Here is a 57671-nt window from a genome sequence, read left to right as displayed (position 1 = left end):
CCTCAAAGGGTTGCTGTGCGACTCACTCTTCGGTCGCGTGTTTCTCTTGCATAGTTGCCTATTTCTTGGCAATGTGTGAGCCCATGAAACCTATGCGCCACCACATGTCCAAAATCCTGAAGTTCACCCAGTTCTCGCTCCGGGATCTGTTTGTCGCCGCTGCGCCGACGGTGTTGTTGATCGTCGGCGTCTGCCTGCTGGCGTACTGGCTGGTGGACCCGGCGCCGCCGCGCTCGGTGCGGCTCGGCACCGGCCAGGAGAACTCGGCTTACGAGGAATTCGGCAAGAAGTATGCCGCCGCGCTGGCCAAGCATGGCGTGAAGGTGACCATGGTGCCGTCCGCCGGTTCCAGCGAGAACCTGCGCAACCTGCGCGACGGCAAGGTGGATATCGCCTTCGTGCAAAGCGGTTCGACCAACGAGGAAGCCGCCGAGCGCGAGGGCCTGTCCTCGCTGGGCAGCCTGTTTGTTGAGCCGCTGTGGTTGTTCATTCGCGAGGACAAGAGCAAGCCGCCGATCACCAAGCTGACTGATTTGCGTGGCAAGAAGATCAATTACGGTCCCAAGGGCGCCGGTTCGCCACGGCTGTTCCGCCAGATCCTGGAGCTGAATGGCGTCGAGAAGGACGAAGTAGAGCGCTTTTCGCTGGCGAATACGCCGGCCACGGTGGAGTTGCTGGAAGGCCGCATCGACGGCCTGGTGTTCACCTCGGCGCCGGAAGCGCCGCTGATCCAGATGCTGCTACAAACGCCGGGTATCAAGCTGTTCGACTTCAACCAGGCCGAGGCCTACGCGCGCAAGATGCCGTTCCTGACGCATGTGATGCTGCCACAGGGCATTGTCGATCTGGGGCGCAATATTCCGTCCGAAGACTACAACCTGATCGCGCCGACCGCCACGCTGGTGGCGCGGGAGGATCTGCATTCGGCGCTGGTGGATTTGTTCGTGCAGGCGGCATCGACCATTCATAGCGGCGCGGGCTGGTTCCAGCAGCAGGGGCAATTCCCGTCGGCCAAGTACACCGAGATTCCGGTCGATGCCGAAGCGGCCAAGTTCTACAAGAGCGGGCCGCCATTCCTGCAGCGCTACATGACCTTCTGGCTGGCCAACTTCTTCGACCGCATGTGGGTGCTGGTGGTGGCGCTGGGTGCGCTGATCCTGCCGCTGTCGAAGGTGATTCCGCCGCTGTACGTGTGGCGCATCCGTTCGCGCGTGTACAAATGGTACGGCCAGTTGCGGGCGGTGGAACAGCGTGTCGAGGAAGCGCCGCAGGCGACGCGCATGCAGGTGTATGAGGAGCAGCTCAAGCGTCTCGACGAGATCGAGGAGCTGGTCAACCAGGTATCGATACCGCTGTCGTTTGCCGACGGCTTGTACGGCTTGCGCAGCCACATCCAGTTCGTGCGCAAGCGCATCCTGTTCCTGATGGGCGAGGCCAGCCCCGCCGCACCGGAAGCCGTGCCCGTCTAAATCAGGCGCCGATCCAGGGCAGGCCGGCCTTGCACCAGCCGCTGACATTCTTGCGGTGGCCCAGCTCGTCCTTGTCGCCTTCGAAGCCTTCCAGGATGTCGTAGCAGTGCTGGTAGCCGTGCTCGGTCGCCAGCTTGGCTGCACCACGCGAGCGCACGCCCGATCGGCACAAGAACAAAATGACCTGATCCTTGCGCGCCACCGAATTTAATTGCTCGATGAATTCATGGTTGGCGTTGCCGCCTGGATAAGTCGCCCATTGCACCGCACCATGTTGGGCTTCCGGAATGGCCACGCGGCCCACCCAGTCGCGCTCGGCGTTGGTGCGCACATCGACCAGCTTGACCGCGTTTTCCGCACTCAGCAATTCAAACGCTTCCTGCGGCGTGACCGCGCCGGCATAGGGCCAGTCCTTGCTCCGGCTGCGCGCCAAAGCCAGAATCTCATCTATTTTGCTCATAAGGTTTTCCGGTAATAAGTTTAAGTTTATTATAGGCGTCCGTGCGCGGCCCGCGATTGCGATGCACCAAAACCATGCGCTTTTCAGAAAAAATCCTAAAATGCACTTACAAGGTGCAAAATACTGGAAACGCACTAAAGAAGTGCGAGACTGATCTGCTGACAATTTGGGCAATTGGACACGCTCGTGAATTTTAGATTCATTTTGCACCCAAGTTCAAAGACGCTACCAACATATCGATATGAGTTTCGGGCTGGCACAGATACTGCTTACTTACGCCTCACGAGTTCCACACATTCCCTTTAGGAGATACGCATGGCAATGACAGCCGCAGAAGTTCTGAAAATGGTCCAGGAAAACGAAGTCAAATTCGTTGATTTCCGTTTCGCTGATACCCGTGGTAAAGAACAGCACGTCACCGTGCCTGTGTCGGCTTTCGACATCGACAAGTTCGAATCGGGTCACGCGTTTGACGGTTCCTCGATCGCCGGCTGGAAGGGTATTGAAGCATCCGACATGATTCTGATGCCTGATCCAAACACCGCGAACATCGACCCGTTCATGGAAGAGACCACGCTGTTCATGCAATGCGACGTGATCGAGCCAGCCGACGGCAAGGGCTACGACCGTGATCCACGCTCCATCGCCAAGCGCGCGGAAGCCTACCTGAAATCGTCGGGCATCGGCGATACCGCCTACTTCGGCCCGGAACCAGAATTCTTCATCTTCGACAGCGTGCGCTGGAAGATCGACATGTCCGGCTGCTTCGTCAAAGTGGATTCCGACGAAGCGTCGTGGTCGACCGACAAGGAAATCGAAGGCGGCAACAGCGGCCACCGTCCAACCGTCAAGGGCGGCTACTTCCCAGTGCCACCAGTGGACAGCTTCCAGGACATGCGTTCGGAAATGTGCCTGATCCTGGAATCGCTGGGCATCCCGGTTGAAGTGCACCACCACGAAGTGGCCGGCGCTGGCCAGAACGAAATCGGCACCAAGTTCTCGACCCTGGTCGAGCGCGCCGACTGGACCCAGAACCTGAAATACGTGGTCTGGAACGTGGCCCACAGCTACGGCAAAACCGCGACCTTCATGCCGAAACCTATCGTTGGCGACAACGGTTCGGGCATGCACGTGCACCAGTCGATCTGGAAAGGCGGCGTCAACCTGTTCGCAGGCGACGGCTATGCCGGCCTGTCGGAAACCGCGCTGTACTACATCGGCGGCATCATCAAGCACGCCAAGGCACTGAACGCGATCACCAACCCAGGCACCAACTCGTACAAGCGTCTGGTGCCAGGCTTCGAAGCGCCAGTGAAACTGGCTTACTCGGCGAAAAACCGTTCGGCGTCGATCCGTATTCCACACGTGGCCAATCCAAAAGGCCGTCGTATCGAAACCCGCTTCCCTGATCCACTGGCCAACGTCTACCTGTGCTTCTCGGCGCTGCTGATGGCCGGTCTGGACGGTATCCAGAACAAGATCCACCCAGGCGAAGCAGCATCGAAAGATCTGTACCACCTGCCGCCGGAAGAAGACGCACTGATCCCAACCGTGTGCGCTTCGCTGGAAGAAGCCCTGGACAACCTGAACAAAGACCGCGAGTTCCTGACCCGTGGCGGCGTGTTCAGCGATTCCATGATCGATGCCTACATCGAGCTGAAAATGCAAGACGTACAACGTATGCGCATGACCACTCACCCTGCTGAGTTCGACATGTACTACTCGCTGTAATCACTGGCGTCAGCCGGTCATACAGAACGCGGGGCGAGCAGAGCTTTCCCCGCGTTTTTATTTGGATGCTGTATATTCGGAGGGACAGGTTCCACCCACGGATTTACGAATGACAACGAGTTTGAAACTGAGTGCGCTGCTGGCGCTGTTGGCTTCCGCCGCCGCACATGGACAGATCTACAAATGCCAACCGCCCGGTGGCAGTGTCGAGTTCACCGACATCAACCGCGGCAGCTACTGCAAGCTGATGGACCTGCCCGGCATGACGGTGCCGGCGCCCACGCGGCGCGCGGCGCCAGCGGCACGGAACGCCGCGCCGGTGACCACGCCGGGCGAGTTCCCGCGCGTCGACAACGCCGAGCAGCGCGCGCGCGACGCCGACCGCCGCGGCATTCTGGAAGACGAGCTCAAGACCGAACAGCAAAAGCTGACGGACATGCGCCGCGAATTCAACAACGGCGAGCCGGAACGGCGCGGCGACGAACGCAACTATGCGAAGTACCAGGAACGGGTGGCCACGCTGCGTGACAGCATCAGCCGCTCGGAAAAGAATGTCGATGCCTTGAAACGTGAGATTGCGAATATCCGATGAGCCTAGTAAGTAATATTGCGGCCCGCGCGGCCGCCGCCATCAACCGGCCTCCGGCGCTGGCCGGCCTGGAGCTGCTGGCTTCGGCCGTGGTCATGCTGGACGCCGGCGGCCACATCGCCTACGCCAACGCCGCCGCCGAGAACCTGCTGGAGAACTCGCTGAAGGCGCTGTCGCGCCAGAAGCTCGGCGCGCAGTTCGTCAATCCAGACGAGCTGGACAATATTGTCGCACAGGCGCGCGAACACAAATTTTCCGACCTGCGCCAGGACCTGACGCTGGAACGCGCCGGCCGCGAGCCGCTGCATGTGCACAGCATCGTCTCGGTGCTGGACGAGCCGGCCGGCCACGTGCTGATCGAACTGCGGGAAAACCAGCAGCACCTGAAGCTGGACCGCGAGGAGCGCATCCTCGACCAGAGCCAGGTCAACAAGGAGCTGATCCGCAACCTGGCGCACGAGATCAAGAATCCGCTGGGCGGCATCCGTGGCGCCGCGCAGCTGCTGGAGATGGAACTGCCGGCGCTGCACGCGGTGCAGCTGCGCGAATACACCCAGGTCATCATCAAGGAGGCCGACCGCCTGCAGACCCTGGTCGACCGCCTGCTGGCGCCGCACCGCCGGCCGCACATCGTCGGCGACGTCAACATCCACGAAGTGCTGGAGCGCGTGCGCAGCCTGATGCTGGCCGAGTTCCCGTCCGGCCTGACCATCCTGCGCGACTATGACGCCTCGATTCCCGAGTTCCGGGGCGACAAGGAGCAGCTGATCCAGACCGTGCTCAACATCGCGCACAACGCCGCCCAGGCGCTGGCGGCGCAGATCGAGGCGGGCGATGCGCAGATCGTTTTCAAGACGCGGGTGGCGCGCCAGGTCACGCTGGCCAAGGTCCGTTACGGGCTGGCATTAGACTTGCATATCATTGACAATGGACCGGGTATCGCACCCCAGATCCGCGACCGCATCTTCTACCCATTGGTGTCAGGCAGGGAGGGCGGCAGCGGCCTGGGGCTGACCTTGGCACAGACCTTCGTGCAACAGCACATGGGCGTGATCGAGTGCGAGAGCCGGCCTGGATTTACGGATTTCCGTATTTTGCTGCCGTTGCCATAAGCCGCGGCGGGCAATGCGGACCGTGTCCCTTGATTGACGATCCATCGCGGAATACACACAACACATGAAGCCAATCTGGATAGTAGACGACGACGAATCGATCCGCTGGGTACTGGAAAAAGCATTAGCCAGGGAAAACCTGGCCACCAAGAGTTTTGCCAATGCACGCGACGCCATCGCCGCGCTGGAATATGAAACGCCGCAGGTGCTGGTGTCCGACATCCGCATGCCGGGCGACTCAGGGCTGGACTTGCTGCAACTGGTGAAGTCACGCCTGCCGGGCCTGCCGGTCATCATCATCACCGCTTTCTCCGACCTCGATTCCGCCGTGGCGGCCTTCCAGGGCGGCGCCTTCGAATACCTGGCCAAGCCGTTCGATATCGACAAGGCCGTCGAGCTGATCCGGCGCGCGCTGGATGAAAGCCTGCGCGAGACCAGCGTGGAATCGGGACCGACGGAAACGCCGGAAATCCTCGGCCAGGCGCCAGCCATGCAGGAAGTGTTTCGCGCCATCGGCCGCCTGTCGCAGTCGAATGTGACGGTGCTGATCACCGGCGAATCCGGTTCCGGCAAGGAGCTGGTGGCGCGTGCGCTGCACAAGCACAGCCCGCGTGCGGCGCAGCCTTTCATCGCGCTGAATACGGCGGCGATTCCCAAGGATTTGCTGGAGTCCGAACTGTTCGGCCACGAGCGCGGCGCCTTCACCGGCGCGCAGACCACGCGCCGCGGCCGCTTTGAGCAGGCCGAGAACGGCACGCTGTTCCTCGATGAAATCGGCGACATGCCGTTCGATTTGCAGACGCGCCTGTTGCGCGTGCTGTCGGACGGTCACTTCTATCGCGTCGGCGGCCATCAGCCGCTGAAGGCCAACGTGCGCGTGATCACGGCAACGCACCAGAATCTGGAGCAGCGTGTGCGCGAAGGCTTGTTCCGCGAAGACTTGTATCACCGCCTGAACGTGATCCGCTTGCGTCTGCCCAGTTTGAGGGAGCGTCGCGAGGACATCCCTATTTTGGTGCGTCACTTCCTGGTGCAGAGCGCGAAACAGCTGGGCGTTGAAGCCAAGCGCATGAGCGACGCGGCCTTGCAGTTCCTGGCCAGCCTGGAGTTGCCGGGCAATGTGCGCCAGCTGGAAAATCTGTGCAACTGGATCACCGTGATGGCGCCGGGGCAGACGGTGGAGATCAAGGATCTGCCGCTGGAGCTGTCGCAGGAGCAAAGCGGTGCGTCGTCGGCGGCGCCGCTGTCGGCTGGCGCGGCCACCGGCGACAGCTACAGCGCGCCGCAGCACCACGGTACGGTGACGGCGGTGGCGACGGATGCCTCCGCCAGCGCGGCCGGTTCGCCGGATGCGTGGCTGGGACTGCTGGAAATGCAGGCTGCCAGCATGCTCAGTGGCGGTCAGCAGGAAGTGATGGCGGTGCTGGGACGGCAGTTCGAGTCGGCGCTGATCAAGACTGCGCTCAAGCATACGCATGGCCGCAAGAACGATGCGGCGGTGCGGCTGGGGATAGGCCGCAATACCATCACCCGCAAGATTGCCGAACTCGGCATCGACGGCGCGAAGGACGACTAAACCGCTTCGCGCGTGAACGAAACGGCGCCTTGCTGCACAAGGCGCCGTTTTTTTACATCAGCGCCACTGCATCGGCGCCGGCGGCGATGCGCATGGGCGCGGCTGGATCGGTGGCGGCCTGCCACACCGCCTGCGCCACATCGACCGCCTGCGTCACTTCCTCCGTCGACTGCTGCCAGCCCGCAAACACATGCTGCGCCATGGCCGCATAAGCTTCCGGAATCGCTCCCTGCATGCGCGGCTGCGCGTTGGCGCCAAAGCTGGTGGTCGGCGCGCGGCCCGGCAGCACCAGGTTGACGCGCACGTTGAACTGCGCCAGTTCCAGCGCCAGCGATTCGGTGAAGGCATTCACCGCCGCCTTGCTGGCCGTGTACACCGACAACAGCGGCAAGGATTTCAAGGTCACGCTCGACGTCACGTTGATGACCACGCCCGCCTTGCGCTCGCGCATCTGCGGCAGCACCGCCTGCGTCATGGCCATGACGCCAAAGGTATTGGTCTCGAACACCTCGCGCACCTTGTCCAGACTGGTGCCTTCCAGCGCACCCAGCATGCCGATGCCGGCGTTGTTGACCAATACGTCGACCGGGCCGGCCGCTTCGATCACGTTGCGGATGCTGGCGGCGTCGGCCACATCCAGCGGCAGCACGCGCAGGTTTGCCGAGGGCGGCAGCAGGTCCGTGCGCGGCGTGCGCATGGTGGCGATCACGCGCCAGTCGCGTTCAAGAAAATAGCGGGCGGTTTCCAGGCCGAAGCCGGACGAGCAGCCGGTGATGAGGATGGTTTTCATGGGAACTCCTGTGGAATGGTGTGACGACACTGTAGTCGTCCACTGGTGGACTTGCTACAATTGTTCGTCCACATTCCATTCGCAAGCGTCCAGACATGATCGATCCCCTCGCCGAAGTGGTGACCCTGCTGCAGCCACGCATCCGGTTCTCGAAAGTCGTCAGCAGCGCCGGTCCGTGGCGCGTGCGGCGCTCGCATGAAGGGCAGCCCTTTTACTGCGTGGTGCTGGAAGGCGCCAGCCTGCTGACCACCGAAGGCCGGGAGCCGCTGTCGCTGCGGCAGGGCGATTTCGTGCTGATACCGGAGTCGCATGCATTCTCGATGAGCAGCCTGAAGCCGCCGCCGGCCGCCGCGCTCGATGCCGCGCCGCAGGCGCTGCCGAACGGCGAATTCCGCTTCGGCCCGCCGGACAGTCCAACCGAGGCCGTGCTGCTGATCGGCCATTGCGCCTTCGATTCGCCGGATGCGGCGCTGCTGGTCTCGCTGTTGCCGCGCCTGATCCACGTGCGCGGCGAACAGCGGCTGTCGACGCTGGTGCAACTGGTGGGCGAGGAATCGCGCGCACGGCGTCCGGGACGCGAGGTGGTGCTGGCGCATTTGCTGGAAGTGCTGCTGATCGAAGCCTTGCGTTCCAGCGCCGTCACTGCCGCGACGCCGGGCCTGCTGCGCGGGCTGGCCGATGAGCGCCTGGCGCTGGCGCTGCGGCGCATGCACGAGCAGATGACCGCGCCGTGGACGGTGGCACAGTTGGCCAAGGAGGCAGCGCTGTCGCGCTCGGCATTCTTCGAGCGCTTCAGCCGCGCGGTGGGCGTGGCGCCGATGGAGTATCTGCTGCGCTGGCGCATGGCCAAGGCCAAGAACCTGCTGCGCCGGCGGGAGGGCAACGTGGCCGCCGTGGCCGAGCGCGTCGGCTATGGTTCGGCCAGCGCCTTCAGCGTGGCGTTCACACGGCACGTGGGCATGTCGCCGACCCGCTACGCGCTTACGCCGCCGCCCGCGCCGCCCGCTTGACCGCCTGCGGCGGCACACCGTAGGCGCGCAGGAAGGCGCGGCGCATGCGCTCGGGATCGTCGAAGCCGACTTCGCGCGCGACCACGTCGATGGCGTGATTGCCTTCCTCGATCATGTTGCGCGCCGCCTCCACGCGCAGTGTTTCCACCGCCTTGGCCGGCGACTGGCCGGTCTCCAGCCGGAACGCGCGGCTGAACTGGCGCCGGCTCAGGCTGGCCGCGTCGGCCAGCTCGTCGACCGACAGCGCCTTGCGCAGATTGCGCTTGGCGTAGGTGAGGGCGGTCTGGATGCGGTCCGATTTCGGCTCCAGTTCCAGCAGCGCGGAAAACTGCGACTGGCCGCCGGTGCGGCGGTGATACACCACCATCTTGCGCGCCACCTCGCGCGCCAGCTCGACGCCGTAATCGGCTTCCACCAATGCCAGCGACAGGTCGATGCAGGCCGTCATGCCGGCCGAACTCCACACGTGGTCGTGCTCGATGAAGATGCGGTCTTCCTCCACCCGGGTTTTCGGATAGCGGCGTTGCAGCTCGCGCGCCAGCGCCCAGTGCGTCGTCACGCGCCGGCCTTCCAGCAGGCCCGCTTCCGCCAGCAGAAAGGCGCCGGTGCAGATGCTGGCGGTGCGGCGCGAGGCGCGGCTGGCGTCGCGCAAAAAGTCCACGAACGGGGCCGACGCCTGGATCAGCTCCATGCTGCCGGCCACCATGATGGTGTCGAAGCCCGGCGCGCTGAACGGCTGCGTCATGACCGCCACGCCGGATGAGCTGGCCACCGGCCCGCCGTGCTCGGACAGCATGTGCATCTCGTAATACGGTCCGCCCGGCATGGCGTTGGCGACCTCGAACACGGTCACCGCCGCCAGGTCGACAATCTGGAAGCCGGGAAACAGCAGCAAGCCGATGGTTTTTTTCATGATGGCCTAAAAAGAGGTATCTATGTCACACGGGCCTTAGTCTGCGCCCCTACACTGAGCCTGTCAACTTAACCAACAGGAGCACACATCATGACAACCGCACTCATTACCGGCGCATCCTCGGGCATCGGCGCAGTCTACGCAGAACGTCTGGCCCGCCGTGGCTATGATCTGGTCCTGGTGGCGCGCGACGCCGCCAAGCTGACCGCGCTGGCGTCCCGCCTGCAAGCCGCCACCGGCCGCCAGGTCGACACCATCGCCGCCGACCTGGGCGTGACCGCCGAGCTGCGCCGCGTCGAGCAGCGCCTGAGCAGCGACAGCAGCATCGGCATGCTGGTGAATAACGCCGGCCTCGGCGCCGTCAAGTCGCTGGTCGATTCGACGCCGGAAGAACTCGATACGCTGATCAACGTGAACATCACCGCGCTGACCCGCCTGACCCGCGCCGCCGCGCCGGGCATGGTGGCACGCGGCCAGGGCGCCATCATCAACATTTCGTCGATCGCCGCGCTCAAGCCCGAGCTGCTGAACGGCACCTACGGCGGCAGCAAGGCCTTCGTGCTGGCGTTGAGCCAGTCGCTGCATCACGAGCTGGGCGGCAAGGGCGTGCAGGTGCAGGCGGTGTTGCCGGGGGCGATCGCCACGCCGTTCTGGGACCGCGCCGGCCACGCCGTCGAGAACCTGCCGCAGGAATGGGTGATGACGCCGGAAGACCTGGTGGACGCGGCGCTGTCCGGCTTCGACCAGCGCGAACTGGTGACCGTGCCGTCGCTGCCGGACCTGGGCGACTTCACCCGCATGGAAGAGGCGCGCAACGCGCTGGCCGGCAACCTGTCGCGCAACAAGCCGGGCGTGCGCTATTTAACCGCTGCGTAATCTGGCGCAACATCAGTTTGAGGTAAGCTCTTGGCTGACGAAGCCAAGGGCTTTTCTTTTTTATGGAATGCGTATGCTGATTAATTGTGTGGCCTATCAGGATGGTAAAAAACTGGCCGACATTCCGGTGGAAGACATCAGCGATTATGTCGAGAAACCGGAGACCTTTGTCTGGGTGGCGCTGCGCGACGCCCAGCCCGACGAGCTGGCGGTGATGCAGCACGAGTTCGGCCTGCACGAGCTGGCCGTCGAGGACGCCAGCCGCGGACACCAGCGGCCGAAGATCGAGGAATACGGCGATTCGCTGTTCGTGGTGGTGAAGACCATCGAGTGCCACGAGCACGAGGTGACGGTGGGCGAAGTCGACATCTTCGTCGGCCAGAACTATGTGCTGTCCTCGCGCGACGGCGACAGCCAGCAGGGCTTCCAGAACGTGCGCGCGCGCGCCGAGAAGGAGCCGCACATGCTGCGCCTGGGGCCGGCCTTCGTGCTGTACGCGCTGATGGACACGGTGGTGGACCGCTACTTCCCGGTGCTCGACATGCTGGAAACCGAGCTGGAAAAAATCGAGGAGATGATCTTCACCCAGGGCCGCCAGCGCGACAACATCCAGCGCCTGTACCAGCTGAAGAGCAAGGTCACCGTGGTGCGCCACGTGGTGGTGCCGCTGATGGAGGCGGTGGGGCGGCTGCACGGCGGCCGCGTGCCGGCGATGTGCCAGGACACCCAGGAATACTTCCGCGACGTGCACGATCACCTGCACCGCATCAGCGCCTCGCTGGACGGCATCCGCGACACCATCGCCACCGCGATCCAGGTCAACCTGTCGATGACGGCCATCGAGGAAAGCGAAGTAAACAAGCGGCTGGCGGCGTGGGCGGCGATCTTTGCCATCGTCACCGCGTTTGCCGGGCTGTGGGGCATGAACTTCAAGTTCATGCCGGAGCTGGAGTGGAAGTTCGGTTATCCGATGGCGATCGCCATCATGGTCGGCGTGTGCCTGTACCTGCACCGGCGCTTCAAGAAGGCCGGCTGGCTGTAGGCAAAAAAAAATCCCCCGGCCGCGCTGACGCCGCCGGGGGATGTTCAGGTCAACTTCGGATTAGAAGTCGTAGGTGGCGCGCACGTACAGGGTGCGGCCGGTTGGGTCGGCATAACGCGGGTCATAGCCAGCCTGGAAGTGACCAGTCTGGTACGACAGCGGTGGATCGCGGTCGAAGATGTTGCGCACGCCGGCGGTCAGGGTCAGGCCCTTCATTGCCGTCCACGAGCCGTAGCCGTCGAAGGTGGTGTACGACGCGACGTTGTGGTTTGGATCATTCGAGTTGTCCTGATCCTGGTAGCCCGACTTGTAGTGCGCGGCAACGCCGGCGCCGAACTTGCCCTGGTTCCAGTTCACGTTGACGGTGTTCTGCCAGCGGAAGATCGGACCGTCACCCGAGAAGACGCCAACTTTGTTGTGCATCTCGTCGCCGGCAAAGTTCTGGTACTCATACTTGTGTACCCAGGTGCCGTTGTAGGCCATGGTGAAGCTGCCGTAGTCGGCGGTACGCAGACGGTAGCTGGCCGACAGGTCGACACCGTTGGTGTTCATGTCGCCCAGATTCTGGGTACGCAGGTCCAGGTAGCCGCAGGTGATCGGGTTAGGACATTGCGAACCGTCCACTGCCAGGTCGCCGGAGGCGTTGCGGATGATGTGCGACGAGAACAGGGTTGGATTGTCCAGCACGTCGTAGTCCGCCAGGCTGCCGATTTGCTGGGTCAGGCGGATCGACCACCAGTCCGCGCTCAGCGACAGGTTGTTGATCGGTTCCCACACGACACCGATGGTGCCGTTTTTCGAACGCTCTGGGCTCAGACCTTTCTGACCACCGTTCAGCACCTGGAACTGCTGATCGCAGTTGTCGGACGCTGGCTTGCCAGGCTGGGCAACGCCGCCTGGGCAGTTCTTCGGATCGTTCAGGGTGTCGGCCGCATTGGTGTAGGCGTTGCCGGCATTGATGTCATACAGCGACGGTGCGCGGAAGCCTTTCGAGAACGAACCGCGGAACAGCACTTCCTTGGTCGGCTGGAAACGGAAGCCGAACTTCGGATTGAAGGTGTGGCCGAAGTCGCTGTACTTGTCGTAGCGGAAGGCCGCGGTCAGGTCCAGGGATTTCAGCACAGGAACGTTCAGTTCGCCGAAGAAGGCCGACACGTTACGCGAACCTTCGTTCAGGGTGTTCGGATCGATACCGGTCGAGGCGATCACTTTTGCCGCAAACTCGGTATTGGCCGCGCTGATGAAGTCCTGGTGCTCATACTGCGCGCCCAGGGCCAGGCCTGCCTGGTGGCCGGTCTGGAACCAGTCGCCTACTTCGCGGCTGATTTTCAGGTCGGCGCCCTTGCTGGTGCCCTTGGCGTTCTGGATGTTGCCGTTCAGGGCGGCGCTGTTCAGCAGCGCGGTGCCGGCGGCGCTCTGGTCGCCGAACGGGTTGATCACACCGTTCAGCACGCCAGCGGTGATGATGCCGCCGTCGCTGTAGCCGTACAGGTTTTCCTTGACCTTGTTTTCATTGTAGGTCACGGCGCCGTTGTAGTCCCAGCCGGCGATCGTGCCGTTCATCGAGACCACCAGACGCTGCTGCTTGTTGATGTTTTCATCCGCCCGCGCGCCATTCGGCAGATCGCGCCAGCGCGCGGTGACGAAGCCCGGCATCACGCCAGGGGTGGCGTTGCCGCCTGCCGAGGTGAAGTTCGGGTCCAGGCCGGCAGCGGTTGGGTAGTACGGGTTAGGCGTGCCGTCCGGGCGCAGGCGGTTGATGTACAGGCCGCCGTATGGCACCGGTGCGATCGCGCTCTGGACCTTGCTCTCGGTCGACAGCAGCTCGATGCCCAGCTCGTGGTTTTCGTTGATCTTGAACGTGCCCTTGATCATGCCGGTGGTGCGCTCGCTCTTCGGAATGTAGTCGACGAAGGACGAGGTGGTCATCTGGCACTGGCCGTTCGAGCCCGCGATCAGGTGGCTGCCGGTGGTGCAGTCAGGACCGGCCGGGTTGCCGGCCAGGTTGCCCTGCGCCCAGTTGGCCGGGAAGGTCGACGACGACAGGCCGCCAGCGTAGCGGGTGTTGAAGTCGCGCTGGGTGCCGCCGATGCGGTGCTGTTCCTGGTGGTCCACCATCGCGAAGATGTTGAAGCCGTTCTTGTCCAGGTCGCCCCAGCCGTAGCCGACGTTGAAGTTGTTGGCGAAGCCACCGTCATGCTGTGGATTGTCCGCGCCCAGGGTGATGGTGCCGCCCTGGTAGTCTTTTTTGGTGATGAAGTTGATCACGCCGCCGACCGCGTCGGAGCCGTACAGTGCCGACGCGCCGTCGCGCAGCACTTCCACGCGTTCCAGTGCCGCGAACGGGATCATGTTCAGGTCGGGCGCCGAGCTGTCGTAGGCATTGTTGGCCAGGCGACGGCCGTTCAGCAGCACCAGCGTCTTGTTGGCGCCGATGCCGCGCAGGTCGGCGAACGAGGCGCCGCCGGTGCCCGAGCCGACCACCTGGCTGGTGCCTTGCGAGGCTTGCGACACGCTCAGATTGGCCATCACTTGCTCGATGGTGGTGATGCCTTCCTTCTTCAGGTCGGCCATCTTCACGATCGTCACCGGCACGGCGGTCTCAGCGTCGATGCGCTTGATGGCCGAACCGGTAATTTCAACGCGCTGGATCGGCGCGGTATCTTGGGCGAATGCCGGTTGTGCCAGCATCAGGGCGGCGCTGCTGGCGAACATCACGCGCAGCGAACGCGACAAAACGGTTTCCATCATCATTGATCAAACTCCTTGGGTGTTTCACGAGGTCTAGTTATTCAAAGCTACCTGGCAAAAAATCTGAAAGCGATTCTTTAGCGGCGTTATCAGACCATTTGCACCATATTGGGTCAATTGGCAATCTGTAACAACTTTGAAATAAACAACACTTTGTGCGGTATTTATCGGAAACCCGCCGTTTTTTTACACAAAAATACAAATTTTTGGCCGCATTAATGCGGCCATGTGCTAGGGAGAGGGGAGGTGTTCAACCAGGTTCATACTGTGTTGCCATCGACAGCGCCAGCGCTTCGGCCACCTTGATGCCGTCGACGCCGGCCGACAGGATGCCGCCGGCGTAACCGGCGCCTTCACCGGCCGGGAACAGGCCGCGCGTGTTCAGGCTTTGCAGCGTGTCGTCGCGGCGCTTGATGCGGATCGGCGACGAGGTGCGCGTCTCCAGGCCGGTCAGCACGGCGTCGTGCTTGAAATAGCCTTTGAGCTGCTTGTCGAACGCCGGGAAGGCTTCGCGCAGCGCCGTCACGGCGAATTCCGGCAGGATCTGCGCCAGGTCGGTCAGCGTGATGCCGGGCTTGTACGACGGCACCACCGCGCCGAAGTCGGTCGAGGCGCGGCCGGCGACGAAATCGCCCATCAGCTGGCCCGGCGCGTTGTAGGTGCCGCCGCCGAGGTGGAAGGCTTTTTCTTCGAGGTCGCGCTGGAAGGCGACGCCGGCCAGCGGGTGGCCCGGATAGTCGACTTCCGGCGAAATGCTGACCACGATGGCGCTGTTGGCGTTGCGTTCGTTGCGCGAGTACTGGCTCATGCCGTTGGTGACCACGCGGCCCGGCTCCGACGCCGCCGCCACCACCGTGCCGCCCGGGCACATGCAGAAGCTGTAGACGGCGCGGCCGTTCGACGCGTGGTGCACCAGCTTGTAGTCGGCGGCGCCGAGGATCGGGTTGCCGGCGTTGGGGCCGAAGCGGCAGGTGTCGATCAGCGATTGCGGGTGCTCGACGCGGAAGCCGATCGAGAACGGTTTCGCTTCGATGTAGACGCCGCGCTGGTACAGCATCTCGAAGGTGTCGCGCGCGCTGTGGCCGATGGCCAGCACCACGTGGCTGGTGACGATCTTCTCGCCGCTCTCGAGCGTCAGGCCGCGCACCTGGCGGCCGTCGGCGGTGTCCTCGATGTCGATGTCGGTGACCTTGCTCTCGAAGCGGTATTCGCCGCCCAGCGCCTCGATGTTCTCGCGCATCGACTCGACCATCTTGACCAGGCGGAAGGTGCCGATGTGCGGCTTGCTGACGTAGATGATCTCTTCCGGCGCGCCAGCCTTGACGAACTCGTTGAGCACCTTGCGGCCGTAGTGTTTCGGGTCCTTGATCTGGCTGTACAGCTTGCCGTCGGAGAAGGTGCCGGCGCCGCCTTCGCCGAACTGCACGTTGGACTCGGGATTGAGCTTGCGCTGGCGCCAGAAGCCGAAGGTGTCGACGGTGCGCTCGCGCACGATCTTGCCGCGCTCCAGGATGATCGGGCGCAGGCCCATCTGCGCCAGGATCAGCGCCGCCAGCAGCCCGCACGGGCCGATGCCGATCACCACCGGACGCTGGAAGTCCGGATGGGCGGCCAGCGCGGCGCCATCGGCGACGAACTTATAAGAGGTGTCCGGCGACGGCATCAGGTGCACGTCGTGCTGCAGGCGCTTCAGTACCGCCGCTTCGTTGGCGATGTCCACATCCAGCGAATAGATCAGGACGATGGCGCTTTTCTTGCGCGCGTCGTAGCTGCGCTTGTAGATGGTGAAGCCGCGCAGGTCGGCGGCCGGGATGCCCAGGCGCGCCAGGATGGCGGCCGGCAGTTGCTCCGCGCTATGGTCGAGCGGGAGTTTGACTTCGTTTAAACGCAGCATGATGAGGGTTCCAAAAATTGCGGGCTCCGTAGCTAGCGGAGAGTGGTGCGGCCGCCCCATCGGAAGCGGCCGCAGGCGCTATTTTACCTCGGCCGCGATCTTATGCGAAGCCGCCCCAGGCCGCGCTCAGCGCCGAGACCGCCGCCAGCGCCGCTGTTTCTGTGCGCAGAATGCGCGGTCCCATGGACAGCGGCAGGGCGCCGTGGCGCAGCGCCAGGTCTTCCTCCTGCTCGCTGAGGCCGCCTTCGGGACCGACCACCAGCGTCACCGCCTGCGGCGCCTGGTGGCGCGCCCAGTCGGCCAGCGAATGCTCGGCGCGCGGCGTCAGGATGATGCGGCGGTGCAGATCCTGCTGGGTGATCCATTGCTTGTAGTCCTGCGGCGGCGCCAGCTGCGCCAGGCGGTTGCGGCCGCTCTGCTCGGAGGCCGAGACGATGATGCCGCGCCAGTGCTCCAGCTTTTTCTCGGCCCGTTCGGCCGACAGCTTGACCACGCAGCGCTGCGCCGCCAGCGGCTGGAAGCCCGACACGCCCAGTTCGATGGCCTTCTCGATGATCCAGTCCATTTTGCTGCCCTCGGGCAGGGCTTGCGCCAGCGTGACGGCGAATGGCAGTTCGGCCTCGCGCGCGGCGTGGGCCTTGATTTCGACGGTGACGCTGCGGCGGCCAAGCTCGACCACGGCGGCGGCGTACTCGCCGCCATCGCCGTTGAAGACGGTGATCAGCGCGCCCGGCGCGAGACGCAGCACGTGGATGTGGTGGGCCACGCTGTCAGGCAGTGCGAGCTGCTGCCCGATGGTCAAGGATTGTGGACAAAAAAAGCGCGGCATGGATGTCGGGAAATTGCGGAATTGGGCCAATTTTAATACAGCTTGTTGTTTTTTTGCCAGATTTTTAGCTGCTGATGCAGGCAATTTGACGTATTTTCGGCTCATCAGGGCCCATCATGGCAATGACTATTTGCACAATGTTTTTTTACACACTAGTATGGATTGTATAAAACCTAAAGTAGAAATTCAGGGAGAGCCATGAGCAAGAACGTGATTGCGGCCGTCGCGCTGACGGCCTTGTGCGGGCTATTGCATGCGGACGAGCTGGGCGACGCCCAGCGTCTGTGGGAGAAACGCGAGTTCAAACAAGCTTTCCAGCAGTTCAGCGTGCTGGCGGAGCGGGGCGTCCCGGCGGCCCAGTTGCAGCTCGGCGAAATGTATGGTTTTGGCGAAGGCACGGCGCAGGATGTCGACAAGGCCGCCTATTGGCTGAACCGCGCCAAGGCGGCCGGCCAGCCGGAAGCGGCCGAGTCGCTGCTGCTGGTGCAGGAACGCCAGCGCCGCAAGGCCGAGATCGAGTACTACACGACGCACTATGACGGCGCCGCGCTGCGCTATGACCATTACGGCTGCGTGCAACCCACCATCCCTGCTGTTTCGAAGAGCAATGCCGACATCAAGGCGGTCAATGCGGCCGTCACGGCGTGGACCAGCTGTTACGGCCGCTTTGTGCAGGGGATCGGCAACAGCCAGCCCGCCACCGGGGTCATTCCACCCGATCTATTCAAGCTGATGAGTAATGAAGAGTATCAGCGCGCCTCCGTCCAGATCGAAAACAAGGTCCAGCAATTAATCGTCGAGCCGCAGCGCCTGGCGGAAACCGTGATGGCGGAAAATAAGGCGTGGAAAAGCGCCACCGAGAAATATGTGCTGGACAATAATGCCAGCATTGACGAGCGCAATAAGAAGAACAAAATCGAATATGACGTGCTCAACAAGGAAATCGAATCCGATTACGCCATGCGTCAGGATATTCTAAGGGCCAGAAGCAAGCAGCGTTAATATATTTGCGCATATTCTTATGCGCTATCCCTGATTCCATTGTGTTTGCCTGAACATAATGGTGCCTTTTATTCCAAAATGGGGCGCGAGGCCGCATTCGTGCACATGTGCGGTGCAGGTGGTATGAAACTGGTTTTATAAGAAAAATAAAGGTGTTGTTTGTTCACACTAACAATATTGCGCTTATTGACAGTTAGTTGCCCCACATGGTCTCATAAATGGCCTGTTGAAATGGAAAAGCACGGAAGTTTATAAACGACCATGCTTCATTTCCGTCGAAATGGAATAGCGATGACTCGAGCTGAATAGGTACGGGGGTTGTCGTGTAAAAAAATGGCGCACCCTATCCGGGTTGTCTAATTTAATAATCAGGGAAAATCAATGTTAAAGAAAACTGTCTTGGTCCGTGCCCTGCAGGTGGCATTCAGTGCCGCTGCGCTGAGTGCCGCGATCGTTCCGGCAGCAATGGCACAGTCGAATGCCGCCGGTACTATTTTCGGTAACGTGGAGTCGCCAGCCGGCGCCACCGTCGTGCTGTCCAACACCGATACCGGCGCCCGCCGTGTGGTGACGCCGGATGCGTCCGGCCGCTACACCGCCACCGCCATGGCCGCTGGCCACTACCGTGTCGAACTGATGCGCAACGGCGCCGTCGCCAACACCCAGGAAATCGACGTGCTCGTCGGCCAGGGCGTGGACGCGTCCTTCGCCTCCGTACAAGCTGTGCAAGTGACCGGCCGCCGCAGCCGCATCGACGTGTCGAGCTCGAACAACGGCGCGACCTTTACTGCCAAAGAACTGGCGAAGCTGCCGATTGCCCAGAGCGTCGACGCGATCATCCAGCTGGCTCCAAACACCACCCGTGCAGACTCCCGTTATGCAGCTGGCGCCTCGTTCGGCGGCGGCGGCGCTTCCGAAAATGCGTTTTACATCAATGGTTTCCCTGTCACCAACCCGCTGACCCAGCTGGGCGCCTCGGAACTGCCATTCGGCTCGATCGCCCAGGCACAGATCCTGACCGGCGGCTTCGGCGCCGAGTTCGGCCGTTCGGTCGGCGGCGTGGTCAACATCACCACCAAGAGCGGCACCAACAACTGGGAAACCGGCGCCAGCTTCAGCATCGAGCCGAATTCGACCCGTGCCAAGTACAAGGACACCTACTATCCTGTGACCGGCAAGCCGGAAAACGCCACCACCGACGGTACGCTGTTCCGTCGCAACCAGGACAACAGCCGCACCGAGAAAATCTACGGCGCGTATGTCGGCGGCCCGATCGTTCAGGACAAGCTGTTCATGTTCCTGTCGGTGGAGGAGCGTAAATCGGAAGAGGCTGGCACCAACGCCACCGCTGCCGGCCTGGGTACCCGTACCTCGACCTCGAACGCGGTCAGCGGCTGGGAAGCCAAGCAGGACAAGATCGATCGCTACTTGGCCAAGTTCAACTGGAACATCACCGACAATCACCAACTGGAAGCGACCTTCCTGGGCGATACGCCGAAGACCGACCGCCAGCTGTACAGCTACGACTACGCCACCAACACCCATGGCAACACGGCGACCGCGTCGCAGCACTACAAGAACGACTCGACCTACAATCCGTCGGTCGGCGCGGAAACCCAGATCCTGCGCTATACCGGTAACCTGACCGATAACCTGACCGTGACCGCGTTGTACGGCCAGAGCAAAACCGAGAACAAGAACAGCTACGACGTGATTGGCGCGCCAACCACCGGCGATCTGTATCAGGTGAGCGCACCGGTATCGGCCCGTTATCCTGGTCTGAACTACTCGAGCACCCAGGTGCTGTCGGGCCTGGTTTCGCCGAATGAGGCATCGAGCAAGATCAAGTCCAAGCGTCTGGACGTGGAATACAAATGGAACGAGCATAAATTCCGTGCTGGTCTGGATGACAACAAGCTGACGTCGGAAGGCGCCGGCCAGGTGTACGGCGGCGGCGGTTTGTGGACCTATGGCAAATCGGCCTCCGCGCCTAACGTGCCGATCAGCCTGGGCGGCGGCTACACCGTGGCGCCAGCCAGCGGCGGCGGCCTGGGTACCCAGGGTTACTACGTCAGCAAACGTATCTTCGACGATACCACCTCGGCTGCTTCCGATCAGTCGGCGCAGTACATCGAAGACCAATACCAGGTCACCAAGGATGTGCTGCTGACCTTCGGTGTGCGTAACGAAAACTTCAAAAACAAGAACGGTGACGGTGAGACCTTCCTGGAAGTGAAGAATTTCGTCACCCCACGTTTCGCTGCAGCATGGGATGTCAACAGCGACGCGTCGCTGAAAGTGTACGGTAGCGCCGGTCGTTACGCGCTGCAGATCCCGACCCACCTGGCAGTGCGCGGCGCCAGCCGTTCGCTGAACGTGCGTCAGTTCTTCACCTACACCGGTACCGATGCACAAGGCCAGCCACTGGGCCTGGTGCCGCTGACCGGCGTGTTCTCGACCAACAACGAACTGGGCCAGTCGAAGGACGCCGCCACGCTGACCGCGCAAGGCATCGACCCGACCTACCAGGACGAGATCACCCTGGGCTTCGAGAAGGCCTGGTCGCCATCGCTGAACTTCGGCGCCAAAGTCACCTACCGTGAACTGAAGGCCACCATTGACGATTACTGCGACGACTCGGCCATTCTGGCATGGGCTGCACGCAACAAAGTCGATACCTCGAACTACGGCGGTTTCAACTGCGCATCGTTCAACCCGGGCCAGGACAACACCTTCCTGGTGGACTTCGCCGGCACCGGCAAGAACTACTCGGTGGTGCACCTGACCAAGGATGAACTGAAGTTCGACAAGGCCAAGCGTACCTACACCGCACTGGACTTCTTCGTCGAGCACCCGATGCGTGAAGGCTGGTATGGCCGTGTGAACTACACCTGGTCGCGCAGCAAAGGCAACACCGAAGGTCAGACCCGTTCGGACAATGCACAGACCGACGTGGCTGCAACCTCGACCTGGGATAACTGGCCGCTGATGGTTGGCGCCGATGGCCTGCTGCCAAATGACCGTGAGCACCAGGTCAAGGCGTTCGGCTTCTACGAGCTGACCCCAGAGTTCACCGTGGGCGGCAACTTCCTGGCAGCATCGGGTCGTCCACGCAGCTGCTTCGGTAACAGCCCGAATATTCCTTCGAATATCCAGGATTACGGTTCGGTGTACTTCTACTGCGACAAGCCGGTTCCACGTGGCTCCCTGGGCCGTCTGCCATGGGATATCCGTCTGGACGCCAACGTCGCCTACCGTCCTAACTTCCTGAAAGGCCTGGCGCTGAAGATCGACGTGTTCAACGTCTTCAACAAGCAAACCGCTCAGACCATCGACGAAACCTACAACCTGGACGGCACCACTGTCAGCTCGACCTACGGTCGCGTGATCAGCTACACCGCTCCACGTTCGGCGAAATTCACCGTCGAGTACAACCACCGCTTCTAAGCGCCGCCGCGCACCGGCTGCGGCCGGTGTCCGACGTCAAAAACCGCCGTGTTCGCACGGCGGTTTTTTTTTGCCGGGGCGGCGGTCTGGTAAAATAAGAGGTTCAGCAAGTTCGCAGCCCCCTGGTTCGCCGCCCTTGCTCCCAGTTTCCATACTTCCGTGATATCTACGATGACTTCTACGCTCCCGCACACCCAAATGGCCAACGCGATCCGCGCGCTGGCAATGGACGCCGTCCAGAAGGCCAATTCCGGCCACCCAGGCATGCCGATGGGCATGGCCGAGATCGCCGTTGCGCTGTGGAGTGGCCATTACAGCCACAACCCGGCCAACCCGAAATGGGTGAACCGCGACCGGTTCCTGCTGTCGAACGGCCATGGTTCGATGCTGCACTACGCGCTGCTGCACCTGAGCGGCTATGCCGTCACCATGGACGACATCAAGAATTTCCGTCAGTTGCACTCGAAAACCCCGGGCCACCCGGAAGTCGGCTACACCCCGGGCGTGGAAACCACCACCGGCCCGCTGGGCCAGGGCATCGCCAACGCGGTCGGCATGGCGCTGGCTGAATGGCTGCTGGCAAGCGAATTCAACAAGCCGGGCCTGGACGTGGTCGACCACTACACCTACGCCTTCGTCGGCGACGGCTGCCTGATGGAAGGCATCTCGCACGAGGCGTGCGCGCTGGCCGGCACCCTGGGCCTGAAAAAACTGATCGCCCTGTACGACGACAACGGCATCTCGATCGACGGCAAGGTCGAAGGCTGGTTCACCGATGACACCCCGGCGCGTTTCGAAGCCTACGGCTGGAACGTGATCCGCGCGGTCGACGGCCATGACGTGGCTGCCGTGTCGGCCGCCATCGCCGCCGCCAAAACCTCGGCCAAGCCGACCCTGATCTGCTGCAAGACCATCATCGGCAAAGGTTCGCCGAACCTGCAAGGTGGCGACAAGGTGCACGGCGCCGCGCTGGGCGACAAGGAAATCGCCGCGGTCCGCGAGTACATCGGCTGGACCCCGGCCCCGTTCGAGATCCCTGCCGACCTGTACACCGCGTGGGACGCGAAACCGGCCGGCGCCAAGCTGGAAGGCGAGTGGAACGCGAAGTTCGCCGAATATACCGCCAAGTTCCCGGCGGAAGCCGCTGAATTGACGCGCCGCATGGCTGGCGAACTGCCCGGCTCGTTCGACGCCGCGCTGGCCGCCGGCATCGCCGCCACGGTCGAGAAGAAAGAAAACATCGCCACCCGCAAGGCCAGCCAGAACGCCATCCAGGCGCTGGCGCCGGTGCTGCCGGAATTCCTGGGCGGCTCGGCCGACCTGACCGGCTCGAACCTGACCAACTGGAAGGAAATCACCCCGGTGCGTTCCGGCCAGCCAGGCAACCACATCAACTACGGTGTGCGCGAGTTCGGCATGTCGGCGATCATGAACGGCGTCACCCTGCACGGCGGCTACATCCCGTTCGGCGCCACCTTCCTGACCTTCGCCGACTACAGCCGCAACGCGCTGCGCATGGCCGCGCTGATGAAACAGCGTTCGATCTTCGTGTTCACCCACGATTCGATCGGCCTGGGCGAAGACGGCCCGACCCACCAGTCGGTCGAGCACGTTTCGTCGCTGCGCCTGATCCCGAACCTGGACAACTGGCGTCCATGCGACACCACCGAATCGATGGTGGCGTGGGGCGCGGCGGTCCAGCGCAAGGACGGTCCGTCGACGCTGATCTTCTCGCGTCAGAACCTGCCGTACCAGGAGCGTTCGGCCGAGCAGATCGCCGACATCGCCCGCGGCGGCTACGTGCTGCGCGAAGCGGCCGACGCCAAAGTGACGCTGATCGCCACCGGTTCGGAAATCGAACTGGCGCAGGCCGCCGCCTCGGCGCTGGCCGCCGAAGGCATCACCGCGCGCGTGGTGTCGATGCCGTCGACCGATGTATTTGACCGTCAGGACGCCGCCTACAAGGCCGGCGTATTGACCAAAGGCGTGCCACGTGTGGCAATCGAAGCTGGCGTGACCGATTTCTGGTACAAGTACGTCGGCCTCGAAGGCGCTGTGGTCGGCATCGATACCTTCGGTGAGTCGGCTCCGGCAGGCGTGCTGTTCAAGCATTTCGGCTTCACGGTGGAAAACGTCGTGGCGAAAGTCAAAACTGTCATTGCTTAATCTATAATTGCTTGTTGCCTTAACTATATTTCTAATCAGGAGCAAAGTATGACGATCAAAGTTGCAATCAATGGCTATGGCCGTATCGGCCGTAATGTACTGCGCGCTTTCTACGAAGGCGGCAAAAAACAGGACATCCAGATCGTTGCGATTAACGACCTGGGCGACGCCAAGTCGAACGCCCACCTGACCCGTTACGACACCGCCCACGGCAAGTTCCCGGGCACCGTGACCGTCGACGGCGACAACATGATCGTGAACGGCGACGTGATCCGCGTGTTCGCGCAGCGCAACCCGGCCGAAATCCCATGGGGCGACCTGGGCGTGGATGTGGTGCTGGAGTGCACCGGCTTCTTCACCACCAAGGAAAAGGCTTCGGCCCACCTGAAGGGCGGCGCCAAGAAAGTCATCATTTCGGCCCCGGGCGGCAAGGATGTCGACGCCACCATCGTGTACGGCGTCAACCAGCACGTGCTGAAGGCGTCGGACACCGTGATCTCGAACGCATCGTGCACCACCAACTGCCTGGCGCCGCTGGTCAAGCCGCTGAACGACGCCATCGGCGTTGAAACCGGCCTGATGACCACCGTGCACGCTTATACCAATGACCAGGTATTGTCGGATGTTATGCACGAAGACCTGCGCCGCGCCCGTTCGGCCACCATGAGCATGATTCCAACTAAAACCGGCGCCGCCGCCGCGGTTGGTCTGGTATTGCCGGAACTGAATGGCAAGCTGGATGGTTTCGCGATTCGCGTACCGACCATTAATGTTTCGCTGGTTGATCTGTCGTTTATCGCCAAACGCGATACCACCGTGGACGAAGTGAATGCGCTGATGAAAGCCGCTGCTGAAGGCGCGCTGAAAGAAGTGCTGACTTATCAAACCGAGCCATTGGTGTCGGTGGACTTCAACCATAATCCGGCATCGTCGAATTTTGATTCGACCCTGACCAAAGTTTCGGGCCGTCTGGTGAAAGTATCGTCGTGGTACGATAATGAATGGGGTTTCTCGAACCGCATGCTGGATACCACCGTCGCACTGATGAACGCGAAGTAATCCGGAGTATCTCCGGTAAAGCCTCCCGGTTTTCCGGGAGGCTTTTTTTTTATGCATTCCAAGCCAAAAACTGGTGTTTTCATGCCAATTTCTGGCTTGTTTGCGGGGCATAGACGTAAAAAAGCCGGGACGCAGCCCGGCTTTTACTAGGGAGAAGAGCGGCTTACTTGTAGGCGCCGGAACCGATCAGGAAGTCGTCGACTTTCTCGACATAGCCGGCCTTGGTTTCCACCGTCTTGGTGACGGGATTCGGCCATTTAAAATCGACCCAGCCGCTGCCTTTGGTTTTGGCGACATCGATCATTTCTTTAATCATCAGCTTGCCTTCATTATCTTTCAGCGTGATGAGAGATTTACCCACCATTTTAGGATTATTGCCGTGGGCTAATGCGATGCCATTAAAGTCATAGACGTAGATATATAAATCGCGGTCGTGGAAGGTGGTATTGGTGGGATCGGAAATGGCGGCAAAGGCTTTTTCCTTGCCATCGGATTTTACTAATGCCACGGCTTTTTTCACCATCGCCACGGCTTCTTCCCGGCTGCCTTTTTCCGCCGCCGATGAAATCCCACACAGCGCAAGACTGATAGCGGCTGCTGCAAATAATGCCTTCATGCGAGTTCTCCTGTTTTAAATGACAGCGCGCCTGCTGCGCTTTTATGGTTATGGCTATCCATATTAGCGCAGCTAAAGGAGGGAGGAATACTCAACGTTGCTAAATGGCAACGCCCTCATTAAACAAACTGTCCCACAAGGCCCGCACCTGAATCGCCTGCTCGGCCACCAGCGCCGGATCGATGCGCGCCAGATCCTGTCCCTGCAACCGCAGCTGGTGTTGCAGCTTGCGGTATCGGCGGTAGGCGTCGGCCACGCTGGCCGCCAGGCCGGCGTCGATCAGCCCCAGTTCCGCACACATTTTCAATAATGCAATGTTGCCGAAATTGGCGGTCAGCTGCGGGTAGGTGTGGGCGTGCTGCAGCACCAGGTATTGCACGATGAACTCGATATCGATCATGCCGCCTGGATCCTGTTTCAGGTCGAACAGGGCGCTCAGGTTGGGCTTGGCGTCGACCATGCGCTTGCGCATCGCCAGCACCTCCTGCTTGAGCGGGCCGTCGGCCGCGCGTTCCTTGCGCAGCATCGCCTCGCGGATCTGCTCGAACCGCTGGCCGATGGCGACGTCGCCGGCGCAGTAGCGGGCGCGGGTCAGCGCCTGGTGCTCCCAGACCCAGGCCGAGTTGCTCTGGTATTTTTCAAACGACGCCACCGACGACACCAGCATGCCGCTGGCGCCGTCCGGGCGCAGCGCGGTGTCGATGTCGAACAGGATGCCGGCCGAGGTATGCGAGGTCATCCAGGTAATAAAGCGCTGCGCCAGCTTGGCGTACTGGGCCGGCGCGTCCTGGTCCGCATCGTCGTAGAGGAAGATCACGTCGAGGTCGGACACATAGCCGAGCTCCTTGCCGCCCAGCTTGCCGTAGGCGATGACGGTAAACAGCGGCACCTCGCGGTGGCGCGTGGCCACCGTCTGCCATACCGCCTTGATGGTGGCGGCAACAATGGTGTCGGCCAGCGCCGACAGGTAATCGGCCAGCTTTTCGACCGTCAGGTCGCCGGCCAGGTCCTGCGCCAGCAGGTGGAACAGTTGGGCGTGGTGGATTTCGCGCAGGATGTCCATCTGGCGCTCGGTGTCGCCGGGGCAGGCCGCCAGTTGCTTGTCGATGTCGGCGGCCAGCGCCACCGGATCGAACACGGCATTGCGCACGCGGTCGTCCAGCAGCTCGTCCAGCAGGATCGGGTGCTGGCTGAGGAATTGCGCGGCCCAGCCGCTGGCGTGCACCATGCGGATCACCCGCGCCAAGGTGTGCGGATACTCGGTCAGCAGCGACAGATAGGCCGAACGGCGCGCGATGGCTTCCAGGAAATCGAGCAGCCGGCCCAGCGTGGCCAGCTGGTTGCCGCCGCTCGATTCGCTGGCCGCCTGGATGATCAGCGGCAGCGCGGTGTTGATCAGTCCCTGCAGGCGGTTGCGGCTGGCTTCCGGCAGCGATTGCAGGCGCGGCGCCTGCCAGGTGGCGATCAGGCGCTTGGTGGCGTCTTCCGGCGCTGCGAAGCCGAGGGCGGTGAAGCGCGCCACCATGGCTTCGCGGTTGTCGGGATCGGCGCATTCGTTGCTCGATTGCAGTTCGATGTCGTTTTCGCTGGTTTCGGTCTTGTCCGAGAACATTTCGTCGAACTGGCCGGCGACGAACTGGCGATGCGCTTCCAGTTGCAGCAGCAGCGTCGCCACGTCCGGCAGTCCCATCATCTCGGCAACGGTCTGGCGGTCGGCGTCGTTGGCCGGCAGCGTGTGGGTCTGGGCGTCGTCGAGGTATTGCAGGCGGTGTTCCAGGTTGCGCAGAAAGGTGTAGGAAGCCAGCAGTTGGTAGACGATGGCGTGACTTAACAGGCCCTTTTCGGCAATGATGCGCAGCGTGGTGCGGGTCGAGCGGTCGCGCAGGGCGGCGTCGCGGCCGCCGCGGATCAGCTGGAACACCTGCGCCAGGAACTCGATTTCGCGGATGCCGCCACGGCCCAGCTTGACGTTGTTGCTGCGGTCCGGATGCAGCCGCTCCTGGCGATTCACTTCGGCGCGGATCTGCGCGTGCATATTGCGGATGGCGTCAATCACGCCAAAGTCCAGGTAGCGGCGGAACACGAAGGGCCGCACAATCGCATCCAGCGCGGCGATATCCTCGGCGCGCCCGGTGACGGCGCGCGCCTTGACCCAGGCGTAGCGCTCCCACTCGCGGCCCTGGACGATCAGGTATTGCTCCACCATGCCCAGGCTGGCGGCCAGCGGGCCCGAGCCGCCGTTGGGACGCAATGCCATATCGACGCGGAACGTGTAGCCATCTTCGGTGATCTCCGCCAGGGCGGCGATCAGTTTCTTGCCGAGGCGGATAAAGAATTCATGGTTGGACAGACTGCGCTGTGCCGGACCGGCGGCGGTGTCGCCGTCCTCCGGGTAGACGAAGATCAGGTCGATGTCGGAGGAAACGTTGAGTTCGCCGCCGCCTTGCTTGCCCATGGCCAGCACCATCATTTCCTGCGGCAGGCCGGAATCGCGGCCGATCGGCTGGCCGTGCGCCGCCACCATTTCCGTATGCAGCTCGGCCATGTGCTGCTGGATGGCGAAGTCGGCAAAGCGGGTCATGGTTTCCACCACTTCGGCCAGGTTGGCCTTGCCTTCGAGGTCGAGGCGGATCAGCGTACAGACCAGCAGGTGGCGCAGGCGGCGCATGGCGCGCACCAGCGGCAGTCCGCCAATTGCTTCTTTCTGTAAATAATCCGCCAGATCGATCTGGGCAAGCGATAATTGCGCCAGTTCATCAACCTTGGCGGCGCGCTCGGGCGCGGCTGCCAGCCAGCGTTGATAAAAGCGGGAAACTAACGGCGAAACAGGGGAGACGGACGGTAGAGTCATAGAGGGATAAGGTAGAATTGCTACGAAAACCGAGTTTAGCGATTTATTTCACGCATGGCCTGATTTATTAGCGTATTAATGCAAAAACCAGAAGAGGAGACCGTGACAGGCGAAGGCCCATTGGCAGCGCGCTGGCATCGGCTTCGTACCGCCTACCGGATCTGCAATCTGGCCACCCATCACGTGCTGGGCTTCACCTTGAAGCTGGCGCTGCTGTTGTATTTTGCCTTCACCATCCTGTTCCTGACGCTGCGCTATGTGGTGCTGCCGAATATCGACCACTACAAGGGCGATATCGAGCGTGCGGCCAGCCGCGCGGTCGGCAACCAGGTCACCATTTCGCGCGTGTACGCGTCGTGGAACGGCTTCCGTCCCAATCTGTTCCTGGGCGACGTGGTGCTGCACGACCAGCAGGGCCGCGCGGCGCTGACGCTGCCGAGCGTGTCGGCCACCTTGTCGTGGTGGTCGATGGTGGCGCTGGACGTGCGTTTCCATGCGCTGGAACTGACCCGGCCGGACCTGTCCGTGCTGCGCGACACCGATGGCAAGCTGTACGTGGCCGGCATTTTCATCGATCCGGGCAAGCCGAGCGACGGCAAGGGCCTGGACTGGCTGCTGATCCAGCGCGAAATCGTCATCCGCGAAGGCCGGGTGCAGTGGACCGACCGCCAGCGCGCGGCGCCGCCGCTGGCGCTGGACAACTTCCAGTTTGTGCTGCGCAACCAGTGGCTGCACCACCAGGTGTCGCTGCGGGCGACGCCGCCGGCGGCGCTGGCGCAGCCGCTCGACCTGCGCGCCGACTTCACCCATCCGGCGTTCGGCGCGCGCGTCTCCAACTTCTCCATGTGGAAGGGCGAGCTCTACGCCGACATCCGCAACACCGACCTGCTGGCCTGGAAGACCTGGGTCGATTATCCGTTTGAACTGAGCAAGGGCCACGGCTCGCTGCGCGCCTGGGTCGGCGTCGACCAGTCGCGCCTGACCGGCGTCACGGCCGATGTCGGCCTGAGCGACGTCACCGCCGTGCTCGGCAAGGATCTGCCGCTGCTGGACCTGCAGCAGCTGGGCGGCCGCATCGCCGTCCACGAAGACATCCGTCCTCCGCTGGCGCGCAAGGGCGCGGTGACGCCGCGCTTCGGCGCGCTGGGCCACAGCCTGGAACTGAGCCAGCTGACCCTGACCACGCGCGACGGCCTGGTGATGGCGCCGACCTCGCTGTCGGAAAAATTCATCGCCGCCGCCGGCGCCAAGCCCGACAAGGTTGAAGTGCACGCGCCGCAGCTGGACCTGCAAACCCTGGCCGGTCTGGCCGAACGCCTGCCGCTGACCGAACACCAGCACAAAGTGGTGGCGGGCTTCGCGCCGCGCGGCCTGCTGCAAAACTTCTCCGCCGAATGGCAGGGCGTCTTCCCGGCCTTGCAGACCTACCGCATCAAGGGTGACCTGGTCGGACTGGGCCTGAAGCCGCAGCCGCCGCGCCTGGCCCAGCCCAAGACCGCCAAAACGCCGGCCATCGCCGGCATGCCGGCGCTGCCGGGTTTCGACAACCTCAGCGGTTCGATCGACGCCACCGAACAGGGCGGCAAGTTCAGCCTGAATTCGCAGCAACTGGTGCTGCAGATGCCGGACTATTTCGCCGAAGCGTCGATGCCTTTCGATCACTTGAACCTGAAGGCGCGCTGGTCGTTTGAAGCGGACAACCAGTTGCTGTTCCAGATCGACGCCATGGATTTCGAACAGGAGGGCATGAGCGGCACGCTGCAAGGCTCGCACCTGATCCCGCTGGCCGGCAAGGGCCCCGGCAAGGCCGACCTCAGCGGCACGCTGACCGGCTTCCAGCTGAACCGCATCGGCCGCTACCTGCCGATGCAGACGCCGAACGAAATCACCCATTGGCTGACCGGCGCGCTGGAAGGCGGCGTCGCCACCGATGTGACGATCCGCCTGCGCGGCGACCTGGCGCATTTCCCATTCAAGGGCGACGGCGCGGCCGACAAGGCGCGCGGCGAATTCCGCGTCGGCGGCAAGCTGACCGAAGCCAGGCTGAATTACGAGCCGGGCTACTATCTGCACGACGGCAAGGAGCTGGGCAGGGACGGCAAGCCGCTGCCGCTGTGGCCGCAGGCCGAGCACATCAAGGGCAGCTTCCTGTTCGAGGGCGCGCGCATGGAAATCCGTGGCGACACCGCCACCACCGCCGGCGCCGCGCTGAGCAACGTCAAGGCGGTGATCCCGGACTTGAGCGTGCATGATTCGATGCTGGAAATCGACGGCAACGCCGCCGCGCCGATGCAGGAATTCCTGCGCTACGTGTCGATCAGCCCGGTGCTGGACTGGATCTCGCGCTTTACCGAAGAAACCCAGGCCAGCGGCAACGCCAAGCTGGCCTTGAGCCTGCGCATTCCGCTGGCGCACGCGATCGATACCAAGGTGCAGGGCACGGTGCAGCTGGCCAACAACGACATCGTGCTGATGAACGATTTGCCGGTGGTGCAATCGTCGCAGGGCAAGATCGAATTCAACGAGCGCGGCGTCAACCTGAATCAGCTGTCCGGCGTGTTCCTCGGCGGCCCGGTGTCGATCACCGGCGGCACGCAGAAGGACAACGCCATCGTCGTCAAGCTCGGCGGGCTGATGACGGCCGACGGCTTCCGCCAGGCCTTCCCGATGCCGGCCATGCAGCGCCTGGCCGACCGCTTCGCCGGCGGCACGCGCTACAGCGGCACCGTCACGGCGCGCGACCACCAGGTGATCGTGGCGGTCGATTCCAGCCTGACCGGGCTGGCGCTGGACCTGCCGGCGCCGGTCAACAAAACCGCCACCGACAGCATGCCGGTGCGCTTTCTGCTGACCAGCGGCCTGAACCCGGACGCGGGCGGCCTGCTGCATGACGACATCCGCATCAACCTGGGCAGCGGTATCGCGGCGCGCTACCAGCGCCAGAAGCAGAACAAGCAGCACTGGAAGCTGGTGCGCGGCGGCATTGGCGTCAACACGCCGGCGCCCGAGCCGGACAGCGGCATGGCCTTCAACATCAATATGCGCGAGCTGAATGTCGACAACTGGCTGGACTTCGCCGACGCCGTGGCCGGCAAGGGCGATGCCGCTACACCAGCAGCAGCGGCAGCAGCCGACAGCACCGACTTCACGCAATACGTGGTGCCGGACGCCATCGCCGCGCGCACCAGCGAACTGGTGATCGGCGGCCGCAAGCTGGAAAACGTCGTGGTCGGCGTCACCCACCAGAAAGGCAGCTGGCAGACCAGCATCGATTCGACACAGGCCAACGGCTACCTGACCTGGGCCGAGCCGTCGACCGGCGCCGGCCTCGGCAAGGTGACCGCGCGCCTGTCGTCGCTGGTGATCCCGGAGTCGGCGTCGAGCGACGTGCAGGCGCTGCTGGACGACAAGAGCGCGGCCGCCACCATTCCGGCGCTGGACGTGGTGGTCGAGCGCTTCGAACTGTTCAACAAACCGCTGGGCCGGCTGGAACTGCAGGCCAACAACGCCGCGCTGGCCAACGCCCGCGAGTGGCGCGTCAACAAGCTGTCGCTGGTCAACGCCGACGGCGAGCTGAACGGCACCGGCAAGTGGGTCACCAAGGGCGGCGTGCATGACACCACGCTCAACTTCAACCTCGGCATCATCGACGCCGGCAAGCTGCTGGAGCGCTTCGGCTATGCCGACACGCTGAAGGGCGGCAAGGGTTCGCTGAAGGGCGACATCGCCTGGAAAGGCCTGCCGTACTCGATGGACCTGCCGAGCCTGTCCGGCCAGATCGCGCTGAATGTCGAGAAGGGCCAGTTCCTCAAGCAGGACCCGGGCGCCGCCAAGCTGCTCGGCGTGCTGAGCCTGCAAGCCCTGCCACGCCTGCTCAAGCTCGATTTCCACGACGTCTTCTCGGAAGGGCTGGCGTTCGACGGCATCACCGCCAACGCCAGCATCAACCATGGCATCGTCAAGACCGACAACTTGAAAATGCACGGCGTGGCCGCAACTGTGTTGATGGACGGCGTGGCCGATATCGCCAACGAAACCACCAATCTGCACGTGGTGGTGATTCCCGAGGTCAACCTCGGCACGGCGCCGCTGGTGTATGCGCTGGCCGTCAATCCGGTGATCGGCCTCGGCAGCTTCCTGGCCCAATTATTCCTCAGCGCGCCGGTGATGAAGGCGCTGACCTACCATATGCAGGTGAGCGGCCCGTGGAAGGCGCCGGTTGTCACCAAGCTGGATGCCGCTAAACTAGAACAGACCGCCCCGCCGAAAGGATAGCCATGAACAATACCGTTGCCGCCATACAAATGATTTCCTCGCCATCGGTGGCGGAAAACATCGTCACCGCGCGCCGGCTGGTGACCCAGGCCGCCAGGGGCGGCGCGCAGCTGGTGCTGCTGCCGGAATACTGGGCCATCATGGGCTTGCAGGACAGCGACAAGGTCAAGGTGGCCGAGCCGCTCGGCAGCGGTCCGATCCAGGACTTCATGGCCGGCCTGGCGCGCGAACTCGGCATCTGGCTGATCGGCGGCACCTTGCCGCTGGCGTCCGACGACGCAGACAAAGTCATCAACACCACGCTGGTGTACAACCCGCAGGGCGAGCACGTCAGCCGCTATGACAAGATCCACCTGTTCGGTTTCACCAAAGGCACCGAGTCGTACAATGAATCGAAGACCATCGTGCCGGGCACCAATGTCGGCGTGTTCGAATCGCCGTTCGGCAAGGTCGGCATGTCGGTGTGCTACGACCTGCGCTTCCCGGAACTGTTCCGCGCCATGGGACCGGTGTCGCTGATCGTGGTGCCGGCCGCCTTTACCTACACCACCGGCATGGCGCACTGGGAAATCCTGCTGCGCGCGCGCGCCATCGAAAACCAGTGCTATGTGCTGGCGGCGGCGCAAGGCGGCATCCATCCGAACGGCCGCCGCACCTGGGGCCACAGCATGCTGATCGACCCATGGGGCACGGTCAAGTCAGTGCTGGCCGAAGGCGAGGGCGTGGTGCAGGGCGAAGTCGACCTGACCTATATGGAAGGCGTGCGCGACAGCCTGCCGGCGCTGAAACACCGGACCATGTGATATCCACTACAATGCCGGTAACACCTCACAGAAAGCATCACCATGAAGCCATTTGAACCCAACCTGTCCACCCTGGCCGTGGCGCGCGATATCCTGCTGACGCCGTTCGGGCTGGATGAAGGCAAGCTGCTCAAGACCCTGGGCGCGATGTTCACCCACAAAGTCGACTACGCCGACTTGTATTTCCAATTTACCAAAAACGAAGGCTGGAGCCTGGAAGAAGGCATCGTCAAGACCGGCAGTTTCTCGATCGACCAGGGCGTCGGCGTGCGCGCCGTGTCGGGCGACAAGACCGCGTTTTCGTATTCGGATGAAATCTCCGAGGCAGCGCTGCTGGATGCCGCCGCCGCCACCCGCACCATCGCCCGCGCCGGTTCCGGCAAGATCAAGGTGGCCGGTGCGATGAACCATGTGGGCGGCCGCGCGCTGTACCTGCCGCATGATCCGCTGGTGTCGCTGGACGCGACCGCCAAGGTCAAGCTGCTGGAGCGCATCGAGAAAATGGCGCGCGCCAAAGACCCGCGCGTGGTGCAGGTGATGGCCAGCCTGGCCGGCGAATACGACGTGGTGCTGGTGGTGCGCAGCGATGGCGTGCTGGCGGCCGATATCCGTCCGCTGGTGCGCGTGTCGCTGACGGTGATCGTCGAACAGAACGGCCGCCGCGAAGTCGGCTCGTCGGGCGGCGGCGGTCGTTATGACTACGGCTACTTCAGCGATGCATTGCTGGAGCAGTATGCGGACGACGCGGTCAAGTCGGCGCTGGTGAACCTGGACGCGCGTCCGGCGCCGGCCGGTCCGATGACCGTGGTGCTGGGCCCAGGCTGGCCGGGCATCCTGCTGCACGAAGCGATCGGTCACGGTCTGGAGGGCGACTTCAACCGCAAGGGTTCGTCGACCTTCTCGGGCCGCATCGGCGAGCGCGTGGCGGCCAAGGGTGTCACCGTGGTGGATGACGGCACGTTGGCGGATCGCCGCGGTTCGCTGAACATCGACGACGAAGGCAACCCGACCCAGTGCACCACGCTGATCGAAGACGGTATCCTGAAAGGCTATATCCAGGACACCATGAACGCGCGCCTGATGAAGATGCCGGTGACCGGCAACGCACGCCGCGAATCGTTCGCGCACCTGCCGATGCCGCGCATGACCAACACCTATATGCTGGGTGGTGACAAGGATCCGGGCGAGATTCTGGCGTCGGTGAAAAACGGGCTGTATGCGGTGAACTTCGGCGGCGGCCAGGTTGATATCACCAACGGCAAGTTCGTGTTCTCGGCCAGTGAAGCGTACATGATTGAGAACGGCAAGATCACCTATCCGGTAAAAGGCGCGACCCTGATCGGCAATGGTCCGGAAGTGCTGAACCGTGTGTCGATGATCGGCAATGACATGAAGCTGGATCCGGGCGTGGGCGTGTGCGGCAAGGAAGGTCAGAGCGTGCCGGTGGGGGTAGGTCAGCCGACACTGCGCATTGACGGGGTGACGGTCGGCGGCACCGCTTAAATTTTTCACCCCGGACGAAAGGGTCTGACCCACGGTCAGGGATAGGGGCTACGCCCCGCCGGCCCATGGGCCGGCCCCTGGCCGCAGCGATGTGCGGGTTGCGCGGGTGCCGCGCGCAGTCAAAGCCACGTCAGCCCCGCTTCCCCCATCAGAACTTGTACGACGCTTTCACGTAGAAGGTCCGGCCCAGCGGGTCGGTAAAGCGTGGGTCGTAACCGCTCTGGAACGTCGTGCCCTGGTTGGTGTACGGCGGCGCGCTGTCGAACAGGTTCTTGATACCGACCGTCAGATCGGTATTCTTGAAGCCCGTGTAGCTGGTCGACAGCGAATACGTCGAGTACGCGCGCACCTTGTGGTAGTACGCATCCGCCACATCATTCTCATCCACATACCCGCTCAGATACTTGTTCGAGAAGCTGGCGCCCCACGGACCCTTCTTCCAGCTGATGGTCGCATTGTGCTTCCAGCGGAACACCGGCGCGTTGTCGCCATACACGCCGACATTCTCCACGAACTCGCCACCGGTCTCGTTCTGGTACTTGTAGCTGTGCACCCAGGTGCCGTCGAACTGGAAGCCGAAGTCGCCATACGACGTGCGCGGCAGTTTCCAGCGCAGGCTGGTGTCGATGCCCGACGTTTTCACCTCGCCCAGATTGTCCAGCACCGCATTCACGTACTGCAGCGTCTTGCCATCGGCCGAGTACACGAAGTAGCTCTTGTACTTCTCATAGTTGTCGAAGATGGTCGATTCGGACACGGTGCCGATCGAATCCTTGATCTTGATGTTGAAGTAGTCGAACGACACGCTGACCGCGCTGAACGGCTCGAACACCACGCCCAGCGCGAAGGTCTTGGATTTCTCCGGTTTCAGGTTGGCGTTGCCGCCGCTGCGGATGTACTGCTGCTGGTTACACGCCACGTTCGGGTTGGCGCCGGTGGCCGCCACGCCGCCAGGGCACAGCACCGGATCGTCATACGAATTGCTGGTGAAGGTCGAGGTGGCCGGGCCGTGCAGGTCGTACAGCGTCGGCGCGCGGAAGCCGGTGTTGTACGAGGTGCGGAACAGCACTTCCTTGCTGGCTTCCCAGCGCAGGCCGACCTTCGGATTGAAGCTGCCGCCGACGTCGTTGTAGTGGTCGTAACGGGCGGCGCCCGACAGTTCCAGGGTCTTGGTCAGCGGCACGCTGATTTCCGAATACAGCGCGGCGATGTTGCGCTGGCCGGCCTGGTCCTGCGCGTCGGCATAGCCGGAGCTCGATGCCTGCGAGGCCAGCGCGGTGTTGACGTCGTAGCTCGCCTTGTCGTGGCGGAACTCGCTGCCGATCGCGAAGCCCACGCCGCCGGCCGGCAGCTGGTAGATCTCGCGGCTGATCTTGCCATCGACGCCGATGCTGGTCATCTTGGCCGCCAGGTATTCGCCGCGCAACTGCGCCGCGTCGATGTAGGCGGTGCCGGCCGCCGACTGTTCGCCGAACGGATTCAGCGTGCCGTCCAGCACGCCGGCTTTCATCAGCGAGTCGTTGGTGTAGCCGCCGATGAAGGCGCTGGCCGCCTTGTTGACGCCGTAGGTCAGGCCGACGTTGTAGTCCCAGCCGCCCACCAGGCCTTCGGACGCCAGCACCAGGCGGTCGGAGATCGAGGTGTCGTAGCCCATGCGGTTGCCGGCGGCCACGGTACGCCAGTTGATGGTCAGGTCTTCACCGGTCAGGCCGGCCACGGCCGGTACGCCGGCGCTACCGCCCGGATAGTACGGGCTGGCCGAGGTCATGGTGATGCCGGTCAGCGGCGACGGTGCGATGCTGCTCTGGTTGGTCGAGCGGCTGTGCAGGTATTCAATCGTCGCGACGTTGTCTTCGCTGAGTTTGAAGGTGGCCTTGCCGAGGAAGGATTCCTGCTGCGTCTTTGGAATGTCCTGGATGTAGGCGATGGTGTCGGTACGGCAGGTGCCGTTGGCGTTCTTGATCAGGCCCTTGCCGACGCAGCCGCTGGCGTAGTACGGGTTGCCGGTGATGCCGTTGGCCGAATAGAAGTTGCCCGGCTGCGAAGTGCCGCTGCTGTTGTTGATGCCCTTGTCGGCGCGCACGCTGGTGCTGGAGAAGTCGCGGTCCACCGCGTCCAGTGCGGTCTGCTTGTGGAAGTCGACCACGCCGAAGACGTTCCAGCCGTCCTTGTCGAGGTCGCCGTAGCCGCCCGACAGGTTGAGGCGCGATTCGGCGCCGGCGCCGCTGGCCTGCGGCTGGTAGCGCTCGACGCTGACGTTGGCGCCGGTCACCGAGCGCTTGGTGATGAAGTTGATCACGCCGCCGATGGCGTCGGTGCCGTAGATGGCCGAGGCGCCGTCGCGCAGCACTTCGACGCGTTCCAGCGCCGACAGCGGAATGATGTTCAGGTCGACCGAGGAGCCGTTGAACGGGTGGTTGGCCAGGCGGCGGCCGTTCAGCAGCACCAGCGTCTTGTTGCTGCCCAGGCCGCGCAGGTCGGCGGTGGCGATGCCGCCGGTGCCCGAGCCGACCGACTGGCTGCTGCCGGTCACGCTCTGGTTCATCGACAGGGTGTTCATCACCTCGGCGGCGGTGGTCAGGCCTTGCTTCTCGAAGTCGGAGGCCTTGATGGTGGTGATCGGCAGCGCCGTTTCCGTGGCCAGGCGCTTGATGCTGGAACCGGTCACTTCCACGCGCTGGATCGGGGCGTCGTCGGTTTGCGCCACGGCGGCATGCATGCCGACCGCCAGGCCGCCGGCAAACAGCGCGCGCAAAGTCCGGGACATCGCTCTTTCAATCATCATTGTTTTAACTCCTGCATTGATATGGGAATGGGTGGTTTGCTTTGTGAGCAAAGGCCATCAAACCATCGGCAGGGGGGCGGAACAATGACGCTTGAACAATTTTGCTGCGATGCGACACAGCGCAAAGCGTCACACCTGTTAAGAGGCTTTTTTGCCTGTGGCGACCAACCGGGCGCCGCGGCGCGGATTGGTGCCACAGCGTCCGGTTACATCTGCTTACATGCACTAGGAACTTAACGTTGACTGACGGGGTGTAAAGTTTTGTTCAGAACTTGTAGGTGAGGCGCGCGTACCACGTGCGGCCCAGCGGATCGGTGTAGCGCGGATCGTAACCCTGCTGGAAGGTGGTGCTCTGGTTGGTGAAGGGCGGATCTTCATCGAACAGGTTGCGCACGCCCAGCGTCAGGTCGACATGGCGGATGCCGCTGTAGTTGCCGGACAGCGACCAGGTCGAGTACGACTTGACCTGGTTGAAGAACTCCGGGTCCACCGCGTTCTGGTCGGTGTAGCCGGACATGTAGCGGTTGGTCAGCGACGCGCCCCATGCTCCCTGCTGCCACGTCAGCGTGGCGTTGTGACGCCAGCGGAATACCGGCGAGGCGTCGGCGTAGCGGCCGACGTTTTCCGTGAAGGCGCCGCCGCGCTCGTTCTGGTAATCGTAGTTGCGCACCCAGGTGCCGTCGATCTGCAGGGCCAGCGTGCCGTAGCGGCCTTTCGGCAGGCGCCACAGCAGGCTGGTGTCGATGCCGCTGGTCTTGACCTCGCCGAGGTTGTCGGTGATCAGCGAGACGTCGTCAAGGCGGGTGCCGGCGGCGTTGTAGTGGAACAGGCTCTGGTACTTGGCGTAGTCGTTGAACACGGTCTGTTCGGCCAGCGCGTTGATCTGGTCGCGCAGGCGGATGTTCCAGTAGTCGAGCGACAGCGACAGGTCGCGCACCGGTTCGAACACCACGCCGGCGCTGTAGGTCTTGGAGCGTTCCGGCCGCACATTCGGATTGCCGCCCTGGCGGATGTTCTGCTGCTGGTCGCAGGCCAGGTTGGGATTGGCGCCGGCCACCGGCACGCCGCCGGGGCACAGCACCGGATCGTTCCACGGATCGGACGAGTTGGTCACCGTCTGCGGACCGTGCAGGTCGAACAGCGTCGGCGCGCGGAAGCCGCGGTTCCACGAGGCGCGCAGCAGCAGCGGCGTGACCGGCTGGTAGCGCGCGCTGATCTTCGGCGTGAAGCTGCGGCCGACGTCGCTGTAATGGTCGAAGCGGGCGGCGCCGTTCAGTTCCAGGTTCTTGATCAGCGGCGCGTTGAGTTCGGCGAACAGCGCGTAGATGCGGCGGTCGCCGGACTGGTCCTGGGCGTCGGCATAGCCCGAGCTGGAGGCCTGCGAGGCCAGCGCGCGGTTGATGCTGTACAGCGCGCGCTCCTTGCGCGCCTCGGCGCCGAGCGCGAAGCCGAGCGCGCCGCCGGACAGCTGGTACACGTCGCGGCTGGCGCGCACGTCAAGCGCGGTGGCGCGCATGCGCGCGCGCAGGTATTCGCCGATCAGCAGCGAGTCCTGCAGGTAGGCCAGGCCGGCCGCGCTCTGGTCGCCGAAGGGATTCAGCAGGCCGCTGCCGACGCCGTCGATCATGCGCTGGTCGATCACATAGCCGCCGGCAAAGGCGCTGGCGGCCTGGCTGATCGAGTGGTTCAGGCCGGCGCTGTAGTCCCAGCCGGCCAGCGTGCCTTCGGCGCTGAGCACCAGCCGGTCGGCGGTGCTGGTGGAGTAGTCGGTGCGGCGGCCGGTGACCAGCGGCCGCCAGCTGACGTCGAGATCCTCGCCGGTCAGGCCGTCGACCGCCGGCACGCCGGCGCTGCCGCCCGGATAGTAGGGGCTGTCGCCGTGCATGATCAGGCCGATGCCGGCCAGCGGCGGCGGCGCCACCCGCGCCGTGTTGGTGCTGCGCGCGTGCAGCAGTTCCAGCGCCAGCGTGTGGTCCTGGCCCAGCTTGTACGAGGCGCGGCCCAGATACGATTCCTGCTTGGTGTAGGGAATGTCGTCGACCTCGCGCGTGTAGTCGTAGCGGCAGGTGGGGGAGCCGCTGGTGTTGGGAATCGAGGCCGGCGGCAGGCAGCCGCTGGCGAAGGCGGGATTGCCGCTGATGCCGTTGTCGGAAAAGAAGTTGGCGGGGAAGGGCGTGCCGCTGGTCTGGCTGACACCGCGGCTGGGAATCACGCCGGTGGCCGAGAACGGCCGCGCGGTGGCCGGCAGCGCCAGCTGGCGGTGCACGTCGATCACGCCGAACACGTTGAAGCGGTCGGTGGCGAGGTCGCCGAAGCCGCCGCTGAGGTTGAGCCGGCGCTCGCTGCCGCCGCCTTCCTCCTGCGGCTGGTAGGCTTCCACCGTCACCTCGCCACCTGTCACCTGGCGCTTGGTGATGAAGTTGATGACGCCGCCGATGGCGTCGCTGCCGTACACGGCCGAGGCGCCGTCGCGCAGCACTTCGACCCGGTCCAGCGCCGACAGCGGAATCACGTTGAGGTCGACGCTGTCGCCGAGGATGGGATGCGAGGCGATGCGGCGGCCGTTGAGCAGCACCAGCGTGCGCTGGCCGCCCAGGCCGCGCAGGTCGGCCTGCGACTGGCCGCCGGTGCCCAGCCCGACCGACTGCGCGCTGGACACCGAGGTCTGGTTCATCGGTATGCTGTTGAGCACCTGCTGGGCGGTGGTCAGTCCCTGGCGGGCGAAGTCTTCGGCGCGGATCGAGGTCAATGGCAGCGAGGTTTCGCTGGCGATCCGGCGGATCAGGCTGCCGGTAATCTCCACCCGCTGGATAGGCTCGGTGGTGTCCTGATCGGGCGTTTGCGCGGCCGCGTTGGCCGCCAGCAACGCCGTGGCGACGTGCGTGATAAAGCGTTTGGTCATCGTGTTTCTCCCTTGAATGGCCGCAGTGCGATGTGCATGCGCAGCAAGCCCAGTCTTGCGGCGTTCAAGGAAGGGAAATCTGATCTGCATCAGGTGTGCGCGATAAACTGCTTGCCAAGCGCCCGAAGTTGTTGTTATAGTCGTCCAACACATACGGACTGACATGACCCACTTCTACTTTAACGGCTGGTTTTACTTTAGCTTCCCAACCCCTCAGGCGGTGGAGTAGCGGCCGGTGCACGTAGAAGCAAAAACGAGTCCCAGCGAATTCCCGAAAAAACCGCCTCCTCCCGAGGCGGTTTTTTTTTACCCGTGTTTTTATCGATGTTTTTAGATCACTTGGAGAACAGCAATGCCCCGTACCGATGACTTACGCATCCGCGAGATGAAGGAATTGACGCCACCGTCCCACCTGATCCGCGAGTTTGCGTGCACGGAAGCAGCTGAACAGACCGCCGCCAATTCGCGCGTGGCGCTGCACCGCATCCTGCACGGCCAGGACGACCGTCTGATGGTGGTGATCGGCCCGTGTTCGATCCACGATCCGAAGGCGGCGATGGAATATGCGCGCCTGCTGGCGCCGCTGCGCCAGGAGCTGGCGGGCGACCTGGAAATCGTCATGCGCGTGTACTTCGAAAAGCCGCGCACCACGGTGGGCTGGAAGGGCCTGATCAACGACCCCTACATGGACAACAGCTTCCGCATCAACGACGGCCTGCGCATGGCGCGCGAGCTGCTGCGCGATATCAACGAGCTGGGCCTGCCGGCCGGCACCGAGTTCCTCGACGTCATCAGCCCGCAGTACATCGCCGACCTGATCAGCTGGGGCGCGATCGGCGCCCGCACCACCGAATCGCAGGTGCACCGCGAGCTGGCCTCCGGCCTGTCGTGCCCGGTGGGCTTCAAGAACGGCACCGACGGCAATGTGCGCATCGCGGTGGACGCCATCAAGGCCGCCTCGCAGCCGCACCATTTCCTGTCGGTGACCAAGGGCGGCCACTCGGCCATCGTGTCGACCAACGGCAACGAGGACTGCCACATCATCCTGCGCGGCGGCAAGACGCCGAACTACGACGCCGCCAGCGTCGACGAAGCCTGCAAGGCGATCGCCGGCCAGGGCCTGGCGCCGCGCCTGATGATCGACGCCTCGCACGCCAACAGTTCGAAGAAACCGGAAAACCAGGTGCCGGTGTGCGCCGACATCGCCGGCCAGGTGGCGGCGGGCGACACGCGCATCGTCGGCGTGATGGTGGAGTCGCACCTGGTGGCCGGCCGCCAGGATCTGGTGCCGGGCAAGGAACTGACCTACGGCCAGTCGATCACCGACGGCTGCATCGACTGGGACAGCAGCGTGCAGGTGCTGCAGGGACTGGCCGCCGCCGTGCGCCAGCGCCGCCTGGCGACCATCGCCGCCGAAGCGGCGGCAAAATGAAAAAAGCCGGGCTAGCCCCGGCTTTTTTGATGACTGCGGTCTGCGCTTACAGCGTGTAAGGACCGTAGGCGTAGTGCTTGCCCAGGGTTTCCAGGGCGCGGCGGATGATGCGCTTCCACGATGGCGTGGCGGCAGTTTTGGCGACGGTTTGGGTGGCCAGGGTAGCGGTAGCAGTAGTCATGGTGGGTTCCTGTGGACAGCAATAATTATCGATGGACACAGCTTACCGCAAGCGCAGATATAAATATAATTTTAAATTTCGATATGCGCCATACATAAAATGGATAACATCGGCATATGAGACATAAGCTGCCTGAATAATAAAAAAGGGCCGGCATGGCCGGCCCTTCGTCAGCTCAAGCGCGGAGGCTTAGAACTTGTACTGCGCGGTGATGTAGAACGTACGGCCCAGCGGATCGGCGTAACGGCCGTCGTAGCCGACCTGGTTGCCGCCGCCCGAGTTACGCACCGAGAACGGTGGGTCCTGGTCCAGCAGGTTGCGGATGCCGGCGGTCAGGGTCAGGTTCTTGATGTAGTTCAGCTTGGCCTGGTAGTCGACCGTGGTGTACGACTTGACGTTGCGGTCCATGTCGGCGGTGGCGCCGATGCTGCCGTCGGCGTTAACCACACGCACTTGCGCGTCGTCGGCGGTCAGCACCTTGTCGTGGTAGCCCGAGCGGTAGTTCACGGTCAGCGAGTTGCTCAGCTTGGTCGAGGTCTTCAGCGTGAAGATCATGCGGCTGACCACGCGGAACACCACGTCATCGTAGGAGTCGAAGCGGCCGATCGATTTCTCGGTGCCGACGCCCGGCGTATCCTGTTCAGCCTTGAGCATGAAAGTACCGGTCCAGTTGATGCTGGCCTTGCCGATCGGCGTGGCCGCGCGGAAGGTGGTGTCCCAGTCCACGCCCTGGAAGTGCGACGACGCCAGGTTCATCGGCGCGCGCACCGCCACCAGCACATTGCTCTTCTGGATAGGGTCGGCGTACACGGCGATCCACTGGTTGGCCAGGGTCGGGTTGGTGAACAGCTGGTCCTGCGAGAAGGTGCGGATCTGGTTCTTCAGTTTGACGTCCCACCAGTCCAGGCCCACCGAGAAGGCGGTGGTCGGTTCCAGGCGGAAGCCGACGGTGGCCTGTTTCGAGGTTTCGGCTTTCAGCGAGCCGGCGCCGGTGGCCGGGTTGCCGCTGTCGAGCAGGCCGTATTCCGACGAGCCAGGGCGGCAGTACACGGCGCGCGGATCAGGCGACTTGACCGGGCAAGGGAAGGCGTTCGACGAACCGGCGTTTTTCAGCGGGTCGGCGATGTTGTTCATGGTCGGCGCCTTGAAGCCGGTGCCGTAGGAACCGCGCAGCAGCAGCGACTGGGTCGGCGTGTAGCGCAACGCCAGCTTGTAGGTGGCCTTGGCGACATCCTCGCCCAGCTTGCCGCTTGGCGCGACCTTGCCGGTCGAGTCGTAGCTGACGTTGTGTTTCTGTACCGCGTCATAGCTGTCGTAACGGACGGCGGTGGTGGCTTCCAAGTCTTTGGCGACCGGCATCAGCAACTCGGCAAACGCGCCCCAGTTGTTGCGGCTGGCGTCGAGTGCCTGCGAACCGGTGCCGCCGCCGATTTCCACGTCGGTCCAGCCCGGATTGCCTGGGCCTGGGCCGATGGCGATCTGCGCTGGCGTGTCTTCGTACTTCTGCTTGGTGAAGTCGGCGCCGACGCCCAGCGCGGCCGCGCCGCCCGGCAGGTCGAACACTTCACGCGAGGCGTGCGCGCTGACCACGTCGATCTTCGACTTGGTCTTGTCCAGGTCCTGGTGCAGCACGGCGGCCGCCAGCACCGACGCGGCGCCGGTGGTGGAGACGAACGGGTTGTACTTGCCGGTGCGGATCAGCTCCTCGAACTTGTCGCCGCTCATGTAGCCGGCCAGCGCCTTGTCGGTCTGCTTGTTCTGCGAGTGGGTGTAGGACGCGCCCACGTCCCAGCCGGCGTAGTTGCTGTCGATGCCAAACACGATGTGGGCGGCGTCGGTGCGGTACTCGTCGGTACGGCCACCGGCGTCGGCGCCGCGGTAGTACAGCAAGGCGTCGGTGACATCAGCGGCGTTGATGCCCTGGCTGGCCAGCAGCGGCGCGACCGAGCTGTTGTAGGCGCCGATGTAGTTGTTGTTGACGGTTTTGACGCCGGTCACCGGATCGGTGCTGAACACGGTCAGCGGCTGCGCGGCGGCCGCGTAGCGCGCGGTGTTGGTGAACTTGGACAGCACCACTTCGCTGTAGGCGGTGGTGTCCTTGCCCAGCTTCAGGGTGCCGTTGGCAAAGATGCTGTCGCGCTTGAGTTCCGGCAGCAGCTGCACGGTGGCGGCGTAGTCGAAGCGGCAGGCGCCGCTGCGCGAGAAGGTGTTGGCCTGGGTACAGTTGTTCTTGTTCAGCAGGTCGGTGTTGAGGACGACGTCGTCGTTGGCGGTGACCACCTCGACGTTGGCCGGGGTCGAGTTGATACTGGTCTGCCAGGTGGCGTACTGCTTGCCGTTGTGGGTGAACTTCTGCACGCCGGACTTGGCGAAGTCGCGGTCGGCCGCGTTCAGCTCCTTCTGCTCGTCGTGGCTGTACGACACCTGCACGTTGAAGCCGTCGGATTCGACATTGCCCCAGCCTTTGCTGATGGAGAAGTTGCTGCTCTTGCCGCCGGAGTGCTGCGGCGAGTTGTAGGTGCCTTCGACGATCAGGTCGGTCTGGTTTTTCTTCAGGATGAAGTTGATGACGCCGGCGATCGCGTCCGAGCCGTACAGGGTCGAGGCGCCGTCGGTCAGGATTTCGACACGCTCGACGGCGGCCAGCGGAATGCTGGCCAGGTTGACCGCGCTGCCGGTGCCGTATGGCGCCATGCGGCGGCCGTTCAGCAGGACCAGCGTGTATTGGGTGCCGATGGCGTGGATGGAGGCGGTCTGGACACCGCCGCCGCCGCCGTTGACCGAGGCGGACGAAGTAATGAAGCCCTGCATCGACGGCAGCTGGGCGACCAGGTCGGCGACGTTCTGCACGCCGCTTTGCTCGATGTCGGCGCGGGTCAGCGTCTGCACCGGCAGCGAACCTTCCTTGGCGATCCGCTTGATCGAGGAACCGGTGATTTCCACACGGGTGATCGTGTCGGGGTCGGCGGCCTGCTGGGCCATGGCGGCGCTGTGCATGCCGAGCATCAGGCCGCCGGCGCAGATCACGCGGACGGATCGGGCCATTACTGTTTCAACCATCATTGTTGTCGCTCCCATTTAGTACAGTGAACACGCTGGGTGTATGTTTTTCTCTCTACCCGGTTGACCGGGGAAGGAACTCTTTGTTTCCTTCATTCATTCATGAAATCACCCGCTGACAACGGCTGTCAATGTGCAAACCTGGGTAAAACGCGGTAAAACGGACGCCTGCTCGGCGCGCCAAATTCGCCCGAAACACGCTCTAATTTGGTGCGGAGGTCACTAATGCGAGATGAAACATTGTTGAGCGATCAAAAAAAAAGCGAATCTCCGGTGGCGGTGTGGGGTCTTTGCATCATGTTGGTGCAAAAGCAAGTGCATGAAACTTGATTCACGACGAAACATAACGTTACATTTATGCGACAAGTGACGGACGTGAAAAAGCCGGACGCGCCTTGCGGCGGGTCCGGCTCCGGTATGACCTGTTCCTGCTAGAAGAACTTAGTCAAACTTGTATTGCAGGCCGACTTTGACGTAGCGGCCGGTGGCGCCCGAGGCGTCCATCGGGTTGAAGCTCATGCCGCCGTAGGTCAGCGCGTCCAGCGGGGCGATGCGGTCCAGCACGTTGTTCATCGAAGCGTACAGTTGCAGCGCTTTGCTCCAGTTGTAGCGGGTCGACAGGTCCAGCGTGGTGAACGATGGCAGGCGGCAGGCGCCGTTCGGCGAAGGCGTACCGTTGGCGAACAGCACCGCGCAAGGCGCGCCTTCGTAACGGATGTTCTTCATGTCCGAGCGGTAGTTGACCGTACCGGCCACGTTCCAGTTGCCCTTGTCCCAGGAGGTGATCAGGTTGATCTTGTCCTTCGGCGTGCCGGCGCAGTCCGACGTATCGCAGTTGCCGTGGGTGCCGGCGAACTGGAAGGTCTGGCTCTTGTCGGCGCGTACCCACGAGGCCACGTGCGACCACACCAGGTTGATGGTGCCCTTGCCGTAGTCACCCAGGCGCAGACGCTGTTTGACGTCCAGGTCGATACCCTTGACTTCGGTGTAGCTGGAGTTCTGGTATGGCGCCTTGGAGATCAGCAGGGTGCCGGTGTTAGGCTGTACAACGCCGTTCACCACCAGATTGTTGTCGGCGCGCACTGCGGTTGGCAGGGCGGCGGCTTCAACATACGACAGCGGGTTGATTTCGTTGGTGCGGCGGATTTTCCACGCGTCCAGCGACATATTGGTGTCGTTCAGCGGATCCCAGACCATGCCCAGGGTGTAGCCTTTCGACTTTTCCGGCGCCAGGTTCGGGTTGCCGATCTTGACGGCGCCGATCTGGATGTTGCAATCCAGGGTGGTGGCGCCGCCGGCTGCCGGCTTGCCGCCAGGGCAACGGACCGGATCAACCACCGACGAGGTGCCGGTCGACTGGCTGGCCAGGTTGGATTCCGCCACGCCAGGCGCGCGGAAGCCTTCGGTGTAGGTGCCGCGCAGGGCGAAGCTCTTGATCGGGGTCCATTTCGCGCCCAGTTTCGGCGTGGTCGAATTGAAGTTCGAGTAGTGGTCGTAACGCAGCGCGCCCGACAGTTCCACGGTCTTCAGGACCGGCGCCAGCAGTTCGGCGTAGATCGCCGACACCTTGGTGTCGCCCTTGGCGGCCACGTAGGAGATGTTGGTCGAGCCGTCGTCGGAACCGGTCAGCGACGGGTTGTCCAGCTGCTCGTGGCGGTGTTCGCCGCCGATCGCCAGGCCCAGGTTGCCGCCTGGCAGAGCGAACAGTTCACGCGAGGCCTTGAAGTCGACGATGTCCAGCTTGGTGGTCGAGTTGGACGAGGCGTTGACGCGCAGCGCGGCGTACAGCGAGGCCGGGTTCTTGTAGGCTTGCGAACCGATGTAGTACGGGAAGTACTGGCTGGTTGGATCGCCCAGTGCCGATTTCAGCACTTTCATGTTGAGCTGGTTGGTCCATTCCAGGTACAGCTTCGATTCCGAGTGGGTGAAGCCGGCATCCCAGTCCCAACCGAAGTTGGTGCCCTTGGCGCCCAGCACGATGCGGCTGAAGTCGTTGTTGGCGATGTGGTTGCTTGGGCCCAGGTCGAACATCGAGTAGCGCAGACGGGTGTCGGTGCCGAAGATGTTTTGCGGGTGGGAACCGGACATCAGCAGGTCGTTGCTGTACAGGATGATGCCGTTCGGGTTGGCGGCGGTGGCCGGGAAGGTCACGTTCGGGGTGGCCGAGACCGGCGCCAGCATGAACGAGCTGTTGCGGGTCGAGTAGCCCAGTTCGGTGTACACCTGCAGGTCGGAGTTCACCTGCAGGGTGCCGCGGGTGTACAGGTTCAGCGATTCAACGTTCGGTTGCAGGTCGCGGAACTGGTCTTGCGACCACAGGCAGCCGCCGGCGGCGTCCTGCTTGACGGTCTGCGAGAACTGCGAGCAGCCGCCCAGCGAGACGTAGTTCTTGGTTTTCGGGTCCATCAACGCGCCGGTCGGCGTGGCTGCCGAGGCGCCAGGGGTGATGTAGCCGCCCATGTACTGGGTGTTCTGCAGGTAGCCCCATGGACGGATGTCGCCATGGCCGATCCAGCCGCGGTCCTTGCGGGCGGACGCCGCCAGTTCGTCGGACTTCTTGTACTCGATGTTGAACACCAGGTTGTACTTGTCGTCGTCCAGGTTGCCCTTGCCGATGGTCACGGCCAGGTTGTTCTGGTTGTTGTCGCTGTAGCGCGAGGTGCCGGTGTCGGCCTTGACGGTCACGCCTTCGAAGTCTTTGCGCAGGATGATGTTGACCACGCCGGCGATGGCGTCGGCGCCGTAGGTCGACGAGGCGCCGTCCTTCAGCACTTCAATGCGTTCCACCAGCTGCATCGGGATGGTCGACAGGTCGGTGAAGCTCTTCTGGCCGTCATCGGCGCGGGCGAACGGCGCCATGCGGCGGCCGTTCAGCAGCACCAGGGTCGAGGTCGCGCCCAGGCCGCGCAGCGAAATGGCGGTCGAACCGGCGGCGAAGCCGCTGCCGAAGCCGCTCGGCAGCGAACCGGCGCCGTCCACGGTCAGGCTTTGCAGGAATTCTGCGACGGTGCCCTTGCCGGACTTCATCAGCTCGTCACGGGTGATCATTTGCACCGGCGAGGCGGTCTCGGCGGACGCGCGCTTGATGCTCGAACCCGTGATTTCCACGCGCTGGATCGGGCCGGTCGGCTCGGCGTTTTGGGCGAAGGCTGGCATGGCCAGGACTGCTGCTACGGAACCCGAGAACATCAGGCGCACGGAGCGGGATAAAACCGTTTCCATCATCATCAACAAACACTCCAAAGAAATTCGCATACAGTCCAACCATGCGGAAATTGCAGATCAGACTCGTCTTTTCATAAATAAAGTAATTACGAAAGGGGCGCATGAAACCATCTGTAGAAGTTGCTTGTCAAACACAATTGAGATTTTTGACGTATCAAAACAACAGTTTGTGTAAAAAACATACGTCTTTTTGTAAAGCCATTCAGGCCGCAACGCCAGATTTCATGCGGGTTTACGTGCGGCAATACTGCGCCGCAGCACAAAATTTGCTTGACTTGGGCGCCGGCGCCCCGGGATGGCATTCCTGATAAGTGCAATCTGCTGTATTGTGAATCCCATTTGGCGGCGTGAGGATGGGTATGCAGTGTTTGAAGATTGCCGCGGCAGCCAGCCTGGTCCTGCTGACGGCAAGCTGCGCGATGGCGGCGCCGGTGAAGACCTTGCGCTACATCCTGCCCGCCGCCGAAGCCAGTTTCGATCCGGCGCTGGGGCGGGATTACTATACCGGCCACGTCACCGAAGCGATCTTCGAAACGCTGTACACCTATGACTACCTGGCGCGGCCGGTGAAGCTGGCGCCGGAGACGGCCGCCGCGCTGCCGGAAGTGTCGGGCGACGGCAAGACCTATCTGATCCGCCTGAAGCAGGGCAGCTACTTCACGCCCGATCCGGCCTTCGGCGGCAAGCGGCGCGAACTGACGGTGGCCGATTACGTCTATTCCTGGAAGCGCCTGTTCGATCCGCGCCTGGCCTCGCCCAACGCCTGGCTGCTGGAAGGCAAGGTCGTCGGCCTGGACGCGCTGGCCGCCCAGGCCCGGCAGACCGGCCGCTTCAATTACGACGCGCCGGTGGCGGGACTGGAGATCATCGATCCCTACACGCTGCGCATCCACCTGACCCACACCGATTTCAACCTCGGCATGATCCTGGCCTACGAACCGCTGGCGGCGGTGGCGCGCGAGGTCATCGACAAGTACGGCGACGCCAGGGGCGAGGTGGCCGGCCACCCGGTCGGCACCGGCGCCTACAAGCTCGGCGAATGGATACGCGGCAGCCGCATCGTGCTGGAGGAGAACACCGGCCATCGCCCGGAAACCTGGGACTTCCAGCCCAGCGTCGACGGCGACGAGCGCATCGTGGCGCGCATGCAGGGCAAGAAGATGCCGCAGATCGGCCGCATCGAGATCAGCGTGCAGCTGGAGGACCAGTCGCGCTGGCTGTCCTTCATCAGCGGCGGCGCCGACATCTTCTGGCTGGAAGGCGCGCTGTCGCCCAAGGCGCTGGTGGACGGCAGGCTGCGGCCGGAGCTGGCGGCGCGCGGCATCCAGCTGTCGCGCATCGTCGATCCGGAGCTGAGCTATTACTACTGGAATATGCGCGACCCGGTGGTGGGCGGCTTCAGCAAGGAAAAGGTCGCGCTGCGGCGCGCCATCGCCATGGCCCACGATGTGGACGAGGAAATCCGGCTGGTGCTCAACGGCGAGGCGCAGCGCCTGTACTTCCCGATCCCGCCCGGCGTGGCCGGCCACGATGCCCAGTACCAGCCGCTGCTGCGCTACGATCCGGTGCTGGCCAACCAGCTGCTGGACCGCTATGGCTACAGGAAGGGCGCGGACGGCTGGCGCACGCTGCCCGACGGCAAGCCGCTGGTGATCACCTACACCTCGCGCAACGAAGCCAACGGCGTGCTGATGGCCGAGCTGTGGCGCAAGACCTACCACCGGCTCGGCATCCGCATGGCGAACCAGCGCATGATCTTCAGCGACATCCAGAAGGCGGAAACGCTGTGCAAGATCCAGACGCGCACCTATCAGTGGCTGGCCGATTATCCGGACGGCGACAATTTCATGCAGCTGTTCTACGGCGGCAATATCGGCCAGAACAACAACGGCTGCTATCAGGACGCCCAGTTCGACGCCTGGTTCGAAGCCAGCCACAGCATGCCGCCGGGACCGCAGCGCGATGCGCTGTACCGCAAGATGGCGCGCCGGATCGAGGCGCAGGCGGTGGTGATGCCGGCGTTCTCGCGCTACCGCAACATGCTGGCGCAGCCGGCGGTCATCGGTTATAAAAAGCATCCGATCCTGCATCAGGAATGGAAGTACATCGATATCGAAAGCAAGGACTGAGATGCTGGCTTACATCGTTCGACGCCTGTGGCAGATGCTGCCGACCCTGCTGGGGGTGGTGCTGCTGGTGTTCGTGCTGTTCAACTGGGTGGGCGGCGATCCGGCCTACATTCTGGCCGGCAAGATGGCCAACGCGGAGAGCATCGCCAACATCCGCCGCCAGCTCGGCGTCGACCAGCCTTACTACGTGCAGCTGGGGATTTTCATCAGGCAGATCGTCACCTTCGACTTCGGCCTGAGCTGGGCCACCAGCGAGCCGGTGTCGCACATCATCGCGACGCGGCTGGGACCGTCGCTGACGGTGCTGATACCGCTGACCGTGCTGGAAACGCTGATCGGCATCGCGCTGGCGCTGGTGATCGCCTTCGTGCGCGGCTCGCTGACGGACCGCGCGGTGATGATCGCCTGCACGGTCGGCATGTCGGTCAGCATCCTGGTCTACATCATCGTGTTCCAGTACGGGCTGGCGTATCAGCTGGGGCTGTTTCCGGTGCAGGGCTGGGGCGAGCGTTTCGGCGAGAACCTGCTGCGCTATGCGGCGCTGCCGATCCTGATCGGGCTGGCGGTGTCGGTGGCGCCGACCTTGCGCCTGTTCCGCAGCTTCGTGCTGGACGAGGTGGGGCAGGACTATGTGCGCACCGCGCGCGCCAAGGGCCTGAGCGAACGGCGCGTGATGTGGGTGCACGTGCTGCGCAATGCGGCGATTCCGATTCTGACCTACGTGATGGCCAACCTGCCGGCGCTGCTGATCGGCGCGTTTCTGCTGGAGCGCTTCTTCGGCATACCGGGCATCGGCCGCGAGGTGATCCTCGCGGTGGAGCGCAGCGATTTCCCGGTGATCAAAGCGATCACCGTCTACGTGGCGGCCGCCACCATGGTGTTCAACCTGCTGACGGACCTGCTGTATCAGGCGGTCGATCCACGGGTGAAGCTCGCATGAGGGCGCAGGGACTGTGGGGACTGGCATGGCGCCGCCTGCGCGCGGACCGGGTGGCGATGGCGGCGCTGGCCGTGGTGCTGGCCTTCCTGCTGATGGTGGTGCTGTCCGCCAGCGGCCTGATCGTCGCCGACTGGGAAGAGGAAGTTGGCGTCAATTACGCGCCGCCAGGCTTTGCCGGCGCGGCGGCGCCTGCCGTGGCCCCGGCCGCGCCGCAGCAGGCCCTGCCCGACAATCCTTTCGATCCCCTGGCCGACGACATGCGCGCACTGCGCGCGCAACTGGCCGGCGGCGCGGTGGAGATGTATGGCGTGGTCGATCCGCTGGCCGCCGATCTGGCGGCATTGCGCGCGGCGCAGCCGGCGGCGAGCGGGGGCGGGGCGGCGGCTGGCGCCGCTCGCCGCGCGACCTTGCCGTTCGGCGGCGACAAATGGGGCCATGACATCATCAAGAAAACCATCAAGGGCGGCGAGACCTCGATCGTGGTGGGCCTGGTGGCGGCGCTGCTGGCGGTGGCGCTGGGCACGGTGTTCGGCGCGCTGTCGGGCTACTGCGGCGGCGTGGTCGACGACTTCTTCAACTGGTTCTACAGCATCTTCACCGCCATTCCATCGGTGTTGATGATCCTCACCGTGGCGGCCGTGCTGCAGCAGAAGGGCGTGCTGACCATCGTGCTGATCCTCGGCCTGACCGGCTGGACCGGCCCGTACCGGCTGATCCGCGCCGAATACATCAAGCACAAGGCGCGCGAATACGTGATGGCCGCCGACGCCATCGGCGCCTCGCACTGGCGCCGCATGTTCGGCCACATCTTCCCGAACATCAGCCACGTGGCGCTGGTGCAGATGTCGATCCTGGTGGTGGGCTTCATCAAGGCCGAAGTCATCCTCAGCTTCCTCGGCTTCGGCGTGCCGGTCGGCGTGGTGTCGTGGGGCAGCATGCTGAACGAGGCGCAGAACGAACTGATCCTCGGCCGCTGGTGGCAGCTGACCGCCGCCGCCATCGCCATGGCGCTGCTGGTCACCGCCTTCTCGCTGTTTACCGACGCATTGCGCGACGCCCTCGATCCCAAGGTGAAACCATGACGCTGCTCGATGTCCGCAACCTGCGCGTCGCCTTCCGCGTCGACCGCACCACCACGACCGAGGCCGTGAAGGGCGTCAGCTTCAGCGTGCCGCGCAACGCCACGGTGGCGCTGGTGGGCGAGTCCGGCAGCGGCAAGTCGGTCAGTTCGCTGGCGGTGATGGGCCTGCTCGACCCGGCCTCGGCGCGCATCGACCCGGCCAGCAGCATCCGCTTCGACGGCACCGAGCTGCTGGCGCTGGATGGCCGGCAGCGCCGCGCGTTGTGCGGCAAGGACATCGCCATGATCTTCCAGGAGCCGATGTCGTCGCTGAATCCGGTGTTCACGGTGGGCGCGCAAATCGGCGAGGTGCTCCGGCTGCACCTGGGCATGCGTCGCGCCGAGGCGCGACGGCGCACGCTGGAATTGCTGGAGGAGGTCGGCCTTCCCGATCCCGCCGTCAAAATCGACGCCTATCCAAGCCAGCTGTCCGGCGGCCAGCAGCAGCGCGTGATGATCGCCATGGCCATCGCCTGTGAACCACGGCTGCTGATCGCCGACGAGCCGACCACCGCGCTGGACGTCACCATCCAGAAGCAGATCATGGAACTGATCGCGCGCCTGCAACAGCGGCGCGCCATGTCGGTGCTGTTCATCACCCACGACCTGGGACTGGTGGCCGAGATCGCCGACCACGTGGTCGTCATGCGCCACGGCGAGGTGCGCGAGGCCGGCCCGGCGCGGCAGGTGCTGACCCAGCCGGCCGACGCCTACACCCAGGCGCTGCTGCATTGCCGGCCGTCGCTGGACAAGCGGCCGTGGCGCCTGCCGGTCATCGCGGATTATCTGGATGGCGCCGCACCGCCGCCGCAGCCCGAGCGCCGGCGCGGCACGTCGCCCGGCGACCCGCCGCTGCTGGAGGTGCGCAACCTCAGCAAGCATTTCACGGTGCGCCAGGGCTGGTTCGGCAAGCGTACATTCCACGCGGTGAAGGACGTGTCGTTCACGCTGGCGCGCGGCAAGACCCTGGGCGTGGTAGGGGAATCCGGCTCCGGCAAGACCACCGTCGGCCTGACCTTGCTGCGGCTGCACCAGGCCAGCGGCGGCAGCGCCGTGTTCGACGGCCGCGACCTGTTGCGCATGCCGGCGCGCGAGTTTCAGGCCTACAAGCGCCGCATCCAGATCATTTTCCAGAATCCGTATGCCTCGCTGAACCCGCGCTTTACCGTCGGCGACATCCTGCTGGAGCCGATGCGCATCCACCGCATCGGCGCCAACGACCGCGAGCGCATGGGACGGGTCCAGGCGCTCTTGGAAAAAGTCGGATTGCCCGCATCTGCGGTCTCCCGCTATCCGCACGAGTTCTCCGGCGGCCAGCGGCAGCGCATCGCCATCGCCCGCTGCCTGACGCTGCAGCCGGAAATCCTGGTCTGCGACGAATCGGTGTCGGCGCTGGACGTGTCGGTGCAGGCGCAGGTGCTCAACCTTCTGCAGGATTTACAGGACGAACTGGGACTGTCATACATCTTCATCTCCCACGATTTGTCGGTGGTGAAGTACATGGCCGACCAGGTGATGGTGATGCATCAGGGACAAGTGGTGGAGCTGGCCGACGCGGACGAGCTCTACCGTAATCCGCAGCAGCCTTACACGCGTGCCCTGCTGGCGGCGATCCCCCGCAGCGGTTAAGCGATTTTTAAGTTAAGATATCCGAATGGCGAATTTAATCCTCCTGCTTCAAGAATATGGCGTCCTGATCGTGTTCGGGATTGTGCTGATCGAGCAGATCGGCATGCCCATTCCTGCGTTTCCGATTCTGATTGTGGCTGGCGCCATGTCGGTCGACGGCGACACCAACTGGTTCGCCGTGCTGGCGGTCGCCATGCTGGCCTGCCTGATCAGCGACAGTTTCTGGTTCCGCGCCGGGCGCTTTTACGGCAAGCGCATCCTCAAACTGCTGTGCAAGATTTCGCTGTCGCCGGATTACTGCGTCAGCCAGACCGAGGACAATTTCAAGCGCTGGGGGCCGAAAGCGCTGATCGTCTCCAAGTTCATTCCCGGCTTTAACGTCATCGCGCCGCCGCTGGCGGGCGCCATGGGCACGCGCCGCGGCGTGTTCCTGTCGTTCAGCATTCTGGGCAGCCTGCTGTGGGCCGGCACCGGCATCGGCATCGGCGCCTTCTTCCACACCAGCGTGGACCAGCTGCTGGACATCCTGAGCACCATGGGCACCACCGCGCTGCTGGTGCTGGTGGTCTTGCTGGCGCTGTTCGTGGCGTTCAAATATGTGGAGCGCAAGCGTTTCCGCCAGTCGGTCGACATCGAGCGCATCACCGTGGATGACTTCAAGATGATGATGGAGCAGGGTCACGAGCCGATCCTGGTCGACGCCCGCAGCGCCACCGCGCAAATGCTGGACCCGGCGGTGCCTGGCGCGCTGCTGTTCAACGGCGGCGATCTGAGCGCGGAAATCACCGGGTTGGACAAGAGCCGTCCGATCATCGTGTATTGCAGCTGCCCGAACGACGTGACCGCCGCCCACGTGGCCAAGAGCCTGGTGGGGCAGGGCTTCCACCGCGCCCGTCCGCTGCATGGCGGCCTGGATGCGTGGAACGCCGCGTTCCGTAGCGAGTCGCTGCAGGAGCAGGATCACGCCGCCTCGGCCTGATCGCAGTACATCGTCGTTCTCGCCTGCGCGGGAACGACAGGATCTTGCCGCCAGCGCGGCATTTTTTTTAGTGCAATATGGAAGCGCTTCCATAATGTTGACTGGTAGTCATACTACGGCGCAAACCTCCCTCTTTAGAAAGTTCTGTGGCAAAACTGTACTAAAACTACAAACTCCGCTTGCCTGCGGCGGCGAGTTACCTTAAGCTTAAGCCTCAACTATTTTCGACCCATCATGACAGCTCAGTCCGTACAAACGCCTCCCTCCCTGACCACTGTATTCCCTGGTGGCCCGCGTCTGCTGGCGGACATCGGCGGCACCAATGCGCGCTTTGCGCTGGAAACCGCTCCGGGCCGGATTGAAGCGATCGAAGTGCTGGCGTGCGCCGCCTACCCGACCTTGGCCGCCGCCCTGGTCGCGTACCTGGCCTCGCCGACCGTCGCCCAGGCGGGCGTCACCGGCATCCGGAACGGCGCGATTGCGATCGCCAATCCGGTCACCGGCGACATGGTGCGCATGACCAACCACCACTGGGCATTCTCGATTGAGGCCCTGCGCCGCGAAGTCAACTTCGACACCCTGGTGGTGGTCAACGACTTCACCGCGCTGGCCAGCTCGCTGCCGCAGTTGTCGGCAACGCAGAAACACCAGGTCGGCGGCGGCGTCGGCGTGCCGGGCACGCCGCTGGGCCTGATCGGCGCCGGCACCGGCCTGGGCGTCTCCGGCCTGATTCCGGGCAAGGACGGCTGGACCGCGCTGCTCAGCGAGGGCGGCCACGTCACCTTCTCGCCGGCCAACCCGACCGAAGTGGCGATCCTGCAATTTGCCTGGAAAGAATTCGAGCACGTGTCGGCCGAGCGCCTGATGTCCGGCGCCGGTATCGAACTGATCTACCGCGCCCTGGCCGACCACGGCGACCTGCCGGCCGAAAAACTCAGCGCCGCCGAGATTTCGCGCCGCGCGCTGGCCGGCGAATGCACGCTGTGCGACGAAGTGATCGAAGCATTCTGCTGCATGCTGGGCACCGTCGCCGGCAACATCGCCGTGACCTTGGGCGCGCAGGGCGGCATTTATATCGGCGGCGGCATCGTGCCGAAACTGGGCCAGCGCTTCGACCGTTCCGGCTTCCGCGCCCGTTTCGAAGCCAAGGGCCGGTTCGACAAATACCTGGCCGCCGTGCCGACGTTTGTCATCACCGCCGAGTACCCGGCGTTCGTTGGCGTTTCGGCAATTTTGTCGGAACGCTTGACGGCCGAGTAAGATCCGTTACATTTCGATGACGTCGAAATGCGCGTTTTATGGTTTTATCAGGTACAATTCGCGTTGTTGGATGAAACGTCTGGCTTCCTGCCCACGTTTTACGTAGAAAAAGCAACGGTTCAGGCCGTTGCTGGCATGTCCCTCCTTCCCGCCGGGTGCGCATAGGCCTTGGTGTCGGAAAAGCAGCTTCAGCGAGTAACTCCCACCAGCCTCACTGAATGTGATTGATTTCTTTCGATTTTGCTTATGGATACAGTTGAGGCTAAAAGAGTCCTCGAAACCGCCTTGCTATGCGCTCGTGAGCCGTTGTCGATCCACAGTCTGAAAAAGCTGTTTGTCGAACTGGATGACCAGGACAGGCCGCGCGGCCCCGGTGTAGGCGCCGATACGATCAAGGAATTGCTAGAAGAATTGCGGCTCGACTGGGCCGGCAAGGGCGTCGAAGTGATCAGCCTGTCGACCGGCTGGCGCTTCCAGAGTCGTCCGGAAATGAAGCTGTACCTGGACCGGCTGAATCCGGAAAAGCCGCCGCGCTATTCGCGGGCGACGCTGGAAACGCTGGCCATCATCGCCTACCGGCAGCCGGTCACGCGCGGCGATATCGAAGAGATACGCGGCGTCGCCGTCAATTCGCAGACGATCAAGATGCTGGAAGACCGCGGCTGGGTGGACGCCATTGGTTACCGGGATGTCGTCGGCCGCCCGGCCTTGCTGGGCACGACCAAGCAGTTTTTGGATGATCTGGGCTTGAATTCGCTGTCCCAGCTGCCGCCGTTGCAGCAAATCAGTGATGGGCAAAATGCAATGGAAACATTGGAAGCCGCCCTGCAAGAGAATTTTGAGAAAGCGGCGCAGCAGGACAGCGCTGAGCACGTAGCTCCGCCCGAGGCTGAGCAAGAAACAGGCCCCGCGCCAGATTTAACGGTTGACGCTGAGCACAACCAAGAAACGAATAATGAACAAACCTAATACCCCTGAGACAGTCAACGACGCAGCTGCGGCCGAAGTTGTCGCCAAGCCGAAACGCCGTACCAAAGCCCAGATCGAAGCCGATGCTGCCGCCGCTGCCACCTCCGGCGAGGCGCCAGTCGCCAAGCCCAAGCGTGCCGCCAAGGCGGTCGCCGACGTGGTCGCCGCCGATGCACCGGCCCCGGTGAAAAAGCCGCGCGCCAAGAAGGCCGACACGGCTGCCGCCGATGCCGCACCGGTCGCCGCGCCAGCTGCAGCCGTCGCCGACAGCGCCGAACCGGCCGCCAAGCCGGCCA

At 63.4% G+C, this 57671-nt stretch carries 36 protein-coding genes and 1 pseudogene; 24 read left to right on the top strand and 13 right to left on the bottom strand.

Features of this window, described 5'->3' with window-relative positions:
- Nucleotides 1-104 precede the first annotated feature (104 nt).
- Nucleotides 105-1469, top strand: a complete 1365-nt coding sequence (locus GJ695_RS03535) for a TAXI family TRAP transporter solute-binding subunit (RefSeq protein ID WP_154362234.1) — start codon at nucleotides 105-107, stop codon at nucleotides 1467-1469.
- Between the two features lies 1 nt (nucleotide 1470).
- Here the strand turns inward: GJ695_RS03535 and GJ695_RS03530 are convergent, their stop codons facing one another.
- Nucleotides 1471-1929 carry a rhodanese-like domain-containing protein gene (locus GJ695_RS03530; RefSeq protein ID WP_154362233.1) on the bottom strand — a complete coding sequence of 153 codons (459 nt, stop codon included), beginning with the start codon at nucleotides 1927-1929 and terminating at the stop codon, nucleotides 1471-1473.
- Nucleotides 1930-2244: 315 nt separating this feature from the next.
- On the opposite strand from GJ695_RS03530, the gene glnA reads away from it, so the two are divergent.
- The 4 genes from glnA (at nucleotide 2245) to ntrC (ending at nucleotide 6937) form a co-directional block, all read left to right on the top strand.
- Nucleotides 2245-3660 carry a type I glutamate--ammonia ligase gene (glnA, locus tag GJ695_RS03525; protein ID WP_154360856.1) on the top strand — a complete coding sequence of 472 codons (1416 nt, stop codon included), beginning with the start codon at nucleotides 2245-2247 and terminating at the stop codon, nucleotides 3658-3660.
- Nucleotides 3661-3769: 109 nt separating this feature from the next.
- Nucleotides 3770-4252, top strand: coding sequence for a DUF4124 domain-containing protein (locus GJ695_RS03520; protein ID WP_154362232.1), 483 nt, complete (start codon nucleotides 3770-3772; stop codon nucleotides 4250-4252).
- Complete coding sequence (gene glnL, locus GJ695_RS03515; RefSeq protein WP_154362231.1) at nucleotides 4249-5361, top strand: nitrogen regulation protein NR(II); 1113 nt, start codon at nucleotides 4249-4251, stop codon at nucleotides 5359-5361. The genes GJ695_RS03520 and glnL overlap by 4 nt, the downstream gene beginning before the upstream one ends.
- Nucleotides 5362-5425: 64 nt before the next feature.
- The gene (ntrC, locus tag GJ695_RS03510; protein ID WP_154362230.1) at nucleotides 5426-6937 is read left to right on the top strand and encodes a nitrogen regulation protein NR(I); all 1512 of its coding nucleotides are present in this window, start codon (nucleotides 5426-5428) and stop codon (nucleotides 6935-6937) included.
- 52 nt (nucleotides 6938-6989) lie between these two features.
- On the opposite strand, the gene GJ695_RS03505 is transcribed toward ntrC, so the two are convergent.
- Nucleotides 6990-7727, bottom strand: a complete 738-nt coding sequence (locus GJ695_RS03505) for an SDR family oxidoreductase (protein WP_154362229.1) — start codon at nucleotides 7725-7727, stop codon at nucleotides 6990-6992.
- Nucleotides 7728-7822: 95 nt separating this feature from the next.
- On the opposite strand from GJ695_RS03505, the gene GJ695_RS03500 reads away from it, so the two are divergent.
- Nucleotides 7823-8737, top strand: a complete 915-nt coding sequence (locus GJ695_RS03500) for an AraC family transcriptional regulator (RefSeq protein WP_154362228.1) — start codon at nucleotides 7823-7825, stop codon at nucleotides 8735-8737.
- Here GJ695_RS03500 and GJ695_RS03495 read toward each other — a convergent pair.
- Complete coding sequence (locus tag GJ695_RS03495; protein ID WP_154362227.1) at nucleotides 8709-9650, bottom strand: GlxA family transcriptional regulator; 942 nt, start codon at nucleotides 9648-9650, stop codon at nucleotides 8709-8711. The genes GJ695_RS03500 and GJ695_RS03495 overlap by 29 nt on opposite strands.
- Before the next feature lie 90 nt (nucleotides 9651-9740).
- On the opposite strand from GJ695_RS03495, the gene GJ695_RS03490 reads away from it, so the two are divergent.
- Entirely contained in the window at nucleotides 9741-10526 is a 786-nt protein-coding gene (locus GJ695_RS03490; RefSeq protein ID WP_154362226.1) for an SDR family NAD(P)-dependent oxidoreductase, read from the top strand.
- Nucleotides 10527-10599: 73 nt separating this feature from the next.
- Nucleotides 10600-11568: a magnesium/cobalt transporter CorA gene (corA, locus tag GJ695_RS03485; RefSeq protein ID WP_154360864.1), complete on the top strand. Its 969-nt coding sequence runs from the start codon at nucleotides 10600-10602 to the stop codon at nucleotides 11566-11568.
- Nucleotides 11569-11628: 60 nt separating this feature from the next.
- Here corA and GJ695_RS03480 read toward each other — a convergent pair whose 3' ends face one another.
- The 3 genes from GJ695_RS03480 to GJ695_RS03470 form a co-directional block, all read right to left on the bottom strand.
- Nucleotides 11629-14322, bottom strand: coding sequence for a TonB-dependent receptor (locus GJ695_RS03480; RefSeq protein ID WP_154362225.1), 2694 nt, complete (start codon nucleotides 14320-14322; stop codon nucleotides 11629-11631).
- A 247-nt stretch (nucleotides 14323-14569) separates the two neighbouring features.
- Nucleotides 14570-16213 (bottom strand): NAD(P)/FAD-dependent oxidoreductase, encoded by a 1644-nt coding sequence (locus GJ695_RS03475; RefSeq protein ID WP_154362224.1) that lies wholly within the window; start codon nucleotides 16211-16213, stop codon nucleotides 14570-14572.
- Nucleotides 16214-16313: 100 nt separating this feature from the next.
- The gene (locus GJ695_RS03470) at nucleotides 16314-17042 is read right to left on the bottom strand and encodes a 16S rRNA (uracil(1498)-N(3))-methyltransferase (RefSeq protein WP_154362223.1); all 729 of its coding nucleotides are present in this window, start codon (nucleotides 17040-17042) and stop codon (nucleotides 16314-16316) included.
- A gap of 198 nt (nucleotides 17043-17240) precedes the next feature.
- On the opposite strand from GJ695_RS03470, the gene GJ695_RS03465 reads away from it, so the two are divergent.
- From GJ695_RS03465 to gap, 4 genes are all read left to right on the top strand, one after another.
- Nucleotides 17241-18044, top strand: coding sequence for a tetratricopeptide repeat protein (locus tag GJ695_RS03465; protein ID WP_154362222.1), 804 nt, complete (start codon nucleotides 17241-17243; stop codon nucleotides 18042-18044).
- Nucleotides 18045-18509: 465 nt separating this feature from the next.
- A complete protein-coding gene (locus GJ695_RS03460; protein WP_229260622.1) occupies nucleotides 18510-21491 on the top strand; it encodes a TonB-dependent receptor in 2982 nt (993 codons plus the stop codon).
- A gap of 171 nt (nucleotides 21492-21662) precedes the next feature.
- Nucleotides 21663-23657, top strand: coding sequence for a transketolase (gene tkt / locus GJ695_RS03455; RefSeq protein WP_154362220.1), 1995 nt, complete (start codon nucleotides 21663-21665; stop codon nucleotides 23655-23657).
- Between the two features lie 48 nt (nucleotides 23658-23705).
- Nucleotides 23706-24716: a type I glyceraldehyde-3-phosphate dehydrogenase gene (gap, locus tag GJ695_RS03450; protein ID WP_154360871.1), complete on the top strand. Its 1011-nt coding sequence runs from the start codon at nucleotides 23706-23708 to the stop codon at nucleotides 24714-24716.
- Nucleotides 24717-24879: 163 nt separating this feature from the next.
- On the opposite strand, the gene GJ695_RS03445 is transcribed toward gap, so the two are convergent.
- Together GJ695_RS03445 and glnE are read right to left on the bottom strand one after the other, a co-directional pair.
- A complete protein-coding gene (locus GJ695_RS03445; protein ID WP_154362219.1) occupies nucleotides 24880-25332 on the bottom strand; it encodes a cache domain-containing protein in 453 nt (150 codons plus the stop codon).
- 100 nt (nucleotides 25333-25432) lie between these two features.
- Nucleotides 25433-28183 carry a bifunctional [glutamate--ammonia ligase]-adenylyl-L-tyrosine phosphorylase/[glutamate--ammonia-ligase] adenylyltransferase gene (gene glnE, locus GJ695_RS03440; RefSeq protein ID WP_154362218.1) on the bottom strand — a complete coding sequence of 917 codons (2751 nt, stop codon included), beginning with the start codon at nucleotides 28181-28183 and terminating at the stop codon, nucleotides 25433-25435.
- A 78-nt stretch (nucleotides 28184-28261) separates the two neighbouring features.
- Here glnE and GJ695_RS03435 point away from each other — a divergent pair, with 78 nt between their 5' ends.
- The 3 genes from GJ695_RS03435 to tldD are packed head-to-tail and all read left to right on the top strand — an operon-like array spanning nucleotide 28262 to nucleotide 34764.
- Entirely contained in the window at nucleotides 28262-32458 is a 4197-nt protein-coding gene (locus GJ695_RS03435; protein WP_154362217.1) for a YhdP family protein, read from the top strand.
- Between the two features lie 2 nt (nucleotides 32459-32460).
- Nucleotides 32461-33261, top strand: coding sequence for a carbon-nitrogen hydrolase family protein (locus GJ695_RS03430; protein WP_154362216.1), 801 nt, complete (start codon nucleotides 32461-32463; stop codon nucleotides 33259-33261).
- A gap of 42 nt (nucleotides 33262-33303) precedes the next feature.
- Nucleotides 33304-34764 carry a metalloprotease TldD gene (tldD, locus tag GJ695_RS03425; RefSeq protein WP_154362215.1) on the top strand — a complete coding sequence of 487 codons (1461 nt, stop codon included), beginning with the start codon at nucleotides 33304-33306 and terminating at the stop codon, nucleotides 34762-34764.
- A 148-nt stretch (nucleotides 34765-34912) separates the two neighbouring features.
- Here tldD and GJ695_RS03420 read toward each other — a convergent pair whose 3' ends face one another.
- Both GJ695_RS03420 and GJ695_RS03415 read right to left on the bottom strand, forming a co-directional pair.
- Entirely contained in the window at nucleotides 34913-37531 is a 2619-nt protein-coding gene (locus GJ695_RS03420) for a TonB-dependent receptor (protein WP_154362214.1), read from the bottom strand.
- A 283-nt stretch (nucleotides 37532-37814) separates the two neighbouring features.
- Nucleotides 37815-40451, bottom strand: coding sequence for a TonB-dependent receptor (locus GJ695_RS03415; RefSeq protein ID WP_154362213.1), 2637 nt, complete (start codon nucleotides 40449-40451; stop codon nucleotides 37815-37817).
- Between the two features lie 352 nt (nucleotides 40452-40803).
- Here GJ695_RS03415 and aroG point away from each other — a divergent pair, with 352 nt between their 5' ends.
- On the top strand, nucleotides 40804-41883 hold the full coding sequence (aroG, locus tag GJ695_RS03410) for a 3-deoxy-7-phosphoheptulonate synthase AroG (protein WP_154362212.1): 1080 nt from the start codon (nucleotides 40804-40806) through the stop codon (nucleotides 41881-41883).
- A 46-nt stretch (nucleotides 41884-41929) separates the two neighbouring features.
- On the opposite strand, the gene GJ695_RS30350 is transcribed toward aroG, so the two are convergent.
- The 3 genes from GJ695_RS30350 to GJ695_RS03400 all read right to left on the bottom strand — a co-directional run bounded on the left by GJ695_RS30350 (nucleotide 41930) and on the right by GJ695_RS03400 (nucleotide 48280).
- The gene (locus GJ695_RS30350; protein WP_267874239.1) at nucleotides 41930-42064 is read right to left on the bottom strand and encodes a hypothetical protein; all 135 of its coding nucleotides are present in this window, start codon (nucleotides 42062-42064) and stop codon (nucleotides 41930-41932) included.
- A gap of 189 nt (nucleotides 42065-42253) precedes the next feature.
- Nucleotides 42254-45109, bottom strand: coding sequence for a TonB-dependent receptor domain-containing protein (locus GJ695_RS03405; RefSeq protein ID WP_229260621.1), 2856 nt, complete (start codon nucleotides 45107-45109; stop codon nucleotides 42254-42256).
- Between the two features lie 456 nt (nucleotides 45110-45565).
- Nucleotides 45566-48280, bottom strand: a complete 2715-nt coding sequence (locus tag GJ695_RS03400) for a TonB-dependent receptor (RefSeq protein ID WP_229261277.1) — start codon at nucleotides 48278-48280, stop codon at nucleotides 45566-45568.
- Between the two features lie 428 nt (nucleotides 48281-48708).
- On the opposite strand from GJ695_RS03400, the gene GJ695_RS03395 reads away from it, so the two are divergent.
- The 8 genes and pseudogenes from GJ695_RS03395 to GJ695_RS03360 all read left to right on the top strand — a co-directional run.
- Complete coding sequence (locus tag GJ695_RS03395; protein WP_154362210.1) at nucleotides 48709-50478, top strand: ABC transporter substrate-binding protein; 1770 nt, start codon at nucleotides 48709-48711, stop codon at nucleotides 50476-50478.
- Nucleotide 50479: 1 nt separating this feature from the next.
- A complete protein-coding gene (locus GJ695_RS03390) occupies nucleotides 50480-51418 on the top strand; it encodes an ABC transporter permease (RefSeq protein WP_154362209.1) in 939 nt (312 codons plus the stop codon).
- Nucleotides 51415-52500 carry an ABC transporter permease gene (locus GJ695_RS03385; RefSeq protein WP_154362208.1) on the top strand — a complete coding sequence of 362 codons (1086 nt, stop codon included), beginning with the start codon at nucleotides 51415-51417 and terminating at the stop codon, nucleotides 52498-52500. The genes GJ695_RS03390 and GJ695_RS03385 overlap by 4 nt, the downstream gene beginning before the upstream one ends.
- Nucleotides 52497-54167: an ABC transporter ATP-binding protein gene (locus GJ695_RS03380; protein WP_154362207.1), complete on the top strand. Its 1671-nt coding sequence runs from the start codon at nucleotides 52497-52499 to the stop codon at nucleotides 54165-54167. Before GJ695_RS03385 ends, GJ695_RS03380 begins: the two co-directional genes overlap by 4 nt.
- 25 nt (nucleotides 54168-54192) lie before the next feature.
- Complete coding sequence (locus GJ695_RS03375) at nucleotides 54193-55146, top strand: VTT domain-containing protein (RefSeq protein ID WP_154362206.1); 954 nt, start codon at nucleotides 54193-54195, stop codon at nucleotides 55144-55146.
- Nucleotides 55147-55380: 234 nt separating this feature from the next.
- Nucleotides 55381-56406 (top strand): glucokinase, encoded by a 1026-nt coding sequence (locus tag GJ695_RS03370; protein WP_154362205.1) that lies wholly within the window; start codon nucleotides 55381-55383, stop codon nucleotides 56404-56406.
- Nucleotides 56407-56652: 246 nt separating this feature from the next.
- Nucleotides 56653-57375: an SMC-Scp complex subunit ScpB gene (gene scpB / locus GJ695_RS03365; RefSeq protein ID WP_154360885.1), complete on the top strand. Its 723-nt coding sequence runs from the start codon at nucleotides 56653-56655 to the stop codon at nucleotides 57373-57375.
- A pseudogene (locus GJ695_RS03360) lies at nucleotides 57362-57671 on the top strand (23S rRNA pseudouridylate synthase B); the annotation flags it as partial. The gene scpB and the pseudogene GJ695_RS03360, both read left to right, overlap by 14 nt.

Source organism: Duganella alba (assembly GCF_009674495.1).
Lineage (GTDB): Bacteria > Pseudomonadota > Gammaproteobacteria > Burkholderiales > Burkholderiaceae_D > Rugamonas > Rugamonas alba.
This window is presented reverse-complemented; position numbering and strand designations above follow the sequence as displayed.

What these genes read in the sequence shown, in the direction of transcription:
- GJ695_RS03475 (WP_154362224.1), bottom strand. Translation starts at nt 16,213, where the DNA reads ATGCTGCGTTTAAACGAAGTCAAACTCCCGCTCGACCATAGCGCGGAG.
- GJ695_RS03375 (WP_154362206.1), top strand. Translation starts at nt 54,193, where the DNA reads ATGGCGAATTTAATCCTCCTGCTTCAAGAATATGGCGTCCTGATCGTG.
- glnL (WP_154362231.1), top strand. Translation starts at nt 4,249, where the DNA reads ATGAGCCTAGTAAGTAATATTGCGGCCCGCGCGGCCGCCGCCATCAAC.
- GJ695_RS30350 (WP_267874239.1), bottom strand. Translation starts at nt 42,064, where the DNA reads ATGACTACTGCTACCGCTACCCTGGCCACCCAAACCGTCGCCAAAACT.
- GJ695_RS03420 (WP_154362214.1), bottom strand. Translation starts at nt 37,531, where the DNA reads ATGTCCCGGACTTTGCGCGCGCTGTTTGCCGGCGGCCTGGCGGTCGGC.
- GJ695_RS03495 (WP_154362227.1), bottom strand. Translation starts at nt 9,650, where the DNA reads ATGAAAAAAACCATCGGCTTGCTGCTGTTTCCCGGCTTCCAGATTGTC.
- GJ695_RS03380 (WP_154362207.1), top strand. Translation starts at nt 52,497, where the DNA reads ATGACGCTGCTCGATGTCCGCAACCTGCGCGTCGCCTTCCGCGTCGAC.
- scpB (WP_154360885.1), top strand. Translation starts at nt 56,653, where the DNA reads ATGGATACAGTTGAGGCTAAAAGAGTCCTCGAAACCGCCTTGCTATGC.
- GJ695_RS03470 (WP_154362223.1), bottom strand. Translation starts at nt 17,042, where the DNA reads ATGCCGCGCTTTTTTTGTCCACAATCCTTGACCATCGGGCAGCAGCTC.
- GJ695_RS03430 (WP_154362216.1), top strand. Translation starts at nt 32,461, where the DNA reads ATGAACAATACCGTTGCCGCCATACAAATGATTTCCTCGCCATCGGTG.
- GJ695_RS03505 (WP_154362229.1), bottom strand. Translation starts at nt 7,727, where the DNA reads ATGAAAACCATCCTCATCACCGGCTGCTCGTCCGGCTTCGGCCTGGAA.
- aroG (WP_154362212.1), top strand. Translation starts at nt 40,804, where the DNA reads ATGCCCCGTACCGATGACTTACGCATCCGCGAGATGAAGGAATTGACG.
- GJ695_RS03500 (WP_154362228.1), top strand. Translation starts at nt 7,823, where the DNA reads ATGATCGATCCCCTCGCCGAAGTGGTGACCCTGCTGCAGCCACGCATC.
- GJ695_RS03465 (WP_154362222.1), top strand. Translation starts at nt 17,241, where the DNA reads ATGAGCAAGAACGTGATTGCGGCCGTCGCGCTGACGGCCTTGTGCGGG.
- GJ695_RS03385 (WP_154362208.1), top strand. Translation starts at nt 51,415, where the DNA reads ATGAGGGCGCAGGGACTGTGGGGACTGGCATGGCGCCGCCTGCGCGCG.
- GJ695_RS03405 (WP_229260621.1), bottom strand. Translation starts at nt 45,109, where the DNA reads ATGGCCCGATCCGTCCGCGTGATCTGCGCCGGCGGCCTGATGCTCGGC.
- GJ695_RS03520 (WP_154362232.1), top strand. Translation starts at nt 3,770, where the DNA reads ATGACAACGAGTTTGAAACTGAGTGCGCTGCTGGCGCTGTTGGCTTCC.
- GJ695_RS03480 (WP_154362225.1), bottom strand. Translation starts at nt 14,322, where the DNA reads ATGATGATGGAAACCGTTTTGTCGCGTTCGCTGCGCGTGATGTTCGCC.
- glnE (WP_154362218.1), bottom strand. Translation starts at nt 28,183, where the DNA reads ATGACTCTACCGTCCGTCTCCCCTGTTTCGCCGTTAGTTTCCCGCTTT.
- gap (WP_154360871.1), top strand. Translation starts at nt 23,706, where the DNA reads ATGACGATCAAAGTTGCAATCAATGGCTATGGCCGTATCGGCCGTAAT.
- GJ695_RS03490 (WP_154362226.1), top strand. Translation starts at nt 9,741, where the DNA reads ATGACAACCGCACTCATTACCGGCGCATCCTCGGGCATCGGCGCAGTC.
- GJ695_RS03395 (WP_154362210.1), top strand. Translation starts at nt 48,709, where the DNA reads ATGCAGTGTTTGAAGATTGCCGCGGCAGCCAGCCTGGTCCTGCTGACG.
- ntrC (WP_154362230.1), top strand. Translation starts at nt 5,426, where the DNA reads ATGAAGCCAATCTGGATAGTAGACGACGACGAATCGATCCGCTGGGTA.
- GJ695_RS03535 (WP_154362234.1), top strand. Translation starts at nt 105, where the DNA reads ATGTCCAAAATCCTGAAGTTCACCCAGTTCTCGCTCCGGGATCTGTTT.
- corA (WP_154360864.1), top strand. Translation starts at nt 10,600, where the DNA reads ATGCTGATTAATTGTGTGGCCTATCAGGATGGTAAAAAACTGGCCGAC.
- GJ695_RS03445 (WP_154362219.1), bottom strand. Translation starts at nt 25,332, where the DNA reads ATGAAGGCATTATTTGCAGCAGCCGCTATCAGTCTTGCGCTGTGTGGG.
- tldD (WP_154362215.1), top strand. Translation starts at nt 33,304, where the DNA reads ATGAAGCCATTTGAACCCAACCTGTCCACCCTGGCCGTGGCGCGCGAT.
- GJ695_RS03460 (WP_229260622.1), top strand. Translation starts at nt 18,510, where the DNA reads ATGGCACAGTCGAATGCCGCCGGTACTATTTTCGGTAACGTGGAGTCG.
- GJ695_RS03400 (WP_229261277.1), bottom strand. Translation starts at nt 48,280, where the DNA reads ATGCCAGCCTTCGCCCAAAACGCCGAGCCGACCGGCCCGATCCAGCGC.
- glnA (WP_154360856.1), top strand. Translation starts at nt 2,245, where the DNA reads ATGGCAATGACAGCCGCAGAAGTTCTGAAAATGGTCCAGGAAAACGAA.
- GJ695_RS03390 (WP_154362209.1), top strand. Translation starts at nt 50,480, where the DNA reads ATGCTGGCTTACATCGTTCGACGCCTGTGGCAGATGCTGCCGACCCTG.
- GJ695_RS03435 (WP_154362217.1), top strand. Translation starts at nt 28,262, where the DNA reads ATGCAAAAACCAGAAGAGGAGACCGTGACAGGCGAAGGCCCATTGGCA.
- GJ695_RS03370 (WP_154362205.1), top strand. Translation starts at nt 55,381, where the DNA reads ATGACAGCTCAGTCCGTACAAACGCCTCCCTCCCTGACCACTGTATTC.
- tkt (WP_154362220.1), top strand. Translation starts at nt 21,663, where the DNA reads ATGACTTCTACGCTCCCGCACACCCAAATGGCCAACGCGATCCGCGCG.
- GJ695_RS03415 (WP_154362213.1), bottom strand. Translation starts at nt 40,451, where the DNA reads ATGACCAAACGCTTTATCACGCACGTCGCCACGGCGTTGCTGGCGGCC.
- GJ695_RS03530 (WP_154362233.1), bottom strand. Translation starts at nt 1,929, where the DNA reads ATGAGCAAAATAGATGAGATTCTGGCTTTGGCGCGCAGCCGGAGCAAG.